We start from the raw sequence: 55,490 nt of genomic DNA on the forward strand, positions 1-55,490 counted from the left end.
CGGTCCGGGCCGGCCTCATCAAGGTGGCCGGCGGTTTCCACGTGCTCGACGCGCACGCCGAGTTCGTGATGCGCGCCGCGGCGGAGGCGCAGCACGCGACCAACGCGCCGATCGCCGTTCATCACGAGCTGGGCTCGGCCGCGGACGCCGTACTCGATCTGCTCGTCGACACCCTCGGCGTCCATCCGGGTGCGGTGATCCTCGGGCATCTCAACCGGTTTCCGGATCATCGGGTGCATCTCGAGCTCGCGGAGCGCGGCGCCTGGCTGGCGTTCGACGGGCCGTCGCGGGCCAACAACGCGACCGATCCGCGGCTGACCGACTGCCTCGCCGCGTTGATCGACGCCGGGTACGCGGATCGCCTGCTGCTCGGCGGCGACACCACCTCGGCGCGCGCCCGGTCGACCGCCGAGGGGCCGGGCATGCCGTACCTGCTGACGCATCTCCGGCCGCGGATCACCCGGTACTTCGGGGCGGACGTCGCCGACGCCGTGTTCCGGAACAACCCAGCGCGCGCCTTCGCCACGGATTGGCGTGCGTAGCGGTACTTTCCCGCCATGAGCGTCGCTGCGCAGGTCTTCGTGGTCGTGGCCGGTGTGTTCCATGTGGTTGTGTTCGCCCTGGAGAGCGTGCTGTTCCGCAAGCCCAGCACGTACCGGCGGTTCCTGGTGAAGGACACCGAGGTGGAGACGGCCCGGCCGTGGGCGTTCAACCAGGGCTTCTACAACCTGTTCCTGGCGGTCGGTGCGCTCGGCGGCCTGATCTGGGGCGGCGATAAAGGGCACGCCATCGCGCTCTTCGCGTGTGCGTGCATGGCCGGCGCCGGCATCGTCCTGGTCGCCTCCGACCGCCGCATGCTCCGCGCCGCCGCCACTCAGGCGGTGCCGCCGATCCTCGCGCTCCTGCTCGCCGCGATTCTCTAGTTGACTTAAAGTGCACTTGAGCAGCGATGGTCATCGACATGACCATCACTGCCGAGCCGGCCGTTGAAACAGGCGGCGTCCTCTCACCGCGGTACCGCGCCCTGACCGTCGGGATGGTCGCGCTGATCACCCTGGTCGCGTTCGAGTCCCTGGCGGTCGCGACCGCGATGCCGACCGTCGCACAGGCGCTCGACGGCCTCAGCCTGTACGCGCTCGCGTTCGGCGGCCCGCTCGCCTCCGGCGTGGTCGCGATGGTCGTCTCCGGCACCTGGAGCGACCTGAAAGGCCCGACCCGTCCGCTCTGGCACGGTACGGCGTGGTTCCTGGCCGGCCTGCTGATCGCGGGCCTGGCGCCGTCGATGGAGATCCTGGTCGCGGGCCGGATCATCCAGGGCTTCGGCTCCGGGCTGCTCACGGTCGCGCTGTACGTCGTCGTCGGGCAGCTGTACCCGGCCCGGCTCCGCCCGCGGATCTTCGCCGCGTTCGCGACCGGCTGGGTCGTACCGTCGCTCGTCGGACCCGCGATCGCCGGACTGATCGTGGAACACACCAGCTGGCGGCTCGTCTTCCTCGCCGTACCGGCGATCGCGGTGCCGGCCGCGCTGGTGATGCGTCCCGGGCTGGCCCGCGGCAGCGCGTACGACGTACGGCAGGGGAGGCTGTGGGACAAACGGGCGCTGTGGGCGGTGGCGGCCGCGGTGGGTGTGGGTTTGCTGCACTACGGCGGGCAGCAGCGTGGTGTCGTTCAGCTAGCGCTGCTAGCCATCGGGCTGGCGGGTGTGATCGCATTCGGTCCGCGGCTGCTGCCGTCCGGGACGTTCGCCTTCGGGCGCGGGCTGCCGTCGGTGGTCGCACTGCGCGGGCTCGTCGCCGCGGCCGGGTTCGGCGCCGAGGTGTTCCTGCCGTTGATGCTCACCCGCGAACGCGGCCTGTCGCCGTCGCTCGCGGGTCTGGTCCTGACCGTCAGCGCGCTGAGCTGGAGCGCCGCGTCGTGGTACCGCGGCCGGCCGAATCAGCCGTTCTCGCACGCGGTCTTCCTGCAGGCGGGAATGGTCGCGATCCTGCTCGGCATCGTCACGGCCGCGCTGACGCTCAACCCGCACGTGCCGGTGCTGGTCGGCATCCTCGGCTGGAGCCTGACCGGTCTCGGGATGGGGACCGTTTTCCCGACGCTGTCGGTGCTGGTGCTGGAGTACTCCGAACGCGACGAGCAGGGCGCCAACAGCTCGGCCCTGCAGCTCAGCGACTCGTTGTCGACAGCAACGATCCTCGCTGTTGGTGGTTCGCTGTTCGCGGCGTTGGAGCCGCATTCGGCGATGACGGCGTACCTGGTCGCGTTCGGTCTCCCGGCGTTGCTGGCACTGCTCGGCGTCCCCGCGGGACGGCGTACCGCGGTTCCGTCGAGCCAGTAACGCCGGTCATTCGTTCGAGCTGGTGACGGCGATTGTTCAGCTCTTCTGCTTGATGTGGGTGGTTGGCGTGTCTGAGGTGGTGCCGCAGGCGCGTCGGCGCGCATCCGGACAGGAGGTGTCGGCCGGCTGAGCCTGATCTCGCCTCTGTGTACGGCGTCTCGCCGACTGTTCGTCGAGTCGTGGGATTCGGCGGTAGGAAGACGACCCCATTCCACGACTCGCGGTTATAGATAGCGGCCGAGCGCCACGACTCGGTGTGCGGCCGAGTCGGTTGCCAACTGCCGAGGTGGTTCCGCGATCGCACCGGCGCGAAGCCACCCGGTGGCGGGGTTTGCTGCACCGCCGCCGACTCGCCAGCGGCACGACAACCCGCCGGAACACAGGGCGGTCCGACGAAGGCCCACACAGGTGACAGGAGAGTCGATTATTCCTTCGAGCCGGTGACCGCGATGCTGGCGCCGAGGCCGATGATCATCAGGCCGCCGGTGCCGCCGACGAGCTCGAGCCGGCGCGGCGACCGCGCGAACCACTCCCGCGCCGTACCGGCCACGACCGCCCACACGCTGTCCGAACCGAGCGCGATCAGGATGAAGATCAGCCCGAGGATCAGGATCTGCGCCCACGCCGGAGCGCTCGCCCCCTTGTCCACGAACTGCGGCAACGCGGCCGCGAAGAACACCGCGGTCTTCGCGTTCGTGACCCCGACCAGGAACCCCTGCCGCACGGTCTTCCGGCTGCTGCCCGGCTTCCCCGCCCCCGCCAGCGCTTCGGCGAGCGACTTCCGCGAGCGGAAGGCGTGCACGCCGAGATAGATCAGGTACGCCGCCCCGGCCAGCTTCACCACCGTCAACGCGACCGCGCTGGCTGCGATCAACGTGCCCAGCCCGAGCGCGATCAGCACGAGCATCACCGCAGCGCCGAGCGTGTTCCCGACCATTGTCAACACGGCCTCGCGCCGCCCGACCGCCAGCGCGCGCCCGACGATGAACAAGACACTCGGTCCTGGGATGACGATGATCACGAAGGAGGTGATCGCAAAGGCGAGCAGATGGTGAGCGGATGGCATGGTGTTCAGGGTAAGTCAGCCCACGCGCGCTCCGCAGCCGCTTACTTCGTCGCTGCGCTCCTCACCGCGGCCGCTCCGCGCTCCCACCCGCCCCCCGCTTAGCGCGGTGCATCTGTTTCCGGCCGGCGCCGGGGTGCTCCGGCTAACGCCGGGAGTTCCGGCTGACGCCGGGTGCTTCGGCTAACGCCGGGATGTTGCTGGCTGGCGCCGGCGGGGTTGCGAGCTGGCGCTCGCCGGTGAGTGCTTGGCCGGTGTGCATCATCAAGTGGATTGCGTCGTCGAGGTGTGAGGGATCGCCTGCGCCGGCGAGCGTCGTGACACGCGGCCGAGGCCGTGGGCGTCTCAGTCGCCGGCGATGCAGATGCCGGTCGGCACGGGCCGCGCGCATGCGGGCCAACCACGATCGCGTGTGCAGCGGCCACCTCCCACGTGGTACGGCCCGTCTGTCGCCCGCGAGCGCCAGCTCGCAACACCGGCGTCAGCCGGAAGCACCCGGCGTCAGCCGGACCACCCCGGCGTCGCCGGCACACCCGGCGGTAGCCGGAATCTCCCTGGCGCCAGCCGGAACTCCCGGCGTCAGCCGGAACTCCCCGGCGCCAGCCGGAACTCCCGCGTCAGCCGGAAGCAGATACACCGCGCCAAGCGGGGGGCGGGAGGGAGCGCGCGAAGCAACCGCGCTGAGGAGCGCAGCGACGAAGTAAGCGGCTGCGGAGCACGCGTGGGTCAGCTGCTAGGCACGCGTGGGGTCGGCTGGTAGGTGCGCGCGTCGGCAGGTGCTCGTGGGATAGGTCACCGGCGCGCCGTGGTGCGTTGACCGGGGTCTGGTGGGGACCTTACGGTTCGAGGGTCAACCTGCGGTGCCATGAGGGAAGCCGGTGAGAGTCCGGCGCGGCCGCGCCACCGTGATCGAGTTTCGGCTCGTAAGTCAGGACGCTCGGGTATTCGCAGCCTTTCTAAGGGGACGCGCACTTCCCCAGGAGGTTCAGTTCAGATGGCAGCTCCTGCCCGCTCGGTCGCCGTACCGGCTCTTACGCCCAAGCTTCTCGCTGTCGCGATGCTCAGTGTCGGTCTGATGCTGATGCTCGCTTATCTGGTCGGGTTCGACCAGGGTGCGGTGTCCCGGTCCGGGATGTTCCTGCACGAGTTGATGCACGACGGTCGCCATCTGCTCGGCGTGCCCTGCCACTAGATCAGATGCGCACCTTCGGACAGCTCCTGGTGCGCGGACTGATCGTCGGACTCTTCGCCGGCCTGCTGGCCGGAACCGTCGCCTTTGTCTTGGGCGAGTCGCGTGTCGACGCGGCGATCGCGATCGAGGAGTCCAACGCTCACGCGCACACTCATGCCCCTGAAGAAGACCACCACGACGAGGAACCGCTGGTCAGCCGGGAAGGCCAGAAGGCCGGCCTGTTCCTCGCCACCAGCCTGTACGGCGTTGCGCTCGGCGGCCTGTTCGCCGTCGCGTACACGGTGCTGCGCCGCAAGCTCCGCACCGGGAACGACGCGTACGCCGCGCTCGGTCTCGCCGCGGCGGGGTTCGTCGGCATCGTGCTGGTCCCGTTCCTGAAGTACCCACCGAACCCGCCGGCGGTCGGCGACCCGGACACGATCACCCGCCGGACGGTCACCTACCTGCTGACGCTGGTGATCGGCCTGCTGGCGGTCTGGGCCGGTGTCGCGCTGTCCCGCTGGGCGGCCCGGTACGGCGAGGTCGCCCGGCTCGCCGGCGGTGTCGCGGGACTGGTCGTCACGGTCGTGGCGGCGTACCTGATTCTGCCGCGGATCAACGAGGTTCCGGAGACGTTCCCCGCTACGCTGCTGTGGCAGTTCCGGTTCGCCTCGCTCGGTACGCAGGCGACGCTGTGGCTCCTGCTCGGATTCGGGTACGCCGTGGCGGTCGATCACCGGCCTGCCCGACAGAAGGTGACAGTTTGACGGGGCTGACCTTGATCGCGCACGCGTTGACGCCTGCGCTGCGTGGGCTCGTGCTCGGCGGTGACGCCGAGCCGGATCCGGCGAGTCTCGAGGCGGCGCGCGAGCTGAAGCTCACCGCCGACGCGGCGTACGCCGGGCCGGAGCAGGCTTCGGTACGTACGGCCGCGGCGCTCGGGCTCGACCCGGTGGTGGAGCCGGCGCTGCGGGACCGCGAGTACGGCGACTGGACCGGGCGCGGGCTGGAGGAACTGCTCGCGTCCGATCCGACCGGCGTCGCGGCGTGGCTGGACCGGCCGCACACCGCGACTCCCGGTGGCGAGACCGAGAACGACGTGCTCGCCCGGGTCGCCGACTGGCTGGGCGACGTCGCGGCGCGGGATCACGGCGCGGCGGTCGCGGTCGTGCACCCGGCGATCGTCCGCGCGATCGTCCTGTACGTCGTGGACGCCCCGGCGGAGTCGCTGCGCCATGTCGACGTCCGCCCGCTCGCGGCGGTCAGCCTCTCGCACCACTCCGGCAACTGGTCACTTTCGCTGGCCCGCTGGAGCTGACAAACTGCGGTTGGCCCGGTTACACGCCCAGGTGACCGGCTGTCACGGGGAGTCACGATGGCTGAGTCGGACCAGCTTGCCGAGCGGTTCCGTGCGAACCATGCCTTGCTCGTCGCGGCGCGCGACCGCCTGCAGTCCGCGGTCGACGACGGGACCGCGAGTGACGCGGACACGAAGCGGCTGGCGACGATCGAGGAGCTGCTCACTCCCGTCAAGGTGTCCGAGCAGGATGCCGACGGCAACGTCGTCGAGGTGGAGCGGCCGCGGCAGTTCTACTCGGTGGACCCCGACGGCCAGGGGCGCGCGGTCGAGGTGCTCGGCGATCTCCGGCAGGCGGAGAACGTCGCGGTGCTGGTCCCCGGCATGGGGAACAGCCTCGACACGTTCCGCGGCCAGTCGGACCGCGGTGGCTTGATCAAGCAGGAAGCCGGCCCGGGTACGGCGGTCGTGGTGTGGCTCGACTACGACTCGCCGCACGGCCTGGTGGAGGCCGCGAGCAAGGACGCGGCGATCGAGGGCGGCCCCCGGCTGGCGGGATTCCTGAACGAGCTCGACGAGCTGAAGGCGGACGACACCGACGTCACGCTGGTCGCGCACTCGTACGGCACCGACGTGGCCGCGCAGGCGGTGATGGCGGGCGCCCGGCCGAAACGGCTGGTGATGACGGGATCGCCGGGCATCGCGAAGTACGTCGACGAGGCGGCGGATTTCGTGCAGCCGCCGACCCGGTTGTACACCGAGCGCGCGCCGGGCGACTACGTGTCGTACTCCGAATGGCACGGGCCCGATCCGGCGACGTTCCCGGACGGGATCCGGATGGCGACCGCCGATCCGCGCGGCGACGACCCGGTGTCGGTGCACTGGCACAACGAGTATTACCGGCCGAACAGCGAGGCCCTGCGCAACATCGGCCGCGTGGTCCGGGGCGCCCTCCAGCAGATCACCACGACGAACACCAGCCGGGCGACCGAGACGAAACTCTTCCTCGGTACGTCGTGGGGCGGTGCGCTGAACGGTGTCGCGAGCGCGGCCTCGAGGGTGTACGACGGAATCGTGGCGCTCACCAAGCCGTCCAAACAGTCGGCCGGCACCGCCGCCGGGCAGCCCGCGGCGAACCGGACGAACGGCGCGGCACGAGGCCCGGGAGGGCGGCAGCGATGACGAACGACCGGGAGTTCCTGCGCAGCGAGTTGCTCGCGGTGGCGGAAGCCGTCGTACCGGATCAGCGTCCGGTCGTCACGCACGACCCGGGGCCGGTGAACCCCGGCGTCCTGTTCGACGGCCGCGGCACGGCCACGGTCTGCCGCGTCACCGTCGAGACCGGCAACCCGAAAGCGCCTGACCCGTCCGCGGCGGTCGACGCGGCGGCCGCAGCCCTCCGTGCGCGAGGCTGGACCGCGGACGTCGTACCTCCGGAGGACGGCCACTTCCGTGTCGCCGCCACCCGTGACGGCTTCGACGTCGCGGTCCATGCGTGGGCGACGGACTGGCGGATAACGTTCACCGGGGAGACACCGGTCGTTTCTTGACGGCCGAAACGCGGCGTGTCCTCGCGAGCCTTGGCCGCACGGTGTATCACGGAAGCGTGACCCTGACCGAAGCCCGCAACTTCCTCCGCTCGGAACTCCTCGCGGTGGCGGCGACCGTCGTCCCTGACCAGAAGCCGACGGTGACACAGGACGTCGGCCCCGTCGACCAAGGCGCGCTGTCCGACGAGAGCGGCCCCGAGTCGGTCTGCACGATCACCGTCGAGACCGGCGACCCGACCACCGCCGCGCCCGACCCCGAGGCCCAGATCGGTTTCGCCGCCGAAACCCTGGAGTCCCGCGGCTGGAAGGTGACCGTGTCCGAGCCGAGTGAAGGCCGCCACGAGCTCACCGCCCGCCGCCAGGGCTACGACCTCACCGCCACCGCCCGGACGACCGACTGGCGCCTGACCTTCACCGGCCAGACCCCGTACGTCGACGAGCTGTAGCAGGACGGCCACCCTCCTCACTTACGATGCACCGGCAAGCGTTTGTCGCCGTGTCTCGTGAGGTGAGGGATGTCCGAGGACCTCGATGCGCTGATCGTCCGGGTGCGGGATCTGCCGCACGACCGGGCGGTCGCGGAGGTGGACGCGTTCTTCCGGGCGCTGCCCGCCGAAGCGGCGACCGCCCTGGCGGAGAGCCGGCCGGAGCAGGTCGGGCCGTTGGAGGGCGCGCCGATCGAGCTGCGGTACCGCTCCAATCACCTGATCCTGCGCGCGGCACAGCAGCGGCTGCACGCGCTGGTCGAGAACCGGCAGGCGACCCTCGCGCAGCGCCGGCGGCTGGTGACACTCAACGAGATGCTGAAGCCGGCCCGGACGCGCCTGGACGTCGACGACGACGGCAACCGTGTCGAGGTGGAGGTTCCCCGGCAGTTCCTGCTCGTCGACCCCGAGGGTCAGGGCCGGATGATCGAGGTCCAGGGCGATCTGCGGACCGCCAAGAACATCGCCGTCCTGGTGCCGGGGATGAACAACGACCTCGAGCGGGTGCGATCGCAGTCGGTGCGGGCGAAGGAGATCGGTGAGGAGGCCGGCCCGGGGACGGCGACGGTCGTCTGGCTCGGGTACCACGCGCCGCTCGGGCTGACCCAGGGCAGATCCACCGAGAGCGCCCGGGCAGCGGCGCCGTTGCTGTGCCGCTTCCAGGAGGGGCTCGCGATGGTGCGATCAGCGGCTGCGAAGGTCACGCTGATCGGCAACAGTTACGGCGCGCAGGTCGTCAGCCGGGCCATGCTGCAGGGGGCCCGCGCCCACCGGTACCTGCTGACCGGCAGTCCCGGTGTCGACCCGGCCGTCACCTCGGCAGCTCAGCTGACCCCGCCCGGTACCGAACTCTTCGCGGTGGCGCGGTCGCGCGGCGACTACGTGTCGTACGCCGAGCAGCACGGCCCCGATCCGGCGTCGTTCGCCGATGTCGTCCGGATCAAGACCGACAACGAGCAGGTGCAGATCACCGGCCACATGGCCTACTTCGCCAAGAACAGCGAGTCGATGAAGAACGTCGGCCGGATCGTCCGCGGCGAGCTGGACGCGGTGACCCTGGCGGCCCGGACCACGCCCGCCGAGGAGACCCGGATGCTGGGAATGTCCTGGGCCGGGCCGTTGCGTACGCTCGGCCAGTCCTCCGTGGCAGTGCCGATCTCCAAGGCGTTCGACGGACTCGCGACGCTGCGAACGGTCGCGTCGACACCGTCGAGGAAGACTGTCCTCGAAGGGACCCAGCGTTCGCGGCAGCAGGAAGGACCTGAACGATGACGTTGACCGAGGCCCGCGACTTCCTTCGCGCCGAGCTCCTCACCGCCGCCGCGGCCGCCGTGCCGGGCTTCGAGGGCATCGTCGCCCACGACGCCGGCCCGGTGAACCCGGGCGTGATGTCCGACGGCAGCGGACCGGACACGGTCTGCTCGATCACGGTCGAGAACGGCAACCCGGCCGTGGTCGACCCCGCCGGACAGGTCGCCGCGGCCGCCGCCGCCCTGACCGCCCGCGGCTGGCAGACCGCCTCCGAGCCGGTGGAGAACGGTCACCATCGGGCCACCGCGCAGTTCAACGGCTTCCAGGTCACCGTGCACGGCTGGGACGACGACTGGCGCCTCACCCTGTCCGGCGAGACGCCGTCGATCCCGGAGTAGACCGTCAGCTGGTCGCCGCGCGTTCGGCGGCGCTGCGGAGGACGCAGAACTCGTTGCCTTCGGGGTCCTGCATGACGACCCAGCCGGTGCCGTCGGGTTCACGGCGGTCGTGAGCGATGGTGGCGCCGAGGGTGAGCAGCCACTCGACTTCCTCGTCACGGGTGGTGTCGGGCTCGAGGTCCAGGTGGGCCCGGTTCTTGACCGACTTCTCGTCGTTGTTCTGCTCGAACAGGACCGTCAGACCGTCGGTGGGCACGGCGGCGTACGGGTCGCCGGGATGGTCGTCCTCGGGGCGCTCGGCACGCAGGACCTGCAGCCAGAAACCGGCCAGCTCGTACGGATCGTGGGCATCGAACGTCACCGTTCGCACGCGAGAAGTCATGCCCCAGAGGCTACTTTCCGGAAGAGCAACCGGTCCTCCGGAAGCTCCGACGGGTACGGCGTGAGCCCGGCGGCGACGGCCCGCTCGGTCAGGGCCGGGGCGGTCCACCGGTGGACGTGGATGTTCATCGGATGCCCGCCGTACCCGGAGGTCTTGTGGGTGGACTCGGTGCCGACGTGGAACCCGATCAGCAGCACGCCGCCGGGCGCGAGGACCCGGTGGAACTCGGCGAACGCCTGTGGGACGACGTCACGCGGCAGGTGGATGATCGACCACCAGGACACGATGCCGGAGACCGAGCCGTCCGGGAGGTCGAGCGCGGTCATCGAACCGACCCGGAAGTCGAGGTCCGGGTGGTCGCGGCGGGCGACCCCGATCATCCCGGGGGACAGGTCGATCCCGACGACCCGCAGATCGCGCCCGGCCAGCAGCCCGGTCGTCCGCCCCGGCCCGCAGCCGACATCCAGCACCAGGCCCCCAGCCGGAACGAGCCCGGCGAGCAGGTCGAAGGCCGTTTCCTCGCCGTCGGCGCCGTCCGCCACGAGCTCGGCGTACGAAACCGCGACGTTGTCGTAAGAGGTGCTGATATCAGCCAGATAATCGGTCACCCGGCCGACCCTAGGGACGGCCGGGGACAGTTTTTCAGGCCTTGCCGAGGGACTGCTTCTGCCGGCCGAGGCCCTCGATCTCCATCTCCATCTCGTCGCCCGGCGACAGGTACGGGAACCGGCCGGACAGCGCCACGCCCTCCGGCGTACCGGTGTTCACGATGTCGCCGGGGCTGAGCACCATGTACTGCGACAGGTCGCGGATCAGCGCGGCGACCGAGAAGATCATGTCCGACGTGTTGGAGTCCTGCCGCGGCTCGCCGTTCACCCAGGAGCGCAGGTTCAGGTTGGTCGGGTCGACCTCGTCGGCCGGCACCAGCGCCGGGCCGAGCGGGTTGAACGTCTCGCAGCACTTGCCCTTCGACCACTGGCCGCCGGACACCTCGATCTGGAACGCGCGCTCGGACACGTCGTTCGACACGGTGTAGCCGGCGATGCAGGCAAGCGCGTCCTCGTCGGTCTCGACGTACCGCGCCTGCTTGCCGATCACCACCGCGAGCTCGACCTCCCAGTCGGTCTTCGCGGAGCCGCGCGGCACCAGCACCTCGTCGTACGGGCCGACGACGGTGTTCGGGTGCTTGAAGAACACGATCGGCTGCTTCGGCGGCTCGGCGCCGGACTCGGCGGCGTGCGCCGCGTAGTTCTGGCCGATGCACACCACGGCGCCCGGCCGGGCGACCGGCGCGCCGACCCGCAGGCCCTCGGTCTCGGCGACCGGCAGCTCGCCGGCCTCGAGCGCGGCACGGGTCCGGGCGACGCCGTCGGCGGCCAGGAACGCACCGTCGATGTCGGCGGTCAGCGGGGTCAGGTCGTGAACGGTGCCGTCGGCGGCGCGCACGTACGGGCGCTCCTCACCGACCGCGCCGAGGCGGAGCAGTTCCACAGGTGTCTCCCTGGATCAGTCAGACTTGGTCGTGGCGTCGAACATCGGCCGCAGCCGGGCGCGGGAGGCCTCGATGTGCGACCGCATCGCCGCGGACGCCTCCTCCGGATCACCCTTGCGGACGGCGGTCACCACTGCCTTGTGCTCTCGCAACGCCTTCGTCGCGATGCCGCCACCGTAGTACAGCCGGAACAGGTGCAGGTGGCAGTGTGTCCGCTGGAAGGACAGCCGGGCCGTTTCGTTCCCGGACAGCTCCAGCACCAGGTCGTGGAACCGCTGGTCGTGCGCGGCCATCGCCCGGTAGCTCTCGTACGACGGGCGGTCCGGCACGTCGGTGTAGCTCAGCATCTCCGCCTTGAGCCGGGCCAGATCGTCGGCGCCCACCCGATCGGCGGCCCGCCCGGCCGCCCACGGCTCGATGTGCAGCCGGTACTCGAAGAGGTCCTCGAACTCGTCGCGGGTCAGCCGGGACGACACCCGGTACCCCCGCAGCGGCTCCTTGATCACCAGGCCGTCGGACTCCAGCCGGGCCAGCGACTCCCGGATCGGGGTCTGCGAAATGCCCAGCTCACGGGTCAGCGCGTCGATGTTCAACCGGGTCCCGGGCTCGACCACGCTGTCCATGATCAGGCCCTTGACCGTCTCGTAGACGTCGTCGCTGAGCACCTGACGCTGGGGCAGGCGGCTGAGCTGCCCGGCCAGACCTACATGCGCATCAGTCACCTTCACTCCTCCCGGGAAGCATTCTGCCCGACGGGCAGTCCGACTCGCGGTCCGTCTTGACGCGTCCAGTGTGAAGCGGCAGCATCAGGTTGCGCAATATCCTATAGGATCTTGGGAGGCAATGTGAGTACGGCGATCGTCCGGGCCGAGGCCTATCTCGTCGACCTCGAGGTCGAGACCGTCCGGACCGACGCCGTGCAGTCGTTCCTCAAACAGGAGACGATCTTCGTCTCGCTGTCCACGGCGGACGGGCTGACCGGGCTCGGGTACTCGTACACGATCGGCACCGGCGGCACCGCCGTCCTCGCGCTGCTCCGCGACCACCTGCTGCCGCGCCTGGTCGGTGCGGATGCGCGCAACGTCGAGGCGGTCTGGTCCGACCTGTTCTGGTCCACCCACGCCACGACCGTCGGGGCGATCACCTCCCTGGCGCTGGCTGCCGTCGACACGGCGCTGTGGGACCTGCGGTGCCTACGGGCCGGGGAGCCGCTGTGGCGGCTGGCGGGCGGGTACCGGCAGCGCGTGCCGCTGTACGACACCGAGGGTGGTTGGTTGCACCTGACAACCGATGAGCTCGTCGCCGGCGCGCTGGCGTCGCAGAAGGCCGGCTGGCCTGGGGTGAAGCTGAAGGTCGGGAAACCGCGGGTCCACGAGGACCTGGAGCGGCTACGGGCCGTCCGGGACGCCGTCGGACCCGCGATGGACATCATGGTCGACGCGAACCAGTCGATGACGTACCCCGAGGCTCTCCGCCGGGCCGCGGCCTTCGAGTCCGTGGACCTGTCCTGGTTCGAGGAGCCGCTGCCGGCCGACGACGTGACCGGACACGTGCGGCTCGCCGCCGGGACCTCGATTCCGATCGCCGTCGGTGAGTCGCTGTACTCCGTCTCGCAGTTCCGGGAGTACGTCGCTGCCGGTGGCGCGGGGATCGTCCAGGTGGACGTGGCGCGGATCGGCGGCATCACGCCGTGGCTGAAGGTCGCGCACCTCGCGGAGACGTTCAACCTCGAGGTCTGCCCGCACTTCCTGATGGAGCTGCACGTGAGCCTGACGGCCGCCGTACCCAACGGCCGGTACGTCGAGCACATCCCGCAACTGCGGGCGATCACGTCGACCGAGATGGATATCGTCGACGGGCACGCGGTCGCTCCGGACACCCCCGGTCTCGGAATCGACTGGAACCAGGACGCCATCGACGACCGCCGGGTCGGATGAGGAGAGGCTGCTGATGAGCAGGGTCGACGCACATCACCACGTCTGGGACCTGACCGTGCGTGAACAGTCCTGGATGGTCGGACCGGAGCTGGACCCGATCCGGCGCAACTTCTCCCTGGAGGACCTGACCCCGCTGGCGACGGCGGCCGACGTCACCGCAACGGTCCTCGTGCAGACCGTCGGGCTCGTCGAGGAGACTGCCGAGTTCCTGGAGATTGCCTCTGGCAACGATTTGGTGGCGGGTGTCGTGGGGTGGGCCGACCTCACCGCGGCTGATGTCGCCGACGTCCTCGACGGATTGTTGTCCCGTCCGGACGGCTCGTATTTGAAGGCGATCCGGCATCAGGTCCACGACGAGCCGGACGTGAACTGGTTGCTGCGCCCCGACGTACAGCGGGGTCTGGCGGCTGTCGCGGAGGCTGGTCTGGCGTACGACCTCCTCACGAAAACCCCACACCTCCCGGCGGCGATCCAGACGGCGCGCAACCTGCCGCAGCTCACCTTCGTCGTCGACCACATCTCCAAGCCCGTCATCGGCGAGCCGTTGTCGCCGTGGGCTTCGCACCTCCGCGAGCTGGCTGCTCTCCCCAACGTCACCTGCAAACTCTCCGGCATGGTCACCGAGGCCCCGTGGACCACCTGGAAACCCGCTGACCTCCAGCCGTACGCCGACACCGTCCTGGACGCCTTCGGCCCCGACCGAGTCATGTTCGGCTCCGACTGGCCAGTCTGCCTACTCGCCGCGACATACGCCGAGGTGGTCGAAACCGCCCAAACCCTGACCGCCGCCCTGACCCCCACCGAACAAGAAGCCATCTTCACCACCACAGCCACCCACACCTACAAGCTGTAGCCCCCCGCGCGCTACGCAGGCGCTAACTTCGTCGCTACGCTCCTCACCGCGCCCGCTCCACGCGCTACCCACCCACCCCCGGCTTAGCGCCGTGCATCCGCGTCCGGCTGGCGCCGGCTCGTTGCGGGCTGCCGCCCGCGATTCGCGCTGCCGCGCAGGCGACTACAAGGCCGGCGTGGGCGTGGCAGTGCGTCATGTGGCGACTATGCACTTGTTCGAACGGCTTGCGCCGCTGGCCCTGCGCCGGTCGGCTGGGACCCGACAAGTCTGATCTATTCCGCCGTCCGGTGGGATCCAGGCCCGAACTCTGAACGCCGCGGGACTGTCAGCCGCGGCGGCCGGAGCGGGAGGCGAAGTTGTCGAGGGCGGAGATGACCTCGTGTGCGATCCAGGCTCGGTCGCGCTTTCCCGTCGAGATCTGCTTGAGGACTTGCGCTTCGACGAGTTGGTCGACGGCGCGCTGTGCGGCCGGTTGTGAGACGTCGAGGTGGTTCTGGATGTGCTTGACGGTGACCGCGGGCTGGCTGAGCAGGTGTGGCAGGAGGCGGCGGGCGGCAGAGCCCTTTCGGGACGGGACAATCTCCTGCCAGGTCGCGTAGATCCCGGTGAGGTCGCCGACCAGTCGCCGGCCGTTGCCCACGGCAGCGAATGACGCGCGGCTGAACTGCGTGATGATCGGCGTCGGGTCACCCTCGCGGTACGAACCGAGCGCCGCGAAGTATGCATCGGTGTCGGTGAGCAGGCCCGCCGAGACCGGGACCGTCAGGCGCCGGGTCACGCCGGAGCGGCGCAGCATCGCATGCACGAGCGTCCGGCCAGTACGTCCGTTCCCGTCGTTGAACGGGTGGATCGTCTCGAACTGGGCGTGCGCGATCGAGACCTGGGTGAGGACTGGAATGTCGGTCCGCTTGCAGAACGTGACGAGATCGTCCATCAGCGCCGGGACCCGTTCGTGCAGTGGAGGGACGAACGTCGCGGTGTGCGGGGTCGGGCCGCCACCGATCCACACCTGGCCGTCGCGCAGTCGTCCGGGGAGTGCGTACGGCTGGTCGTGCATCAGTGCGCGGTGGGCGGCGAGGATGGAAGCCGTACTGAGGTCATCGGCGAGGTCGATCGCCTTCTGCATGGCCTCTACGTTGGCGGCGACCATTTGTGCGTTCTGCCCCGCGGACTCGTTCAGCGTGGCGATGGCCAGCGCCTTCGCTCCGGCTGTCACCCCTTCGATCTGCGACGACGACGCCGACTCGGTGCGCAGCAGGACCACGGCGAGCGGCGCGAGCTCGCCGTCAGCGCGCGGCAGGGACGCGGCCAACTCGGCATCGAACCGAGAGATCTCGACCAAGGCATCTTCAGCTTCGGCGGCGACAGCGGAGGGGATGTCGAAACCCATGCCGGAGATGGCGGGCGGGATGGAGGCCAGATACGGGCCCTGTGCCTCGGCCCGTTCACGACGGGACATGGGAGTATCGCCCTCGTCCCAGTCGCAGCGCTCCCAGCCGACCGCGAGCTGAGGCTCAGTGGGTTGGTGCACATTGTCCACTATACAACTTTCTTTCAATAAAGTTATATAAGCGAGGGGCAAGTGGAGTTTCAGCCTTTTTCGCGGGACGTCGGCGCGTTTCAGCGTGGGCTGACGGGTGCTGAGGTCGAGGCTGTTTGTCGGCGGGCGTTCGGGGTGGGCGGCGTGCCGGTGCGGGCTGTTGAGCTGGGGTTCGGTGGGTACAACAGCGTTTATCGGGTCGAGCTGGCGGGGTGGGACGAGGCGGTGGTTCTTCGGGTTGCGCCGGAGGCGGGGGTGCAGTTCGGGTCTGAGCGGGGGCTGATGCGGAACGAGTACGCCAGCCTCCCCTGGCTCGCGGGGATTGCGGAGCTGATGCCGCGGGTGCTGGCTGTGGACTGGTCGCACGAGGTGGTGGATCGGGACTGGATGATTCAGAGCTGCTTGCCCGGTGTGCCGGCGCCGGAGCAACTCGGGCGGTATCCGCGGGCGGGGCGTACGACGTTCTTCCGGCAGCTCGGCGCGATCGCGCGGACCGTGCACGACGTCCGCGGGCCGCACTTCGGGCGCCCGGGCGGGCCGGCGTACGCGTCCTGGAGCGAGGTCGTGATCGCATCGCTGACGCAGATCGCCGACGACATCGAGCAGGTGGGACTCGACGCGTCCGACGTACGAGAGGCGGTCGCGTTGGCGGCAGAGCACCGGGCGACGCTCGACGAGGTGCGGGAGCCGCGGCTGTTGACGGGTGATCTGTGGACGGTGAACTGCCTCCTGGACGCCGACGCGCCCGAGCCGCGGATCTCCGGAGTCCTCGACTTCGACCGGACCGAGTTCGGCGATCCGGCGGCCGACTGGACGATCCGGATGGCGCAGGCGAAGGACGACGAGCGGGAAGCGTTCTGGCAGTCGTACGGCGATCTGGACCGATCGCCGGACGCGACCCGGCGAGCGGCGATCTACGAAGCCCGCCACCTCGCGGCGATCCGCCTGGAGCGGTATCGGCTCGGCAAGCATGAAACCGTCAAGGAAAGCTACGACGCGATGGCGAAGGTCCTAGCTGTCGGGCGGGACGAATTCCACGCGGACACCCAGTAGCCGGATCGGGCGGCGTAGTTCGAACTTGTCCAGCAAGGTCAGCGCGGTGGCTGCGACGACCGACGGGTCTTGGGTCGGCTCGGGGAGTTTGCGGCTCTTGATCGGGGTGTAGAAGCTGATGAAGCGGATCTTGACCGATACGCGCTGGATCGTGCGGCCGTCGGCGACGACCTCCTGGGTGACCTCGGTGGCGATGCGGTGGAGCTCGCGTTCGATGTCCGGCCGTTCGACCAGGTCGGTGGCGAAGGTTTCTTCGTGGCTGCGGGAGACGGGTTCGCGGGGTACGTCGGTGACCTCGGTGTCGCCCAGGCCGCGGCCCAGGGCGGCGTACCAGGTGCCCATCTTCGGGCCGAAGCGTTTCTTCAGGACGTCGAGGTCGGCGGCGGCGAGGTCGGCGACGGTGGTGATGGCCAGTTCGGCGAGGTTGCGCTCCATCCGGGGGCCGATGCCCCAGAGGTCGCGGACGGGGCGGTGGTCCATCACCTCGCGCCAGTTGGCGGCGGTCAGGCGGTAGATGCCGGCTCCGCCCGCGGCGCCTTCGAACGGTTCGGCGTGGGACCGTTCGTGCTTGGCGAAGCCGGTCGCGAGTTTGGCACGGGTCTTGTTGTCGCCGATCCCGACCGAGCACGTCAGTCCCGTCTGCGCGGCCACGGCCGACCGCAACGAACGAGCCAGCGATTCCGGGTCGTCGGTCTCGGCGCCGACGAAGCACTCGTCCCAGCCCCAGACCTCGACGACGACCGGGAAGGACCGCAGCGTGTCCATCACCTCGGTCGACGCGGCTTCGTAGGCGGCCGGGTCCGACGGGAGGAAGACGGCCTCGGGACACTTCTTGTACGCCGCCCGCACCGGCATCCCGGAGTGCACGCCGTACTCCCGCGCCTCGTACGACGCCGTGGCGACCACCTGCCGTGGCTGGGTCGGGTCGCCGGACCCGCCCACCACGACCGGCAGCCCGCGAAGCTCAGGCCGCCGCCGGATCTCGACAGCAGCGATGAACTGATCCATGTCCACATGTAGGAGCCACCAGCTCATAGCTGACAGGTAACCACATCAGCTGGACGCACTGGAGTACGTCAGCAGCCCGCGCCGCCACACCAGCCGCACCAGCCCTTGAGCCACGACCGCGAGAGCGACACCCGTCGCCACCGTCCCCCAGCCGAGATCGCCCGACAGCGCCTGCACCGGGAACGTCGTCGCGAACGCCACCGGGAACGCAAACGTCAGGAACGTCCGGACCGCGACCGGGAAGAAGACCAGCGGGTACCGCCCGGCTTCCATCAGGTTCAGGTACACGAACCCGATCGGGTTCACCGACTGCAGCCAGAACGCCAGGAACGACAGCGCCGACCAGACCGCGGTCAGCAGCACCAGACCGCAGACGACCAGCACAACAGCCTGCACGACCTGACCGGCGCCGAACGCGATGTCCGCCTGCACCAGGCCGATCACCAGCACAACGATGCCACTGGCAACGTTCGTCAGCTCCGCGACGTTGATCCACCGCAGGGTCAGGTAGAACTGGCTCGACACCGGCCGCAGCAGCACGCCGTCCAGCTCGCCCTCGGTCAGGTACGTCGTCATCCGGTTCAGGTTCGGCGCGACGAACGTCGCCATCAGCCCGGTGACGATCTGGAACACCCCGACCAGCGCGATCACCTCGGCCCGCGACCAGCCGTGCACCTCGTTCGTGAACCCGAACAGCAGCAGCGTCGGCACGATGCCGAGCCCGAGCTGTACCAGGCCGACGAGCAGTGTGGTCAGGAAATGCGCACGGAAATGTGTTTCCCGCACCACGGCCTGCGCGAAGAAGCGCCGCCACAGCCGCAGATGCCGCCATTGCTTGTGCCACCAGGTCGGGTCCAGCGTGTTCATGCGCCCACCGCCGAGTACGCACGGATCCCGGCGGACCACACCAGCCGGGCGATCGCCGCGAAGACCACGACGTACCCGAGCTGGATCCCCAGCCCGACCAGCAGTTCGCGCCCGGTCAGCTGACCCGCGACGATCTCGACCGGGAACGACACCGTGTACCGGAACGGCTGGTGGTCGACGAATCCCTTGGACCACGCCGGCATCAGCGCCAGCGGGACGACGGCGCCGGACAGCACGCTCGCGACGATCACCCGGGCCTGCACGAGCGCGCTCACGTCGTCCATCCAGAACGCCAGGGACGCGATCAGGATGTCGATCGTGAACACCAGCATCGCCCCGAGCAGGATGCTGACCGCGAACAGCGCCCAGCGTCCCGGTCCGGCCGGGATGGTCATCGAGTCACGGAAGATCCACCAGACGATGCCGATCATCGGCACCAGCGCGAACAGTTTGAGGAACTTCTCCGACAGGTTGTTCGCGACGAACCCGACCAGCAGCGACGCCGGCCGGATCATCCAGCTGGACAGCTTCCCGAGCCGGATGTCCTGGGCCAGGAACCCCGCCATCCACGACGACGTCGCCATCGTGACGAAGCCCAGCAGCACGAAGTACGTCGTGACGTACCGCTCGTCGACCGGCAGCTGGGCCCCGCTCGCGAGCGCCGTCCGCCAGATCAGCAGCGAGATGATCGGCATGGTGATGTTGGCCAGCATGAAGATGATCCACGCGCCGCGGTACACCGACTGCTGGGCGATCTCGGCCGCGGTCATCCGCCGTACGACGCGGACGTTGCGCGCCATCGTGCTCATCACGCGTCTCCGAGCGTGCTGCGGCGCAGGAACAGGTCGCGCATGATGTCCTCGATGTCCGCGTCCGACACGTCGAGGTCGACCAGCGGGCCGAGCCGGGTCAGTTGCTCCATCACCACACCGGCCTGCTCACGGTCGGCCTCGAGCTCGATCGTCTGCCCGGACGCCTCGACCGCGGCCACGCCGTCCAGGCCGCTCAGCGGGCCGGCGTCGACCGAGGTCGCGTACGTCGCCCGGACGAGCTTGCGCGGACGCGCCGTACGGACGAGCTCGTCGAGCCCGCCGTCGAACTGCAGCCGGCCGTGGTCGATGATCATCACCCGCGAACAGAGCGCCTCGATGTCGTCCATGTCGTGGCTGGTGATCAGGATCGTCGTCCCGCGCACCTTGTTCAGGTCGGCGAGGAACGAGCGGACCCGGGCCTTCGCGACCACGTCCAGGCCGATCGTCGGCTCGTCCAGGAACAGGACCTCCGGGCCGTGGACGAGCGCCGCCATCAGCTCGAGCTTCATACGCTCGCCCAGTGAGGTCTTGCGGACCTGCACGTTCAGCAGGTGCTCGACCTCGAGCAGCTCCGCGAGTTCCGCGACGTTGCGGTCGAACTCGGCGGTGGACAGGCCGTACATGTCCTTGTGCAGCAGGAGGCTCTCCATCGCCGGGACGTCCCACCACAGCATGGTCTTCTGGCCCATGACGAGCGCGATGCGGCGCAGGTAGTCGTGCTTGCGGTCCGACGGCGTGTGGCCGAGCACCTGCAGCTCGCCGGAGGTGGTGTAGAGCAGGCCGGACAGCATCTTCAGCGTGGTCGTCTTGCCGGCGCCGTTCGGCCCGAGCAGTCCGACGACCTCGCCCGGCCCGATCGAGAAGGTGACCCGGTCGACGGCGAGCCGGGTCTCGTACTTGCGTTTCACCAGGCTCTTCAGCGCACCGCCGAGCCCGGCGCGCTGCTGGTGAAAGGTGTAGGTCTTGGTCAGATCATGGGCCGAAATGACAGGCGTCACGAAGCAACACCGCTTTCGAAAATGTCGGTTGATTGCAGGACCGGGCAGCGCCACCGCGCAAACGCGCAGAGCGCAGGACGAGCACCGAATCAGCCGTTATCTCGGCGTGGTGTCGACATCGCTCCCTGTGGGTCCTTCCGACGTGCGGCTGCCACCGACCACGGTAAGCCGTGCCGGAAAGCGCCGTCCAGCGGCTTTTTCAGAGGTCCTTGCGCATCTGCTGCGAGATCACCGCGTAGCCGAGCGAGTCGTACAACGCGATCGCGGTGGTGTTGTCGCCGAAGACGTTCAGGTCCAGCTGCGTGTAGCCGAGCCGGCGGCACTCCTCCTCGCCGGCGAGCATGATCGCCCGGCCGTAGCCCTTGCCGCGATGGGCGCGGTCCACCTCGATGCCGAAGATGAACGGCACCTTCGCCTTGGTGCTGATCCACAGACTGCCCACCGGCTCGTCGCCGGCGACGGCGATCCAGATCAGCTGCTGATCGGTCGCCGGGCCTTCGGGCAGCAGTTGCTCGGTCTGCTCGTACGCGACGGCGAGCGCCTCGTCCGGCGTCAGCCCGCGGGCCGGTCCCACACCGGCAGCGAACGACGCGGCGGCGCGCTCCATCCAGCTCGGGTACTCGTTATCGGTGATCGGGCGCAGGTGCGCCGTCTGTGTCGTCACGTGCTGACCTTAGGCCCTGTCTGGTGATCCAGACAGGACCTAACCGGGTTAGCTTGATCGCATGGAGCTGACTTTCGAACTGGCCGCGAAGGTGCTCGCCGAGCAGCCGTTCAGTGTGCTGCTGGGGACCCGGCTCACCTCGTTCGGCGATGGTGCGGCGACGCTCGAGCTGACGATCCGTGACGAGCTGCGGCAGCAGAACGGCTTCCTGCACGGCGGTGTCCTGAGCTACGCCGCCGACAACGCGATCACGTTCGCCGGCGGGTCGGCCCTCGGCCCGGACGTGCTGACCGGTGGCTTCACGATCAGCTACCTCCGACCGGCGCAGGGCGCCGTGCTGCGGGCCGAGGCCAGGGTCGTGCACGCGGGCGGCCGGCAGGCGACCTGCACGTGCGATCTCGTCACCCTGGACGAGAACGGCGACGGCACCCTGTGCGCGATCGCCCAGGGCACCGTCGTCGGTCGTCGGTGACGCTCAGTCGAAGAGCTCTTCGAGGAACGACTTCTTCTTTTTCTTGTGCTGGTACTGGTTGCCGTAGCGCGGGTCGTAGCGGCGGTCGTCGTCGTACCGCCGGTCGTCACGGCGATCGTCACGGCGATCGTCACGGCGATCGTCACGGCGGTCGTCGTAGCGGCGCTTCTCCTCGTACCGCTTCTCCTCGTACCGCGGCTCCTGCGGGGCGTTGTACTTGAGCTCGGCGTCCACCAGGTGCTCGAGCTCACCCCGGTCGAGGAAGATGCCGCGGCACTCACCGCACTGGTCGACGGTGATGCCGCTGCGCTCGTACGTCCGCATCGCGCCACGGCATTTGGGACAGATCAGGCTCTCCATCCGGCAACGGTAAGTGACGAAATCCCCGTCCGGCCGCGCTTTCAGCCAACTCTCAGGAACTTCCTACTTGAAGCTGGACAGGAAGGTCTTCAGGATCGGGCCCGCCGTGTGCGAGCCGGACTCGCCGCCCTCGACGATCACCGCGAAGGCGATGTCGCCGCGGTAGCCGGCCATCCAGGCGTTGGTGGCGACCTTGCCGTTGACGACGACCTCGGCGGTACCGGTCTTCGCGGCGACGGCGCCGTTCCCGGCGAGCACCTTCGCGGTACCGCCGGTGACCGTCGTCCGCATGAAGGTCCGCAGCGCCGCCACAGTTGCCGCGGGCAACGGAGAGGCGGCCGCGCCGGCGGCGTCCTTGCCCGGCACCAGCACCGGCTTCATCGCGGTCCCGTGGTCGACCGCGGCGGCGACCAGCGAGATCGCCAGCGGGCTCGCGGTGACGGTGCCCTGGCCGATCATCGACGCGGCCTCCTCGACGTCGTCCTTCGGCGCCGGGACCTGGCCGCCGTACGCCGAGAGCGACAGGTTCAGGTCGCGCCCGATACCGAACATCGCCGCGGCCTTCGTCATCCCGTCCTTCGGCAGCCGCGCGTGCTGCGAGATGAACGCGGTGTTGCAGGACTGGTTGAACGCCTGCTGCATCGTGCCGTTGCCGTACGCCTTCAGCGCGTCGTAGTTCTTGAACGTCTTGCCGAACACGTTGATCGTGTTCGAGCACGGCAGCGGCGTCGCCGGGGTCAGCCCACTGCCCAGCAGCGCGGCGGAGGTGACGATCTTGAACGTCGAACCCGGCGCGTACCGGCCCTGGAAGGCGCGGTTGTAGCTCGCCACCTGCGGCCCGTTCGCCGCGGCCAGGATCTGGCCGGTCGAGGCCTGCACCGCGACCAGTGACGCCGGCAGCTTGCTCGTCGCCAGCGCAGCCTCGGCGGACTTCTGCATGGTGGTGTCCAGCGTGGTCTTCACCGGCTTGCCGGCGGTGCCCTTCTGGCTGAACACGGTCTTGATGGTCAGCTTGGTCTTGCCGTCGCGCAACGTGACCGTGCCGCCCGGCGTACCGGCGAGCTGCTGCTGGAACGCGTACTGCAGGCCGGTCGTGCCGACCTGGTCCTGCGCCGACGCGGTCGGGCCGGCGTTCTTCAGGGTCTCGTCGGTCGCGGTCTTCATGGTGCCGATGAGCGACCGGGCGAAGGTCGCGGTCGGCGGCAGCGACTGCGTGCCGCCCATGGTGAGGATGCCGGGCAGCTTGCTCATCGTCGGCCGCAGCGCCTCCCACTCCTCGGCGCGGATCGTGATCGCGTCCACGAACTGCCCGGCCGGCGCCGCCTTCGCCCGCGCCGCGAGCTTCGCGCCGTCCACGTCGAGGTACTTCGTGAACGCGGCGTACGTCGCGGCCGTCGCCTTCGTGCCCGACGCGACGCCGACGATCACGACCGCGCGGTTCGCGGTCAGGGCGACGCCGTTGCGGTCCAGGATCGAGGCCCGGGCCGGCAGCGCGCGGACCCGCTTGAGGTAGTTGGCGTCGCCCAGCCCGGGGTAGATCGTGTCGCCCGACGCCTTGATCTTCCATGCGTCGCCGGTCTTCACCGCGGTCGCCGTACTGGTCCACTTCATCGCGCCGATCCCGCGCAACTGCGCCTCGACGGCGAGCTCCTGGGTGCAGTTCGCGTCGTCGGTGCACTTCGGGTCGCCCTGCGGGGTGACCGTGACGGTGCTCGCCACCAGCGCGCTGTCGACGTCGTCGAGCCGCTTGCCGAAGACCGTCGGGTTGTCCGTGAGCGCACCGGCCGCGTCCGGCTTCCCGTCCGGGGCCCACGCCTTGACCCAGGCGTCGGCGAACTGCTTGATGACCGCGCCGGACGCCTTCTGCTCGTCGCTCCCGGATTTCCCGCCGCCGGACTTGCTGTCCGAACAACCAGCGGTGATCAGCAGACTACTCAGGCAGACGATGGCAGTGGTTCGCTTCACGTTCTCAACTCTCGCACGACGACGGATGGACACCGGGCACAGTCTTCGGCGTGTGGCTCCTGACCACGAGGGCGAAACTACTCAACCCGCCCAAGTACGACGCGCGCACCCGCTCGGGAGTTGGCGTCAGACGGTGGGCGAATCGGGACCGAGACGGTCCGTGTATCGGCCCACCCGGATTCTGGAACCGCGTTCCACGGGCGCCGTCGCGAGCGTATTCTGCTCCTTTGTGACCCGCCTTGCTCTGCACAGCCGCCTGATTCCCGGTACCGAAGAGGCCTACGAGATCGAGCACGCCCGCGTCTGGCCGGAACTGATCACGGTGATGCGCGCCGCCGGGATCAGCGACTGGTCGATCTGGCGCAGCGGCCGCGATCTGTTCCACCTGGTCGTCTCCGACGATTTCGAGGCCGCCGTCGCGCAACTCAAGAACGACCCGGTCGACCAGCGCTGGCAGCAGCACATGAGCCAGTTCGTCGAAGGCTTCGCCCAGAACCCTGAGGGCGTCGCCGGCCAGTCCCTGCGCCACGTCTGGACCATGAGCGAACAGACCGACTAGTACGAAGGTCCTAGCTGCTCAGGACCTTCTGTCGTGGCAGGGCCTCGGCTGCTGCGCGACCGTGGTGGCTGTGGGCGGACAGGTCGAGCACTTGCGGGCGGGGATCGCACTGCCGCGCCTGGCGGCGTGCGCGGGGCGGACCGCCGTACAACTCGCCCGGAGACGTATCCGCTTCCCGCGGGGTCATGTCGGGCAGCGAGTGCGGTTCGCCGACGGGTCTACCGCGTGGGTCTACCGCGAGACGGTGATGGAGCGGCCGCCGTCGCTGGACCCCTGCGTGCTGATCGTCCAGTTCCGGCTGCGGCGCGTCAGAGGCGTGGGCCATCAGCTGTTCCGGGCCGAGAGCTGGCTGAACACCCCACTCTTCGCCGGCTTCCCCGGGTTCGTGTCCAAGCTATGGTTCGCGGCTGACGATTTCGGCGTGTACCGCGGGCTGTACGACTGGGACGGCCCGCACCACGCCGACGCGTACGTGCGTGCCCTCTGGTGGCCGCTCGCACTCGTCTCCGAACTCGACTCGATCCAGTACCACGTCCTGCCGGGCCTCCGGCGCGACGACGTGATCGCCGACCCGACGTGCATCGCCGGACCAGCAGCCGCCGATCAGTGGTGGCGCCCGGCGGAGTCCTGGTGACACGCGTCCTGGTCGTGGGCGCGGGGCCGACCGGACTCGCCCTCGCGCTGCAGGCCCAAGCCTTGGGAGCCGAGGTCCGCGTGATCGACCGGCGTCCCGAAGCGGCCCGGCCCTCGCGGGCGATGATGCTGCACGCGCGGTCGCTCGAGGTACTCCGGCCACTCGGCGTCGCCGACGCGTTGCTGCGGTACGCCGACAGCGCGCCCACCGTGCGGCTCCACCTGCGAGGGCGTGTCCTGCCGGTGTCGATCGCGCAGCTCGCGGTGCCGGACACGCCGTACCCGCATCTGACCTTGCTGCCCCAGGCCCGCGTGGAGTCGGTTCTCGCGGCGGCGCTGGAGAGCCGGGGCGTGACGATCGAGCGCGGGGTCGAGCTCGTGGGTCTCACGTCGGCGCGGAGCGGCGTACGGGCGCGGTTGCGTGGAGCTGACCCGGCGTCGTGTGACTACCTGGTCGGATGCGACGGCGCGGACAGCACCGTTCGCCGGGCGGTCGGCATCCGGACGACCGGCGGTGTGTACGACCGGGAGATCGTGCAGGCGGATTTGGAGCTGGACGGCGGGCTGGGGACCGATACCGCGCATGTGTCGACCACGCGTGCCGGTCTGATCTTCCTGTTCCCGCACGGCGACCAGGCGACGTGGCGGCTGCTCGCGACGCGGGCGGTCGGCGGCGGCCCGATGTCCTCGGGAGACGTGCAGCAGCTGCTGGACGCGGCTCGGCTGAGGACCCGGGTCACGAGGGTGGCGTGGTCTGAGGTCGTGCCGATGCGCTACGCGCTTGCCGACCGCTACCGGGACGGCCGGGTGTTCCTGGCCGGAGACGCCGCGCATGTCCACTCACCGGCTGGTGGTCAGGGCATGAACACCGGCATCCAGGACGCGGTCAACCTCGGCTGGAAGCTGGCCCGGGTGGCGAGTGCCACGGATCCGGAGACGCTGCTCGACTCGTACGGGCTGGAGCGCCGGCCGGTCGCCCGTACGACGACGGCCTGGACGAACCTCGTCTTCTGGGCGGAGTCGGGTCTGGACCCGGTGGCGTCGCTGATCCGCACTGTGTTGCTGCCGGTCGGCGCACCGTTGGCAGTGCCTACCGTCCTGCGATGGCAGCGGCTGACGGCCGCCGGGTTCCGCATCCTCGCGCAGTTGCGCGTCGGGTACCCGGTCAGCCGGCTGTCGGTCGACGACGGCGGGCCCGAATCGCTCCGGCTCCGGGTGGGTGATCGGTTGCCGGATCTGCCGGTCACTGTCGCGGACGGCCGTACCCGGCTCCAGACGCTCACCGCCCGGCCCGGTACGCACCTCCTGCTGCTCCGTGACGCGCCGACGGTTGAGGTGGCCGACGCGTCGATCCACGTGCATCGGCTGCTGGATCGCGGCGGCCGCGGGCTGATCGCCGTACGCCCTGACGGTTACATCGGCCTCCGTACGACGGACGCCTCGTCCCCGCACGTGGCACGCTGGCTCAGCTTGACCGGTGCATCTCCCACAGCAGAAGCTCGGCCCCGGCAGGGCCTGCGGTGACGCGCCTGTCCGCGTCGTTCAGTCGTACGGCGTCCCCGGTGCCGAGCTGACCAGCGCCTTCGAGTTCCGCCGTACCCGTCGCGACGAAGAGATGCACGTACGGCGCCGCCGGCAACTGGACCGCCTGCGCCGGCCCGAGCCGCGCGGCCGACATCCCGGCCGCGGGCTGGTTGATCCGGATCGCGGTCGAGCCCGCATGCTTGGCGAGCCCGGACGCCACCGGGATCAGCTCACCGGTCGACAGATCCAGCTCCGCCTGCTCGTACGACGGCGGCAGATCGAACCGATCCGGCCGAACCCACATCTGCACGTAGTGCACAGGCTCAACTCCGTCGTTCCACTCGGAATGCCGAATGCCCGACCCAGCACTCATCCGCTGCGCGAGCCCCGGATGCACGCTCCCACTGTTCCCCTGCGAGTCCCGGTGCGCCAACGCACCCCGCAGCACCCACGTCACGATCTCCAGATCCTGATGCGGATGCGTCCCGAACCCGGCCCCAGGAGCAACCGTCTCGTCGTTGTGCGCCACCAGAAACCCGAACCCGACATTCGCCGGATCGTAGTGCTCCCCGAACGAGAACGAATGCCAAGACTCCAGCCACCCCTCAGCAGTCCGAAACCGCTCACCCGCCCGATGGATCTCCACGAGTTCTAGTAATACCTTGTCACTCGGTCGCCCAATGACGCCCAGGTTCGAACCAGCCGCGGTCCGGGAACCAGGCAAGGCATCTGCCGATCGGCCAGGGCCAGATCCACACGTGGGTGACCTCGGATGGTAGCCGTGGGGCCAGCTCGGGCAGGTTCGAGTACCGCGAACTGAGTGCGTGGTAGGCGCCCCACGCGGTACTGAAGGACATCCCGACGAAGACGTGGCGCTCCGCGGCGTGGGTGGCTGCCAGCTTCGCCCGGACGTCGGCGCGCTCCGCGTGATGCAGGTATTCGTGGAGCCAATCGTCCAGGTGCGCCCAGTCCTGGCCTACCGGGCCGCCGGCACCGTCGGCATAGATTCGAACCTCGCCGTCCTTGGCAGGTGCCGATGCAAGCTCAATGACGCCGTCGGCCGCGAGCCGACGAACATCGGGGTGTTCGTTCTGCGAGAACGTCGCCTGAGCCTGCACCGTGTCGAACAGTTGGTCAGCAGCCTGGAAGACCTCGAGCCTGCTGACTAGGCTCCGCACCAGTCGGTTCACGTTGGCTGATGCACCCATGGTCACGTACCAGATTCGTCCCAGGCGAGCCGCTGGCAGCTTCTGGTGCTGACGGACACCACTGACCATCCGGGAGTACTGCTGATCAATGTCGGTGACGACCTCGACGTACGCCGGCGGACGATCCGCGTAGTCGATACGGAGGTCCACCATGCCTGCACGGCTGTTGTCGTCCTGGACGACGACGCGCTCGCCGGTGAATCTGGCCACGACGCGTGCCGCGGCCAGCTCGACGTCACCGAGATGGCCCTTCTCCATCCGTGCTCGCTGATCAGGTATCCGCTCGTCGATCGGATAGCCGGGCCGGTAGTCCTTCACCGGCACAGCGTACGAAGACAGAAAACGGACTGCGCCGCTCGGTGGGCGGCGCAGTCCGGTCTTGGTTGGACGGTTGGTCAGCCGGTGGGGTTCCCGTTGTCGGAGCCTAGGGTGGCGTTGATGGTCTGGGGCTTGCCGTTGCGGGTGACGGTGAGTTTCACCTCGTCGCCCGGGCGGTGCGAACGGACTGCGGCGACCAACGCGTCCCCTGACGCGATCGCCTTGCCGTCTACAGCGGTCACCACATCACCCGACTGCAGACCTGCCTTGTCCGCCGCACCGCCGGACGTAACCTCGCCGAGGCGTGCTCCGTTCGTGAGCCCGTCGGAGGACTGCGCGTCGCCGACCGTCACACCGAGCCGCGCATGCGTGGCCTTGCCCTTGGCCACCAGCTCGTCGATGATCGGCTTGGCCTGGTCGATCGGGATAGCGAAGCCCAGGCCGATGTTCCCGCCCTCGGATTGTCCCGATCCGCCGGCGGTCTTGATCGCGCTGTTGATACCGACCACCTGGCCGGCGAGGTCGATGAGGGCGCCGCCCGAGTTGCCCGGGTTGATCGCGGCGTCCGTCTGGATTGCTGGGAAGACTGTCGTACTGTCCTGCTCCTGGTCGCCGGACGTCACCGGCCGGTTGAGCGCCGAGACGATCCCGCTGGTCACGGTCGCCTCCAGGCCGTACGGCGAGCCGATCGCGACCACGCCCTGCCCGACGGCGAGCTTCCCGCTCTGGCCGAGGGTGGCCGGGGTCAGGTCGGTCGCGTCGGCGTGGATCACCGCGAGGTCGGTGAGCGGGTCGGTGCCCTTGACCGTGGCCGACACGGTCCGGCCGTCGTTCAGGATCACGCTGAGCTGAGCGCCCTGCCCGGCGCCGGACACGACATGGTTGTTCGTGACGATCAGCCCGTCCTTGCTGATCACGATGCCGGACCCGGTCGCCTGGCCCTGCTGGGTCGCGACCGCGATCTTCACCACGCTCGGCAGGACCTTCGAGGCCGCGCTCTGCACGGAGCCGTCCGGCGCCGAGGCGGGTGCCGCCTGGTTGCCGTTCAGCGGGGCGGTCACGGACGGGGTGTTCGCGGTGTGGTCGGTGGTGGCCGAGTAGACCGCCGCGCCGCCGACACCGCTCGCGGTGCCGACCAGCAGCGCGGTCAGCGCCACCACGGCCAGACCGGCCCGGCGCTTCGGCTTCGGCGCGGTGGCCGTGGCCGGCTGCGGCCCGAGGGGCCAGCTCGGGCCCGGAGACGCCCCCTGATGCGTCCCCGGCGCGCCGAACTGCGGATACGCACTCCCACCTGCGGAGTACTGTCCCGGCCGCTGCCCCTGCGGCCCCGAGTCCAGCCGCGGCTGCCCGCCCTGCGGCGCGAACTGCTGCTGCTGATGCTGCCCGTACATCGGCAGTTGCTGCGTCCGCTCCGGCCCCTGCGGTCCCTGTGCGTTCTGGCCGGGCTGGTTCTGCGGCTGCTGCGGCTGGTTCTCGGTCATGGCAATTACTTTGTCGGCCGGACCTGAGAGGGCCCTGAAGATCCGCTCGGAGTGACCGAAGAACTCCATGAAGATCCTCTGAAGGACCTGTCAGGGAACGTTCAGCGAGTCTGGGTCGCCGCGTGCGGCAGCCACAGCGTGAACTGGGCGCCGGCGCCCGGCACGTTCCGCGCGTAGATCATCCCGCCGTGCTGCTCGGCCGCGTGCTTGACGATCGCCAGGCCCAGCCCGGACCCGGGCCGGCTGCGTGCCTCGCTGGAGCGGTAGAACCGGTCGAACACGTGCGGCAGGTCCGCGTCGGCGATCCCCGGCCCGGAGTCGGTGACCGTGAGTACGCCGTCCACGAGCCGGACCGTGACGTGCCCGACGGGCTGCCCGTCGGCGCCCTGGGCCGCACCTTCCGGAACGCTGTACTTGGCGGCGTTGTCGAGCAGGTTCATGACCGCGCGCCCGAGCAGCCGCTCGTCGCCCCAGACCGGGAACGGCGTCAGCTGGACGTCCCACTCCAGCCCGGGGGCGCGCCGCCGGACCTTGATGACCGCGTCCTCGACCACGTTGGACAGCTCGATCAGCTCCGCGTTCCGCACCTGCGGGGTGTCGCGGGCCAGCTCGGTCAGGTCACCGATCAGCGTGGTCAGCTCGTCCATCTGGGCTCGGACGTCGTCCAGCAGTTGCTGCCGGTCCTCGGCCCTCAGACCGCCGCGCTTGTCGGCCTGCGCGAGCAGGTCCAGGTTCGTCCGGACGCTGGTGAGCGGCGTCCGCAGCTCATGGCCTGCGTCGCCGACCAGTCGGCGCTGCCGGTCCCGGGATTGTGCGAGCGCGCCGAGCATCGCGTTGAACGCCATTGCCAGCCGGGAGATCTCGTCCGTCCCGGCGACAGGGATCGGCTTCAGGTCCTCGGTCCGCGCGACATGCTCCGCCGCTCCCGTCAGCCGCGCCAACGGCCGCAGACCGGATCGCGCCACCGCGTTGCCCGCGAGCGCGGCGCCGATCACGCCGATCAGTCCGAACGCCCACAGCACGATGCCGAGGTTGTGCAGTGTCTGATCGATCGCACCCAGCGACTGTGCGACGACCAGCGCGCCCGGCTGCAGCAAACCCGGCTCGAGGTTGCACGGCGCCTCGTCCGGGCAGAACCGGGCGGGCACGGCGACCACACGGAAATGCGTGCCCCCGTTGCGTAAGCCGACCGTCCGGAGGCTCGCCTCGTTGCCCTGGTCGCGGGCGATCGCCAGCTCGTCGTCACCCATCGGCGGCAGCGGGCTGTTCTGCGCGCCGTACTTGTCGCCGTCGGCGCTCAGCACGCCCACCCTGATGTCGCTCAGGCCGAACGCGTCGGCCGAGGCCCGCTTCAGGTTGGTGAGGTTGGTGAGGACGCCTTTCTGGGAGGCCTGGCTGGCGCGCTGGATCAGGCTGTCGTCCAGGTTCTGGTACATCTGCTGGCGCACCGTGACGTACGCCGCGACGCTGACGATCGCCACCGCCAGGCCGACCGCGACCGCCGCGAGCAGCGTCACGCGGGCGTGCAGGGTCAGCTTGTGGAGCGTCTCGTTCCACCAGCTCTGGGTGCGGGCGGCGGTCGCCGCCACACGGTTTCCATTGCTCTTGGCAACAGGCGGTGCGGGTTGCGGTTGCGGCCGATCGGCGTACGAGGGGAGGCCCTCGGGGTGTTGCTGGCTCACGGCGGGGTGTCTCTCAGCACGTATCCGATACCGCGGACGGTGTGGATCAGGCGGGGCAGGCCCTCGACCTCGGTCTTGCGGCGCAGATAGCCGATGTAGACCTCGAGCGAGTTCGCCGTGGTGGGGAAGTCGTAGCCCCAGACCGCGTCCAGGATGACCGCGCGCTCCAGCACCCGGCGCGGGTTGCGGATCAGCAACTCGAGCAGCGAGAACTCGGTGCGGGTGAGCTGGATCGGCACGTCGCCGCGGTGCACCTCGTGTGCGTCGACGTCGACCACGAGGTCGGCATACTGCAGCACCTCGCCGCGCTGGCCGCCTTCGCCGGGCGTGGTGCTGCGGCGCAGCAGGGCGCGCAGCCGGGCCAGCAGCTCCTCCAGCGCGAACGGCTTGGTCAGATAGTCGTCGCCGCCGGCGTCCAGGCCGTCCACCCGGTCCGCGACCGCGTCCCGCGCGGTGAGCACCAGGATCGGCACGTTGTTGCCCGCGGCCCGCAAGGCCTTGGTGGTCTCGAGCCCGTCCAGCCGCGGCATCATCACGTCCATCACGACGACGTCCGGCTCGACGTTGCCGATCACCGCGAGCGCCTCGGCGCCGTCGGACGCCGTCACCACCTCGAAGTCGTTGAACTCCAGCGAACGGCGCAGCGAGTCCCGGACCGCCCGGTCGTCGTCCACCACCAGTACCCGCATGTCTGCCCCGCTCCGCTCGAAGTTCCGTCACCGAGACTAGGTCGCTTCTGTGAGAATCGCCTGAGAACCCGCTGATCCTCACCCATAGGTTGCCAGACGTGGACATTGTCGAGTTCACTCCCGAGCCCGCCGAGTTCGCCTGGACCTTCGGCGGGGCCCCTCCGGTACGGCGGGTGCGGCCGGGCACCGCCCTGCGCCTGTGGACCGAGGACGCCTTCGCGGGCAGCCTCCGCAGTACGACCGATCTCGCCGGCGCCTCGCTGACGATGCCGTTCGTGAACCCGCAGACCGGGCCGTTCTACGTCGAGGGCGCCGAGCCGGGCGACACGCTGGTCCTGCACTTCGTCGAGCTGACCCCGGCGCGGAGCTGGGGTGCGTCCGCGACCATCCCGTTCTTCGGCGGGCTGACCAGCACGGACCGGACCGCCACGCTGCAGGACCCGCTGCCGGAGCGGACCTGGATCTACGAGGTGGACAGCGCTCGCCGGACGGTCGGGTTCCAGGCGCAGGGCAGTGACCTGGAGGTGGCTCTGCCGCTCGAGCCGATGCTGGGCACGGTCGGCGTGGCCCCGGCCGGCGGTGAGGTCCGCTCGGCGCTGGTGCCGGACACCTTCGGCGGCAACATGGACACGCCGGAGATGCACGCCGGAACCACCTGCTACCTCAACGTGAACGTCGAGGGTGCGCTGTTCTCGGTCGGTGACGGCCATTACCGGCAGGGTGAGGGCGAGTCCTGCGGCACCGCGGTCGAGGGCGCGATGAACGTCGTCCTGATTGTCGACCTGCTGAAGACGCCGGGACCGGTCTGGCCGCGACTGGAGAGTGACGAGTACCTGTCCGTCGTCGGGTCCAGCCGGCCGCTCGAGGACGCGTGGCGAGCCGGTCAGGTCGATATGGTCCGCTGGCTCGGTGACCTGTACGGCCTGGACAAGCTGGACGCGTACCAGCTGCTCAGCCAGGTCAGTGAGGTCCCGCTGGCCAACGTGGTCGACGCCAACTACAGCGTGGTCACCAAGATCCCGAAGCGCCTCCTCCCGGACGTCACGGCGTACGACGGGATGCACCGGCGGCTAGCTGAACTGGGGAACGACCTCCTCGGCGAACCGCTGTAGCGGCTCGTGGTCGTAGGCGACGCCGGGGATGTACGAGATCACGTAGTCGATACCGGCGTCCGCCAGCCGTTCCACGTGCTCGCTGAGCTGCTTCGTGGTGACCACCTCCGCGAGAACATGTGACGTCCCGCCGGAGCCGATCTCCAGGAACTCCTCCAGGCTGTACCGCCCGCGGGCCCTGGCCGTCGCGGCCACCGGATCGGCGCCCGCCTCGACCGGGAACACGTTCAGGCTGGTCGACTTGATGATCTCGTCGTAGTCGCGGCCGACCTCGTCGCAGTGCTTGCGGAGGATCGCCAGCTTCTGCTCGATGACGTCGACGCGTCCGGTCCCGAAGTTGCAGGCGTCGCCGTACTTGGCCACCAGCCGCAGCGTGACCTGCTCGCCACCCCCGCCGATCCAGAGCTTCGGCCGGCGGCGCGGGACGACGTACGGCTTGTCGACGGCGTGGTACTGCCCTTGGAACACGACGTCGTCCTCGGTCCACAGCCGGTGCAGCAGCTCGACGGACTCCTTGAACGAGCCCATCCGGTCCTTCTGACTCGTCCACGGGTAGCCGTACGCCCGCCACTCGTGCTCCGACCAGCCGGCGCCGATCCCGGCGTACATCCGGCCATGACTGGCCACGTCGACCGTGGCCGCCATCTTGGCGAGCAGTGCGGGGTTGCGGTACCCGTTGCAGCCGACCAGCTGACCCAGGTTCACCCGTGTCGTGTCACGCGCCAGGGCCGCCGTTGTAGTCCACATCTCGAAGACGGTCTCGCGGGTGGGCTCCGGGACGGTGTGGAAGTGGTCGAAGAGCCAGATCGAGTCCCACGGCCCTGCGTCGGCTGCCTTGGCGACAGCCGTCATCGCCTCCCACTGCTCCACGGGGTCGGCCAGTTCGACCAGATCCATCCGCCAGCCCTGCGGTACGAACACACCGAACTTCATGCAGTCCTCCTGGAGATCGCGACGCCGGCCAGGCAGAGTGCGCCGCCGGCGAGGGCCAGTGCGGTCGGAGCCTCGCCCAGCGCCAGCCAGGCGAGGACGATCGCGACAACTGGTACGGCGTACACGGTGACGCCCATCCGGCCTGCGCTGGTCCGTCGGAGCGCGAAGGCCCACGTGGTGAAGCCGAGCGCGGTCGGGAACGCCGCCAGGTACACAACCCACCAGATGGTCGCTGCGTCCGCAGCCCGGAGTTCAGTGACCAGCGTCGGCGCGAACGGCAGGCAGACGACGGCACCGATCGTGCAGGCGAGCCAGGTGACCTCAGCGGCGGGCAGTCGGCTGAGGAGCGGCTTCTGCGTCACCACGCCGACGGCGTACGAGACAGCGGCGACCACGCAGAGCACCACGCCCCACGTCTCGGCGCGGCCGCTGGAGGTCGACGTACCGATCACGACGATGCCTGCGAACGCGACCAGGCCGCCGATCACCAACTGCCGCGGGAAGCCTTCACCCAGACCCAGCCCGGCGAGTACGGCGATCAGCAGCGGGGCGATGTGGACGAGCATGGCCGCCGTACCGGCGTCGAGCCGGCGCTCGGCCTCGTTGAGGGCCAGGTTGTAGACGCCGAACCAGAGCACGCCGCACGCGATCAGCGGCAACCAGTCGCGCCGGACCGGCCAGCGCCGTACGGCGGGCTGCTGCCGCTTCACCAGCAGGACGCCGAGGAAGAGGCTGCCCAGGCCGAGCCGGGCCAGGGAGAGCGGGCCGGCGGAGATCTGGGTGCCGACGTGCCGGATGGCGACGAACGACGACGCCCACAGCACGACCGTGGCGGCGGCAGCGCCGGCCGCGAGACCGATCCGCGGCGGGGCTTCGGTAAGTGTTGTCACGCTCATTACAGTAGGAACGAAGTCTGCGGCCAACCATGGCGATCCGGAGTCCAGGAGGCGGTTGTGCTTACCGAAACGAGAAGTCAGATGCTGGATGAGCTCAATACCCGAATCCTGGACGAGCTGCGCGCGGATCCCCGGCTGCGGACCACGGAGCTCGCCCGCCGGCTGGGGGTGTCGACGCCGACGGTGCGCGAGCGGGTGGCGCGGCTCGAGGAGTCCGGCGTGATCCGCGGGTACCGCCTCGACATCGACCCGGCCGCGCTCGGCCGGCCGGTCGCCGCCTGGGTGCGGCTGCGTCCCGGCCCGAACCAGATCCCGAAGATCATCGAGCTCGCGGGCCGCGTCCCGGAGGTCGTCGAGTGCCACCGGATCTCCGGCGAGGACTGCTTCCTGATGCGCGTCCAGGTCGCCGAGATCGCCGCGCTGGAGGAGGTGCTGGACAAGTTCCTGCCGCATGGCCAGACGACCAGCTCGTTCATCGTCTCCACCCCGGTGCCGCCGAGGTCGGTCCCGCTCCGCGGACCTGGGACACTCACCAACCCCGCCTAGCGTCGCGGCTCACGCCGCTGCTCAGCGTGGGACGAGCCCGTCGGAGCGACTTGGTGAGTGATGGAGGTCCGCATCACGGCCCGACCACTTCCCACAGTGGTCCGCATCACTAGTCTGGTGGCGACTTCAGCGACTTCCGGAAGGACCCTGACCCATGGCTGCCGACAAGTCTGTCCGCAGAGTTGCCCTGCTCACCGCCGGCGGGCTCGCGCCCTGCCTGTCGTCCGCCGTCGGCGGGCTGATCGAGCGCTACACCGAGGTGGCGCCCGACGTGGAGATCATCGCCTACCTGAACGGGTACCACGGCTTGCTCAGCGGCCAGTTCCTCGAGGTCACGCCGGAGGTCCGGGAGAAGGCGGCGCTGCTGCACAAGTTCGGCGGCAGCCCGATCGGGAACAGCCGGGTGAAGCTCACCAACACCGCGGACCTGGTCAAGCGCGGCCTGATCCAGGACGGGCAGAACGCGCTGCAGGTCGCGGCCGAGCGGCTGGTCGCGGACGGCGTCGACGTCCTGCACACGATCGGCGGCGACGACACCAACACCACCGCCGCCGACCTCGCGGCGTACCTGCAGGAGCACGACTACAACCTGACCGTGGTCGGGCTGCCGAAGACCATCGACAACGACGTGGTCCCGATCCGGCAGAGCCTGGGCGCCTGGACGGCCGCCGAGCAGGGCGCGCTGTTCGCCCGCAACATCATCGCCGAGCACAGCTCGAACCCGCGGATGCTGATCGTCCATGAAGTGATGGGACGCAACTGCGGGTGGCTGACCGCGGCCACCGCGCAGGCCTACCAGCAGTGGGTCGACGAGCAGGAATGGAACCCAGGCATCGGCCTGCGCAAGGGCGGCTGGGACGTCGACGCGGTGTACGTGCCGGAGGCAACGATCGACCTGGACGCCGAGGCCGAGCGGCTGCGCACGGTGATGGACGACGAGGACTGCGTCAACATCTTCCTGTCCGAGGGCGCCGGCGTGGAGTCGATCGTCGCCGAGCTGGAGGCGCGCGGCGAGGAGGTCGGCCGGGACCCGTTCGGGCACGTGAAGCTGGACACCATCAACCCGGGCGCCTGGTTCGCGAAGCAGTTCGCGGAGCGGATCGGCGCGGAGAAGACGATGGTGCAGAAGAGCGGGTACTTCAGCCGCTCGGCCGCGGCCAACGACCGCGACCTGGCGCTGATCAAGGAGTGCACCGACTACGCCGTCGACGCCGCGCTGCGCGGTGAGTCCGGCGTCGTCGGCCACGACGAGGAGCGCGGCGACGAGCTGCGCGCGATCGAGTTCCCGCGGATCGCCGGCGGCAAGGCCTTCGACCCGGCCGCCGACTGGTTCGTCGCCCTGAAGGCCGGCATCGGTCAGAGCTGATGACGGAGGCGGTCGACCCACTGGTCGGCCGCCTTCTCGATCTGCGCGAGGACCTCGTCGAAGCCGTCGTCCTCGCCGTAGTACGGATCCGGTACGTCGTCGGGCGCGAACAGCTGCGCGGCGGCGCCGTACCGGGTGAGTGTGTCGAGGTGGCCCGCGTCCATCGCGAGGATCAGGTCCGGCGTCCACGACCGGTCGAACTGACGGGCCCGGTGGGCGCTGCCGTCGTACCCGCGGCGCCGGAGCGCGGCCGCGGCCCGCGGGTCCATCCGGTCGCCGACGTGCCAGCCGCCGGTGCCCGAACTCGTCACCTCGACGTCGTCGAGGCCGGCCTCGGCGAGCTTGGCGCGCAGCACCACCTCACCCATCGGTGACCGGCAGATGTTCCCGGTGCAGACGATCTCGACGCGCACTAGTGGACTTCGGCCTTGTCCGGCAGCACGACGTTGATGAGCATGCCGACGACGCTGATGATCAGCGCGCCCCACAGCGCGGCCCAGAATCCGTCGACGTGGAACTGGACGTCGAGCTTCCCGGTGATCCAGGACGTCAGCCACAGCATCACGGCGTTGATCACGAAGGTCAGCAGGCCGAGGGTGAGGATCAGCAGCGGCAGCGACAGCAGCTTCACCACCGGCTTCACGATCGCGTTAACGACGCCGAAAATCGCGGCGACGATCAGCAGTGTGAGCACACGCCGGCCGGTGGTCGCGCCCTCGAGGGTGATCCCGGAGACGAGCCAGGTCGCCACGCCCAGCGCGATCGCGTTGGCGAGCAGCCTGATGATCAAGTTCTTCATGTCGTCGATCCTCCCACCTCACGGGTAACACCACGCTCAGCATCACCCCTGATACTGCCCTGACTCTTGACACCGAAAATGACCAAGTGATCTGATCATTTTCATGTCCCGTCCACTGATCGCGGTAGTCGCGTTGTCACTCACGGCAGCGGGCCTCGCTGTCCCGGCAGCCGCAGCCCCGTCGAGCTGCAGCGCTGTCAGCACCAACTGGACCGCCCAGGCGTCGCCGCACGCGGCGCCCGAAGGCCTCCTCAACGCATACAGCAACACCGGGAAGGGCTGGACGGGTGCGGACAGCACCTACTCCGTCCCGCTCCCCGGCGGGCGTACGGCGTGGGTCTTCTCCGACACGTTCCTCGGCCCGGTGAACGCGGACGGCACCCGTCCGACCACCACGCCGTTCATCAACAACTCGTTCGTGATCCAGCAGGGCACGAAGCTGAAGACGGTCACCGGCGGTACGGCGGCCGACCCCACCGCGCTCGTCCCGCCGCCGTCCAACGGCTGGTACTGGTTCGGCGCCGCGCAGACCAGCCACGCCGGCCGCGACCTCGACGTGGTCGCCCTGCGCTTCGAGAAGACCGGGACCGGGCAGTGGGACTGGCGCTGGGCCAGCAACTACCTGGCCCGGTTCGACAGCGCGACGTACAAGCTGAAGAGCCTCACGCCGATCCCGTCCGGTGCGAACGTGCAGTGGTCCGGCTGGCTGCTGCGAGACCACGGGTACACCTACGTGTACGGCGTCGAGGACCTGGGCGCCGCGAAGTACCAGCACGTCGCCCGGGTCCGCGGCGACGACCTGACCGCGAAGCCGTGGGAGTACTGGACCGGGTCGGGCTGGTCGGTCGACGAGTCCGCCTCGGCCCGCGTGCTGCAGGGCGTGGCGAACGAGCACAGCGTGACCCGCTGGAGCGACGGGTATCTGCTGGTCACGCACGACACCAACGAGCTCTTCAGCAAGCGCGTCCTCGGGTACTTCTCCTGCTCGCCGACCGGTCCGTGGGTGAAGCCGGTCGAGCTGTACCAGACCCCGGAGACGGGCGGGAACATCATCACGTACAACTCCCACGACCACCCCGACCTGCGCCGCGGTACGTCGCTGCTGGTGAGCTACAACGTCAACAGCCTGGTGAGCGACGAGCTGTACGGCGACGTGAGCATCTACCGCCCGCGCTTCGTCTCGGTCACGCTGGCGGCGGCCGGATGAGCGCCACCGGAGGCGTCGTACGGCGCAGTCTGCTGGACGACCTGGCGACGTCGATGCTCGCGCTGATCGCGGAGCGGAAGCTGGCGCCGGGTGATCAGTTCGAGGCCGTGCGGTCGCTGGCGGAGCGGTTCAAGGTCGCCGTACCGACGGTCCGGGAGGCGCTGCGCCGGCTGGAGGCAACCGGGGCTGTGGAGCTCCGGCACGGCTCCGGCGTGTACGTCGGCCCGAACGTCGGCCGGCTGGTCCTGGCGAACCCGCTGGCGCTGGCACCGAGCCCGGACCGGCTGGTCGAGCTGCTGCAGGCACGTGCCCTGATCGAGCCACCTGTCGCCGCACTGGCTGCGCAGACCCGTGGTGCGGCCGCGCTGGAGCAGATGGCTAAGGACCTGGACAGTGCGGCCGAGCTGATCGCTTCCGGCGACCATGCGCAGCTGGCCGAGGTGAACATGGACTTCCACCGCTCACTGGCGCAGGCGTCCGGGAACTCGACCCTGGCCGAGGTGGTCGAGTCGGTCACGGTCGTGAACGCCCGGGAACAGCTGGAGATCCTGCACATCCACGGCGACCGCCAGGCCGACCTCGACGAGCACCGCGCCATCTACGACGCGGTCCGCTCCGGCGACGCCGACCTGGCCGAACTACTCACCCGCGAACACCTCGACGGCGTCCTCGCCGTCATCAACGAACGACTTCAGCATCCCTGAGCTGGAAGGACGCATCACATGCAACGCACCAACAATCGCAAGGCGCTGGCGGCTCTGGTGATCGCCGGCGCGCTCGCGCTGTCCGCCTGTGGTGGCGGTGGCGGCGCCGCCGGGCCGGCGAAGGGTGAGGACAAGCCGGTCGACTCGCTCAAGTTCTACAACGACAAGGGCGGCTGGAAGGACGCGTTCACCCAGGTCGGCGCCGCGAGCAAGAAGGATGTCGGCGTCGGCATGGAGCCGGTCGGCTACTCCGACTCGAACACCTACACCGCGTTCATCCGGTCCTCGTTCCGGACCAAGGAGAAGGCGGACCTGTTCACCTGGCACACCGGCAAGGAGCTGCAGGACCTGGTGGACCAGAAGCTCGTCGCCGAGACCACCGACCAGTGGAGCAAGGCGATTGCCGACGGCAACATCCCGGAGCAGCTCAAGCAGTACTTCACCTTCGGAGACAAGCAGTACTGCGTCCCGCTGAACGCCGGCTACTGGGTGATGTACTACAACAAGGCCGTCTTCAAGAAGGCCGGGATCACCCAGACCCCGAAGACCTGGGCCGAGCTGACGCAGGTGGCCGACAAGGTCAAGGCCGCGGGTGTGAAGCCGTTCTACCAGACCAACATCCTGTTCTCCTTCGTGTGGTTCGAGACGCTGCTGGCCGGCAAGGACCCGGACCTGTACGACAACCTCGCCGCCGGCAAGGCGAAGTACACCGACCCGGGTGTGGTCGAGGTGATGAACGAGTGGAAGAAGATGATCGACGCCGGGTACTTCAGCGACCCGGGCGCGAAGACCGAGCCGCAGGCGCAGCTGAAGAACGGCGACGTCGCGATGATCAACTTCGGCACCTGGTTCAGCGGCAACCTGAACACGCTGAAGATGAAGGCCGGGACCGACTACGACTTCTTCGTCATCCCGAACGTGAACCCCGACCTGCCGAAGACGTCGATGATCTTCGAGACCGGCCCGGTCTGCTCGGCCGCGGCCAGTGACCACGCGTCGACGGTGAAGAAGTGGACCGACTGGTGGGTCACGCCGCAGGCGCAGACCGCGTGGGCGAACTCCCGCGGCGACCTGTCGTTCAACCCGAAGGCCGAGGTCAAGGACCCGGGTCTGGCCCAGCTGAACAAGGACGTCAACGGGTACCGCCTGATCAACCGCTGGTTCGAGGCGACACCGGTCCCGGTGGCGAACAAGGCGCTCGAGGTGTTCGGCGCGTTCGTCACCAAGCCGGGTGACCCGATGCCGGGCCTGCAGAAGATCCAGGCCGAGGCGGACGCGTACTGGGCCAAGCAGAAGTGACTGCTGTCACCGAGCGGCCGGTGGAAACCCGCCGGCTGAACGCCACCCGCGCCGCGCGGACCGGAGCCCGAATGGCACCGCTGTTCGGGCTCCCGGCCGCGGGGGTGGTCGCGCTGCTGCTCTACCTGCCGTTCCTCTGGACCACGTACGTCAGCTTCACCGACTACGACGGTCTGGCGTCACCGGTGTGGTCCGGGCTGGCCAACTACAAGGCGATGTTCAGTGACCCCGATCTGATCGGGGCACTGGTCAACACCCTGCTGTGGGTCGCCGGCATGATCACGCTGCCGGTCGTCCTCGGGTTGCTGGTGGCCGTACTCACCTACGGCCACAAGTGGGGCACCTGGCTGCGGCTGCCGTTCCTGCTGCCGTACGCGATCTCCGGTGTGGCCGTCGGTGTCATCTGGGGCTTCGTGCTGCAGCCGGACGGCGCACTCGGCCAGGCACTTGGGTTCTTCGGGCTCCCGGGTGCCCACACCGGCTGGCTACAGTCCGGCCCCGGCAACACCCTGATGATGATCGTGGCAACGACTTGGCAGGCCGCGGGCGTCAATGCTCTGCTCTTCGTCGTGGGCCTCCAGTCGATCCCCACGGAGCCCCTGGAAGCCGCCCGGCTGGACGGTGCCGACGGCTTCAAGCTTTTCCGGTATCACCTGTGGCCACAGCTCAGAGCGATCACCACGGTGGTCATCGGGCTGTCGATCGTCGGCAGCCTGAAGACCTTCGACGTGGTCTGGGTGATGACGCAGGGCGGTCCGGGCACCTCCTCGGAGACGCTCGCGCTGTCGATGTACAAGGAGACGTTCGTGCTGAACGACTACGGCCAGGGCGCGGCGATCGCGCTGTTCCTGAGCCTGGTCACCTTCGCGGCCTCGATCCTCTACCTGCGCTACCAGTTGGGGGACGCTCGTGAGCAAGGTTAAGACGGGATTCCTGGTCCTGCTCGGGCTGATCTGGCTGGCGCCGGTCTACCTGCTGATCGTCAACGCGTCCAAGTCCGTCGACGGCTACGACGCCAAGACGGTGTGGAAACCGGCCGGGTTCGACCTGTTCACGAACTTCGGGGACGCGTGGAGCAAGGCGGCGCTCGGCGACACGCTGGTGGCGACCACGATGTACAGCGTGGTCGCGCCGGTGCTCGCGGTGCTGATCGGCGCGGCGGCCGGGTACGCGATCGTCGTCCTACGGCTGAAGCGCGGCTTCCTGTGGTTCGTGTTCATCTTCGGCGGGACGATCTTCCCGCTGCAGATGATCCTGATGCCGCTGTTCTCCGGGTACGCGAACTCCGGGCTGTACGACACCCGGACCGGGATGATCATCGTGTACACCGCGATCAGCGTGCCGTTCTCGGCGTTCGTGATGCGGAACTTCTTCACCGGGATCGCGCGCAGCGTGTTCGAGGCCGCGGTGGTCGACGGCGGCGGGCTGTTCCGGATCTTCCGCAGCATCTACCTGCCGATGGCGGGGTCGGCGCTGGCCGCGATCTTCATCCTGCAGGCGACGTTCGTCTGGAACGACCTGCTGCTCGGCCTCACCCTGAGCCAGTCGGAATCGGTGCGGCCGATCATGCCGGCCCTGACCGGCCTGCAGAGCACGTACGGCGGCGCGGCGCTGCCGACCGTGCTGGCCGGCGGCCTGCTCGTCTCGCTCCCCACCGTGATCCTGTTCCTCGCCGCCCAACGCTTCTTCTCCCGGGGCCTCGCCCTGGGTCAGTTCTGATCTCTCGGAGGACATATATGAGTAGCCGCACAGTCGTGGTGACCGGCGGCGCCGCCGGCATCGGCCGCGGGGCGGTGGAACGTTTCCTGGCTGCCGGCGACCGGGTCGTCGTGCTCGACCGCGACCCTGCCTCGCTCGCCGCACTGGGCGACGGGGTGACCGGCGTCCAGGTGGACGTCTCGGACCGGGCCGCGCTGGCTTCCGCCGCGGAGGAGATCGGCGCGATCGACGTGCTGGTGTGTGCGGCCGGCGTCCAACGCTACGGAACCGTCGTCGACACGCCCTTCGAGGTGTACGACGAGGTGATGGCCGTGAATGTCGGCGGGGTGTTCTTCGCCTGCCAGGCGTTCGTGCCCAAGCTGCCGCGGGGCGGGAGTGTCGTGGTGGTGGCCTCCGTGCAGGCGTACGCGGCGCAGCAGAGCGTCGCGGCGTACTCGATGGGCAAGGGTGCGTTGCTGAGCCTGGTCCGGGCGATGGCGGTCGACCACGCGCCGGACGGGATCCGCGTGAACGCGGTCTGCCCCGGGTCGGTGGACACCCCGATGCTGCGCACCTCGGCCGCGCAGTTCAGCGGCGGGCGAACGACCGACGAGGTGGTCGCCGAGTGGGGCCGGTCGCATCCGCTCGGCCGCGTCGCGACACCGGGAGAAGTTGCCGAGGTCATCTACTTCCTGTCGTCCCCGGCCGCGTCGTTCGTGACCGGCGCGGACGTGAAGGTCGACGGCGGGCTGACCGCCGGGCTGGCCGTCGTACTGCCGGAGGACGCGAAGTGAAAATCGTCGACGTCCGCGCGACCACGGTGACGATGCCGCTGGAGGCGCCGCTACGGCACAGCAACGGGGCGCACTGGGGACGCTTCGTCCGGACCGTGGTGGAGGTCGAGGCCGACAACGGGCTGATCGGTCTCGGTGAGATGGGCGGCGGCGGGCAGAGCGCCGAGGCCGCGGTCACCGGGCTGAAGGAGTACCTGGTCGGCCACGACCCGGCCCGCACCGAGGCGTTGCGCTGGATGCTCGCCAACCCGACCGCGAGCCTCTACAACAACCGCACCCAGCTCCTGGCGGCGATCGAATTCGCCTGTCTGGACCTGCAGGGCCGCGAACTCGGTGTCCCCGTGCACGAGTTGCTCGGCGGCAAGGTCCGCGAGCGCGTGCCGTTCGCGAGCTACCTCTTCTTCCGGCACGCCGCGGACGACGGTACGGGCGAGATCCGGACGCCGGACCAGTTGGTCGCGCACGCCCGCGAGCTGGTCGACCGGCACGGGTTCAGCGTGCACAAGCTGAAGGGCGGGGTGTTCCCGCCGGACTACGAGCGCGAGTGCTTCCGCGCGCTGGCCGAGGCGTTCCCGGGGCACCGGGTCCGCTTCGACCCGAACGGCGCCTTCAGTGTCGAAGAGGCGATCCGGTTCGCGCGCGGGATCGAGGACCTCGACAACGACTACCTGGAGGACCCGACCTGGGGCCTGAACGGGATGCGACGGGTCCGCGAGAACACGCCGATCCCGCTCGCCACCAACACCGTCGTGGTGAACTTCGAGCAGCTGGCCGCGAATGTCCGCGATCCCGCGGTCGACGTCATCCTGCTGGACACCACGTTCTGGGGCGGCATCCGGCCGTGCGTCAAGGCGGCCGGCGTCTGCGAGACGTTCCAGCTCGGGGTCGCGGTGCACTCCTCCGGTGAGCTCGGCATCCAGCTCGCGACGATGCTGCACCTCGGCGCCGTGGTCCCGAACCTGTCGTTCGCCGCGGACGCGCACTACCACCATCTGCGCGACGACATCGTCGTCGGCGGCAGGCTCCCGTACGCCGACGGCGCGATCGCGGTCCCGGACGCGCCCGGCCTGGGCGTGGAGCTGGACCGCGACAAGCTGGCCGAGTACGCCGAGCTGTTCCGCGAGCTCGGCCCGTACCCGTACGACCGCGATCCGGCCCGCCCGGACTGGTACCCCCTGCTACCGAACACCGATTGGGCAGACCCATCATGATTCCGCGCAGCGCCGACCTGGCGAGCGACGTCCTCACCCACACCTACGACGACATGTTCAACCCGCCCGGGCTGACGAACTTCCTCGGCACCGCGCAGGTCGACCACGACGTGGTGGCGATCCGGAGCGTGAACTTCCCGCCGTACTCGCACGGCGACACCATCACCGGGCAGCTGTACGTCGACGGCCGGCTCGCGCGTTCGTACGGCGGCACCGTCGAGGTGGTGTGGCGCCCGGACTGTGTCGTGCGCTCCACCTCGGTCGACGGACTCGACCTCCGCACCACCACCGCCTGCGCCCCCGGTCGGCCGGCCGTGGTCGTCCAGCTGGACGTCTCGGGCACACCGGGACGGTCGGTCCAGCTGGGGTTCTCGCTGGCCAGCACCGCGACCCGCTCGTCCGCCGGCTGGCTGCGCCCGGAGCCGCCGTCCGAGGTGAACACGCTGGCGGTTGTCGACAATCGGGTTGTCGGCAGCGGCGAGTCCGGATCTGCTGTCAGCCTGCAAGGGCTCGATGTGCCCAGCACGGTGGACAGGACGATGCTCGAGGCAACCGTCGTGCTGGATGCGGACGGGCGCGGGCGGCTGTCGTACGTGCATGTGCTCGCGGGGTCGCTGGACGAGGCGACGGAGCACTTCGACGTCTGCGTGGCCGACGTACCGGCGGTGATCTCGGTCGCGGAGAGCATGTGGGACGTGGCGATCGCGGACGCCTTCGACCCGTCCAGCGACGGGTTCAGCGGCTCGCTGCCGGTGCTGGAGACGTCGAACGAGGCGCTGCGGAAGCTGTACTGGTGGGGTGTGCTCGGAGTCATCTGGTTCCGGCGCGACAACCCGGCCAGCGTGCTCGGCCGGACGTACGACACGCTGATGCCGCGGTACTGGCAGACCACGACGTTCATCTGGGACTACAGCCTGTCCTCGCTCACGCATGCGTTGCTGGACCCGGAGCCGATGCGCAAGCACATCGAGCACTGGATCGACCTGGACACCCACAAGCACTTCGGCACCGAGTGGCTGACCGGCGGACCGGTCGGCTACTGGTACTCGGTCAACGACTTCGCCATGACCCGGCTGGTGCGCGACTACGTGCGCTTCACCGGGGACGACGCGTTCCTCGACGCGACGGTCGGCCCGAAGGCCGTCGGCGACCATGTGCACGACTGGGCGACCGCCTGGCGCGGGCTGCGCGGTGAGCACGCGCTGGCCGACTACGGCGGAATCGACAACCTGCTGGAGTGTGTCAGCAGCTACGTGCACGAGGTGGCGAGCTTCAACGCGGCCAACGTGTGGTGCATGCGGGTCGCCGCGGAGCTCGCGGACCGCTCGGGTGACGCGGACCGTGCTGCCCTGCTCCGCAAGGAGGCCTCTGCGCAGGCCGGCCACGTCAACGAGTTGTACGTCGAGGGCAAGGGCTTCTGGCACGCACGGCAGCCCGACGGGTCGCTCGTACCGGTCCGGCACTGCTACGACTTCAACATCGTCGGTACGACGATCCCGGACGACCTGTCCGAGACGCAGTGCGCCGAGATGGTCTCGTTCTTCCAGCGGGAGCTCCAGACGCCCACCTGGATGCGGGCGCTGTCACCGTACGACGCGGACGCCGCGTTCAGCGTCCGGCCGGACCACCAGTGGAACGGCGCGTACCCGGCGTGGCCGGCGGACGCGGGGCGCGCCCTGTTCGCACTGGGGCGGGGCGACGTACTGCTCGACTGGCTGCCGGGCCTCGCCAAGACGGCGAACCAGGGGCCGTGTGGGCAGGCTCACTTCGTCGAGGAGGCACAGCCGGCGATGGCCGGCGGGGCGCGGAAGTCGCCGCCGCAGTTCCCGTACCTGATCGACTGGTCGTGCTCGTCGTCCGGCGCCTGGGTCAGCCTGGTGCTGGAGGGTGTCTTCGGCATCGAGGTCGCCCTGGACGGGACCGTGACCGCCAGCCCGCAGGTCGCGGCGCTCGACCCGGACGCCCGCCTGACCGGCCTCAGGGTCGGCTCGAGGACCTACGACGTGACGGCCGACGGACTGGTCTGACGCTCAGGCGGGAGGCATCGCGATGGCCTCGAGAAGGGACTCCTCGGCGCCGGCGAGGTGATGGCGGAGCTCCTCGACGCACTCGTCGAGCTCCCCGCGCTCGAGGAACCGGACCAGCTTGCGGTGGGACGCGACCTGCTGGCGCGCGTCCTGCCGCAGCGCGTCCACCCGGGCCAGCGCGAGCCGGGCCTCACCGGTGATCGAGTCGGCGGTCGCGATCAGCCGCTCGCTGCCGGTCAGCGCGACCAGGCTGCGGTGGATGGCCAGGTGCGTCTCGGTCATCGCCTCCGGGTCCGCGCCGTCCTTGGCGGTCGCGGCGAACACCCGCATCGCCTCCCGGACCCGCTCCCGGGCCGCCTCGTCGGCGTCGTACCAGGCCCGGATCCCGGCGGACTCGAGGACGAACCGGGCGCGGCAGATGTCGGCGACCGCCGCGGGGTGCAGGATCGCGACGCTGACCCCCTTGTTCGGCTCCCGGACCGCGAGTCCCTCGGTGACCAGCATCGTCATCGCCTCGCGAATGGTGCTCCGGGCAACCCCGAGCGCCTCGGCGAGCGGCTGCTCGCGCAGCGGCGTCCCCGGCTGCAGGTCGCCGGCGAACAGGGCGGCGCGCAGCGCGTCGACCACCCGGTCCACCGTGGTCGAGCGGTCCACCCGCAGCCGTTCGTACATACCGAGATTCTCGTCCAGACCCGGTTCGTTGTCGCGCCCGACCCGGCCCCGGACACCCTGCCTGTGGATAACTCCCGACATAATGACCCGGTTTTCAGGCAGCATTTCTCTCTAGTGGCCGCCCCTTCCCGCGGACCGGCGCGGGGAGCCCACTCGGAGCAGCGAGGAGCAGAGCGTGGGAAAGATCAGTCCGGCTCAGCTCCTTGGTGCGATCGGGCTGGTGCTGTTGCTGCCGTTGGTCATCGTCCTGCTGATGCTGCTCAGCGTCCTGGGCGGGCTGGATTCGGCCGAGGCGCAGTGCGCGCAGCACGCCCAGGACGAACCGATGATGGGCTGGCCGACCGATCGGCACCAGATCGACGGTGAGTGGACCATCTTCCACCAGGGCTACGACTTCAAGGTCGACGAGGACGCCAAGGTCTACGCGTCCCACGACGGCAAGGTCGTCACGGCCGCGGCGCACGAGGTCCGGATCCGGATGGCCTCGAAGACCGGGGACACCGTCACCCTCGAAAGCGTCGAGACGCGGTACAAGTTCCTGAAGACCGTCAGCGTCGCCAACGGCGCCGAGGTCAAGCGCGGCGACGTGATCGGCACCGCCGGCGTCGGCAACGAGGGCACCGACGGCCAGGGCGCCCCGATCGGGCTCTCCGGCGTGCACGTGCACTGGGAGATGTGGGCCGACCAGGAGAACAACAACGAGTGGTCGATCGTCCCGAAGCCGGAAGAGAACCTGTTCGAGATCGACACCTCGAAGGGCGGCGGCTGCAGCTGCGTCGACGGCAACCTCTCCGGGGCCAACAACCAGCAGAAGGCCTTCAACTTCTTCGTCCAGAACGGCTACTCCAAGGAGCAGGCCGCGGGCATCGTCGGCAACATGATCAGCGAGTCGAGCGTCGAGCCGGCCCGCCTGCAGGGCACCAACCCCGGCACCATCAGCATGCCGAACGCGGTGGTCGACTCCTCGCTCGGCTGGGGCATCGTGCAGTGGACGCCGGCCGGCAAGATGATCAACCCGTCCCGGGACGCGGGTGTCCCGGACGAGAAGATCGCCTCGCTGGGCTACCAGCTGGAGTTCCTGGTCAAGCAGCTCAACGGCGACCCGCCGCTCGCGGAAGCGGCCGCCGGGCGCGCGATCAAGGGTGCGACCTCGGTCGAGGACGCCGCGTACCAGTTCGGCCACATGTTCGAGCGGTTCGCCGGCAGTGAGAACCCGAACCACTCGCGCTACGCCGAGCGCAAGGCGAACGCGCGGCACGTGTTCGACCAGTTCGCCGGCTCGGCGCCGGCCGGCGGCGGGGACGCGGCCGCGAGCACCGGCGGCGGTTGCGGCGCCGGCAGCGGCAACATCGCCGAGGTCGCGAAGAACCTGGCCTGGCCGGAGGACGGTCACGACGGCGTCGCCGCGAGCATCGCGAAGAAGGAGTACGTCGACGCGATGGAGAAGTACAACGACGGCTCCAGCGGCATCGACCCGTACAGTGACTGCGGCCGCTTCGTCGCGACCGTGATGCACATGAGCGGCGCCGACAAGGACTACCCGAATGTCGGAACCGGCGTGCAGAAGACGTATCTGGAAAGCTCCGGGAAGTACGACTGGTGGCACGGCGAGCCCCCGGGCGGCATGAAACCGGGCGACATCCTGAACGGACCCGGCCACACCTACCTGTACGTCGGTCCCTGGGGCAAGGAAGGCGGCGGCTACAACTCCGCGTCCGCCTCGCTCCACGGTCACGTGCCGGAGGCGGGGTACCTGTACGACGTCGGCGGAGGCTCCGGCAACTTCACGGTCTACCGGCTGAAGAACGCGCCACAACCGGCGAGCTGAGCAAGGACAGGAGCATCGGATGCTGGAGGAGAACCGGCGGCCCTTCATGATCGGCGTCGTGGCGCTGGCCGTCGTGCTGATCGTGATCGGCGGTGTCGTGCTGTTCCGCGGCGGCGGATCGAAGACGACGCTGACCGTGACGTCGATCCCGAACGACCTGACCCTGACCCTCGACGGTCACCAGATCCCGGCGAACGGCGAGGTCAAGATCAAGGAGGGCGAGCACACCCTGGTGGGTTCGCGGCGCGGCTTCCAGAGCTACACCGAGACGTTCACGTCGGGCAGCGATCCGCTCAGCTACAAGATGTACCTCTACGCCAACAGCGCCGAGGGCCGGGAGTGGACCAAGAACAACCCGGAGCAGGAGCGCGAGCTGGAGGCCGAGGCCGGCCGCAAGTACGACAAGATCCAGCAGCGGCTCAAGCTGAAATACCCGATCCTCGGCCAGCTGCCGTACATCGGCCCCGGCTTCCAGGCGACCTACACCAAGTCCAAGTCCGACCCGAACAATCCCGAGGCGATCTCCATCGTCATCGAGACCTGGACCCCCGAGGCCAAGACGAAGGCCCTCCAGTGGATCAAGGGCTACGGCTGGAACCCCGACACCCTCGACATCATCTGGAAGACCGACAAATAACCGTCCCGGCTCAGGCCGGGAGGATGAGTTCGCCGCCTGGGGTGGTGATGGGGATCAGTGGGAAGTCCAGTGGGTTGGTGAGGCAGCGGGCCGAGCCGCCGCCCTTGTGGAACTCGGACAGGTCGAGGACGACGACCCGCAGCCCGAGGCCGGTGAGGATCTCGTGCAGGCGCGGTGAACAGGCCGGCATGATGATCGTCTCGCCGACCACGACCGAGTTCCCGCTGAACGCGAACGCCTCCTCGTCGGTGAGCACGATCGGGTCCGGCACGATCCCGGACAGCTCGGCCTGACTCGCGGCGTCGAACGCCGGCGGGTAGACCATCGCGTGGGTGCTGTCGACCGGGCAGAACGGCAGGTCGAGGTGGTACATCCCCTCGTGCGCGATCCGCAGCCCGCGCACCCGGATGTTCCACTCGGTCGCCAACTGCTTGAGCGCCTCGGCCTCGCTCCGCGGCCCGTACCCGACGACCAGGCTGTCGCCGAACACGAACGCGTCGCCGGACTCGAAGTGCGCCCCGACGCCCTCACCGCCGGTCCGGTCGAGCCGGAACCCGTTCCCGGTGAACCAGTCGGCCGCGCTCAGCGACTCCTTCCGGCGCGGCTCGAACCGCATGTGCGAGAGCATCGCGCGCCCGTCCGCGGTGGCCAGCCCGAGGTTCATCGCGTACACCATGTCCGGCGAGTCCTCGCGCTGGTCGAGCACCTCGACCGAACCGCCGGCGTCCACGATCGCCTGCCGCAGCGACTCCCACTGCTTGAGCGTCAGCGCCGGGTCCGGCTGGTCGTGCGTCGACATGTACGGGTTGATCACGTAGTCGATCCGGAAGTGGTCCGGCCGGACCATCAGATTCCGGCGACCCCACTCCAGCGGCTGTCCCATGAACACCCTCCCACGACCGTTGAGACCTGATCGCCAGATCCCCTGATTGTCCGACAATCAGTCAGTTTGAGGCTCGGCGTACCCGGAGTCAAACCCTCGCGGCAGGTCGCTCCGGACAGGGTGGTTCTCCGAATCGGTAAGGACTAACCTGCGGGCATGACCCCTGACAACGAGGTTCGCTTTCGCGCCTGCCTGGACGACGTCGCGGCTTACAAGCCGGGTCGTCCGCCGGAGCGCTCCGACGGCCGGCCGACCTACAAGCTGTCCAGCAACGAGAACCCGTACCCGCCGCTGCCCGGGGTGCTCGCCGCCGCGACCGAGGCCGCCGCACACATGAATCGCTACCCGGACATGGGCGCTGTCGACCTGCTCGAGGCGCTGTCCGGGCGGTTCGGCGTACCGGTGAGCGACCTCGCGGTCGGAACCGGATCGGTCGCGCTGCTGTACCACCTGCTGCAGGCGACGGTCGCCGACGGTGACGAGGTGATCTACGCCTGGCGCTCGTTCGAGGCGTACCCGATCGCGGTGCAGCTGACCGGCGCGACGTCGGTCAAGGTGCCGCTGACCGCCGAGGCCCGCCACGACTTCAAGGCGATGGAGGCCGCGATCACCGACCGCACCAAGGTCGTGCTGGTCTGTACTCCGAACAACCCGACCGGCCCGGTGGTACGCCGCGACGAGCTGATCGCGTTCCTCGACGCCGTCCCGTCGAACGTGCTGGTCGTGATCGACGAGGCGTACCGCGAGTTCGTCCGGGAGACCGACGTCGTGGACGGGGTCGAGCTGTACCGCGACCGGCCGAACGTGCTGGTGCTGCGGACGTTCTCCAAGGCCTACGGACTGGCCGGCTTCCGGGTCGGGTACGCGATCGGTCACCCCGACGTCGTCGCCGCGATCCGGAAATGCGCGCTCCCGTTCGGCGTCAGCTACGTGGCCCAGGCGGCCGCGATCGCGTCCCTCGGCGTCGAGGACGAGCTGCTGGAGCGCGTCGACGCCCTGGTCGAGGAGCGGCAGCGGGTCATGGCCGCGCTCCGGGCCGCAGGCTGGGACGTCCCGGAGTCGGAGACGAACTTCGTCTGGCTCGATCTGGGTGAGGACACGGTCAAGTTCGCCGAGGCGGTCCAGGCCGAGGGGGTCTCGGTCCGCCCGTTCCCCGGCGAGGGCGTCCGCGTCACGATCGGCGAACGCGAGGCCAACGACCTGTTCCTGCAGGTGGCCGGCGCGTGGCGGCAGTGACCGCCGGCCGGTGACCGCACTCGTCTGGATCTCCGGAGCCTCGGCCGGGATCGGCGCCGCGCTGGCCGCCGCGGTGCCCTTCCCGGACGCCCGGGTCATCGACATCTCCCGCAGCGGCGGTACGGCGGAGCACCTGCGGGCCGATCTGGCGGATCCGGTGGAGTGGTCGCGGGTCGCGGCGCACTTCGGCGGCGAGCTGTCGGCGTACGACGGTGAGCGCGTGGTCTTCATCCACAACGCCGGGACGATCACACCCATCGGCCCGGCGGCGGGCGCTGACCCGGACGCGTACGCCCGGGCCGTGCTGCTGAACTCGGCCGCACCGCAGGTCCTCGGCGCCGCGTTCCTCCGGGCTTCCGCGCACCTGACCTGCCGGCGTGACCTGATCATGCTCTCGTCCGGCGCCGCGACCACGGCGTACGCCGGGTGGTCGTCGTACAACGCCGGCAAAGCGGCCGTCGAGCACTGGGTCCGCACGGTCGGTCAGGAGCAACCTGCCGACGGGTGCCGGGTGATCGCCGTCGCTCCCGGCGTCGTGGACACCGCCATGCAGTCCGAGATCCGCGGCACCGCCGAGGCCGACTTCCCCGCCGTGACCCGGTTCCTCGACCTGAAACGCGCCGGCGCGCTGGCCACGCCCGAAGCCGCCGCCACCGGCATCTGGTCGCTGCTCACCAGAGACCTTCCCAACGGCGCCTGCGTGGACCTCCGCAAGCTCTGACGTCCGGACACGAAGAAGCGGCGCCGGGAGGAGTGAGGCTTGCTCCCGGCGCCGCTGTGTTGCGGGTGTTGCACCGAATCAGTCACCCCACCGAGGTGGCTCTTTCGGGTCCTGCATCATCACTGACCAGGGAGGGTCAGTTGTTCTGCTCGTTGCTCTGCTCGCAGGTCTTGAGCGAGTCGACGGAGTTGCCGTCGTTGTCCAGGCCGAGGATGCCGACCGGGTTCGTCAGCGGCACGTTGCCACCGATGCCGGAGCCCGAGATGTCGTTGTGGCAGACCTGCCACGGGCCGACCTTGTTGTCGCTCACGGAGACGACACCGTTGCCGTCAGCCTTGTACCACTTGCGGTTCTGCTCGTTGTCCTGCTCGCAGGTCTTGACGGCGGTCACGCTGTTGCCGTCGTTGCCCCAGCCGACGATGCCGGTGATGTCCTGCGCCGGCACGTTGCCGCCGATGCCGGTGGCGGAGCCGAAGTTGTGGCAGGCCTGGAACGCGCCGAGGTCGTTGCGGTCGATGGCGACCAGCGAGCCGTCCTTGTGCATGCCCCACCAGCGAGCGTGGTCCGCGTCGTAGCCCTTGCTGGCCGCGGACACCGCGTCGGCCAGACCGGTGGTCTGAGCCTTCTGCTGCGCGTCGTCGAGAACGTTGGCGCTCACGACGGTGGCCAGGCCCAGGGTGGCAACGGTCGCCACTGCCGCGGCGGCGACGATCTTGCGAGTTACCTGCATTATGCCAGGTTTCCTTTCGGGTTTTGACGGATTCGTCTTAGTGGTAACGACACCTGGCGGGCCCGGTTACAAACTTTTTTGTCAACTATTTCGATGGTGCGTGACTGCATAGCCGGTCGGTGATGACTTCCCTGACGAGACAACGAAAACCGCGCTGACCAGGCAACTTGCCGGTAACGGCGCGGTCGGGAGAGTGAGTGGAAGTTGAGACGAAAGGACCCGTAACCGCGATCCAGGTGCGTCGTTGAGTCAGCGCGGGTGACGGATGCCCGGTGAATCGGAACGATTGTTTCGGTGGGCTCGGTGGCCGCCGAATTGGCAATAGCACGATTCGTCGGAATATGTTGGAAGCATTGCCGGAGTTTCGAGCCGTGTTTTTTCGGGGCAGGGCGCGACCGGCGGCCAGACCCGCTGCCGCGCGCATCGGCAGCGGTGGGAGACCCGGGTCCTTCGGGCCCGGGTCTTTCCTTTGGGGCAGCGGCTACCTGCGCCGGCGCTCGGCGGTCACCACGAGGGCGACGCCGACGATGATCACCGCGCCGCCGAGCAGGATCTGCCAGGTCAGGCTCTCGCTCAGGATCAGCCAGCCGAGGAACACCGCGACCGCCGGGTTCACGTACGCGTAGGTGCCGACCAGCGAGATCGGCGCGTTCGCCAGCAGGTACGAGTACGCCGTGTACGCGAGCAGCGACCCGAACACCACCAGATACGCGAGCGCGATCCACCCGCTCCCGTGGATCCGGTCCAGGTGCAGCCGCCCGGGCTCGCCCCGCAGTACGGCGAGCAGCACCATCGCCGTACCGCCGAAGACCATTTCGTAGAGCGCCGTCACCAGCGGGTCCCGCGGCAGCCCGAGCCGCGGCGCGTACCGCGAGCCGATCGCCCAGCAGATCGTGCCGGCCACCAGGATCGCCACCGACAGCGGCTTCGCGCTCGTGTTGCCACCTGACAACGCGAGCAGCGCCGCCCCGCCGAAGCCGATCAGCACGCCGACCCAGGTCATCGCCCGCGGCCGCTCGCCGCCGCCGACCCGCAGCAGCATCAGCCACAACGGGATCGCCGCGACCAGCAGTGCCGCGAGGCCGGACGGCACCGTCTGCTCCGCGACCGCCACCGCGCCGTTGCCCAGGGCAAGCAGCAGGACACCGACCGTGGCCGCGCCGACCGCCTCCCGGCGGGTGATCCGCAGCCGCTGCCGGCCCGACTTCAGCGCCAGGCCGGTCGCCATCAGGATCGCCGCGGTCAGGAACCGGGCGGCCATCCCGAGCATCGGCGGGATCTCGGCCTCCACCACGACGCGGATCGCCAGGTACGTCGACCCCCAGACGACGTACACGACCGCGAGTGCGGTCCAGATCATCGCGCCCGAGGCCGTCCGGGAACCGGTCTCGGCCACTCTGGCCGGTGCGGAGGTGGCCATCGTGCGACTCCTCGAGTGTCAGGGGCGTCTTGCAGGAACGATGCTTACGCTACGATCGCGCGCGCCGGGCCGCAAGGTGATATCCGGCCAGTGGCCAGCGGTTTCCCGCCACGCCGCGGGTGCTCGACACCAAGTTGTGACACTTGGTGTCGAGATGCTCGATCTCTGTCATATGAGCGTGGGGACCGGACCAGTGGATGGACTGGTGTCTCACCGCGAGACCGATTTCGGTACCGCCGTACCTGCCGGAGTCCAGACAGTTAGCGGATCAGGCACCTGGTCGGTACGGTGTCCGGCAAGATGGGAGTGAGACCAGTGAGGAGGTCCACTGCCAACAGTGCATCAACCCTGGATCCACGCGGACCTGCCTGCGAAAGCCTCACCCGGCTGAAGGCGCCGGTCCCCGTGCAACGTGCGGTCGCGGCGATCCCGCGTTCGAACCCGAGGAGTGCATGTGAGTGAGTCGGTGCCGGGCCCTGCCCCGGAAGTGTTCGCGCCCCACGAGGCGCCGGTCAGCCCGCCCCAGGCCTCCGAAGAGGTCGAGTTCGTCCAGCTCCTGACGCCCGAAGGCGAGCGCGTCGAGCACCCGGACTACTCGTTCGACCTGGACGACGAGGCGATCGAGGGTTTCTACCGGGACATGGTCCTGGTCCGCCGGATCGACGCCGAGGCGACCGCCCTGCAACGCCAGGGTGAGCTCGGGCTGTGGGCGTCGCTGCTCGGC

The 55,490-nt window shown here is 69.4% G+C and carries 60 protein-coding genes and 1 riboswitch (2 of these 61 cut by a window edge); of the genes, 34 read left to right on the top strand and 26 right to left on the bottom strand.

From position 1 onward, the window contains the following. The 3 genes in view from ABZW60_RS37500 to ABZW60_RS37510 are tightly spaced (at most 38 nt apart) and all read left to right on the top strand, a layout consistent with a single transcriptional unit that may run on beyond the window. Positions 1-542, top strand: the 3' portion of a protein-coding gene (locus ABZW60_RS37500) for a hypothetical protein (RefSeq protein ID WP_355485182.1). It extends 367 nt beyond the left edge of the window; the window shows 542 of its 909 coding nt (coding positions 368-909); the start codon falls outside the window, past its left edge; its stop codon occupies positions 540-542. A 15-nt stretch (positions 543-557) separates the two neighbouring features. Further along, positions 558-923, top strand: coding sequence for a DUF1304 domain-containing protein (locus ABZW60_RS37505; RefSeq protein ID WP_355485184.1), 366 nt, complete (start codon positions 558-560; stop codon positions 921-923). A 38-nt stretch (positions 924-961) separates the two neighbouring features. Then, the gene (locus tag ABZW60_RS37510; RefSeq protein WP_355485186.1) at positions 962-2,335 is read left to right on the top strand and encodes an MFS transporter; all 1,374 of its coding nucleotides are present in this window, start codon (positions 962-964) and stop codon (positions 2,333-2,335) included. Positions 2,336-2,759: 424 nt separating this feature from the next. On the opposite strand, the gene ABZW60_RS37515 is transcribed toward ABZW60_RS37510, so the two are convergent. Beyond that, the gene (locus tag ABZW60_RS37515; RefSeq protein ID WP_355485188.1) at positions 2,760-3,401 is read right to left on the bottom strand and encodes a LysE family translocator; all 642 of its coding nucleotides are present in this window, start codon (positions 3,399-3,401) and stop codon (positions 2,760-2,762) included. Between the two features lie 867 nt (positions 3,402-4,268). Then, a riboswitch (cobalamin riboswitch) is annotated at positions 4,269-4,335 on the top strand. Positions 4,336-4,392: 57 nt separating this feature from the next. Between ABZW60_RS37515 and ABZW60_RS37520 the strand changes: the two genes are divergently transcribed. The 8 genes from ABZW60_RS37520 (at position 4,393) to ABZW60_RS37555 (ending at position 9,550) form a co-directional block, all read left to right on the top strand. Beyond that, on the top strand, positions 4,393-4,590 hold the full coding sequence (locus ABZW60_RS37520) for a CbtB domain-containing protein (RefSeq protein ID WP_355485190.1): 198 nt from the start codon (positions 4,393-4,395) through the stop codon (positions 4,588-4,590). Positions 4,591-4,595: 5 nt separating this feature from the next. Then, positions 4,596-5,336, top strand: coding sequence for a CbtA family protein (locus tag ABZW60_RS37525; RefSeq protein WP_355485192.1), 741 nt, complete (start codon positions 4,596-4,598; stop codon positions 5,334-5,336). Further along, a complete protein-coding gene (locus ABZW60_RS37530; protein WP_355485194.1) occupies positions 5,333-5,887 on the top strand; it encodes a histidine phosphatase family protein in 555 nt (184 codons plus the stop codon). The genes ABZW60_RS37525 and ABZW60_RS37530 overlap by 4 nt, the downstream gene beginning before the upstream one ends. Positions 5,888-5,944: 57 nt before the next feature. Further along, complete coding sequence (locus ABZW60_RS37535) at positions 5,945-7,048, top strand: alpha/beta hydrolase (protein ID WP_355485196.1); 1,104 nt, start codon at positions 5,945-5,947, stop codon at positions 7,046-7,048. Next, positions 7,045-7,416: a hypothetical protein gene (locus tag ABZW60_RS37540; RefSeq protein ID WP_355485198.1), complete on the top strand. Its 372-nt coding sequence runs from the start codon at positions 7,045-7,047 to the stop codon at positions 7,414-7,416. The genes ABZW60_RS37535 and ABZW60_RS37540 overlap by 4 nt, the downstream gene beginning before the upstream one ends. 56 nt (positions 7,417-7,472) lie before the next feature. Next, on the top strand, positions 7,473-7,862 hold the full coding sequence (locus tag ABZW60_RS37545; protein ID WP_355485200.1) for a hypothetical protein: 390 nt from the start codon (positions 7,473-7,475) through the stop codon (positions 7,860-7,862). A gap of 69 nt (positions 7,863-7,931) precedes the next feature. Continuing rightward, positions 7,932-9,173, top strand: coding sequence for an alpha/beta hydrolase (locus ABZW60_RS37550; protein WP_355485202.1), 1,242 nt, complete (start codon positions 7,932-7,934; stop codon positions 9,171-9,173). Then, a complete protein-coding gene (locus ABZW60_RS37555; protein WP_355485203.1) occupies positions 9,170-9,550 on the top strand; it encodes a hypothetical protein in 381 nt (126 codons plus the stop codon). Before ABZW60_RS37550 ends, ABZW60_RS37555 begins: the two co-directional genes overlap by 4 nt. Positions 9,551-9,554: 4 nt before the next feature. Here ABZW60_RS37555 and ABZW60_RS37560 read toward each other — a convergent pair whose 3' ends face one another. Genes ABZW60_RS37560 through ABZW60_RS37575 form a run of 4 tightly spaced genes read right to left on the bottom strand, consistent with a single transcriptional unit; the run spans position 9,555 to position 12,146 of the window. Then, entirely contained in the window at positions 9,555-9,932 is a 378-nt protein-coding gene (locus ABZW60_RS37560; RefSeq protein WP_355485205.1) for a VOC family protein, read from the bottom strand. Continuing rightward, a complete protein-coding gene (locus ABZW60_RS37565; protein ID WP_355485207.1) occupies positions 9,929-10,540 on the bottom strand; it encodes a class I SAM-dependent methyltransferase in 612 nt (203 codons plus the stop codon). The genes ABZW60_RS37560 and ABZW60_RS37565 overlap by 4 nt, the downstream gene beginning before the upstream one ends. Before the next feature lie 34 nt (positions 10,541-10,574). Next, positions 10,575-11,423 (bottom strand): fumarylacetoacetate hydrolase family protein, encoded by an 849-nt coding sequence (locus tag ABZW60_RS37570; protein WP_355485209.1) that lies wholly within the window; start codon positions 11,421-11,423, stop codon positions 10,575-10,577. Between the two features lie 15 nt (positions 11,424-11,438). Then, a complete protein-coding gene (locus ABZW60_RS37575; protein WP_355485211.1) occupies positions 11,439-12,146 on the bottom strand; it encodes a GntR family transcriptional regulator in 708 nt (235 codons plus the stop codon). Positions 12,147-12,269: 123 nt separating this feature from the next. Here ABZW60_RS37575 and ABZW60_RS37580 point away from each other — a divergent pair, with 123 nt between their 5' ends. Further along, positions 12,270-13,361 (top strand): mandelate racemase/muconate lactonizing enzyme family protein, encoded by a 1,092-nt coding sequence (locus ABZW60_RS37580; protein WP_355485213.1) that lies wholly within the window; start codon positions 12,270-12,272, stop codon positions 13,359-13,361. Positions 13,362-13,374: 13 nt separating this feature from the next. Continuing rightward, complete coding sequence (locus ABZW60_RS37585) at positions 13,375-14,214, top strand: amidohydrolase family protein (RefSeq protein WP_355485215.1); 840 nt, start codon at positions 13,375-13,377, stop codon at positions 14,212-14,214. Between the two features lie 325 nt (positions 14,215-14,539). Here ABZW60_RS37585 and ABZW60_RS37590 read toward each other — a convergent pair whose 3' ends face one another. Beyond that, positions 14,540-15,796: a Fic family protein gene (locus ABZW60_RS37590; RefSeq protein WP_355485217.1), complete on the bottom strand. Its 1,257-nt coding sequence runs from the start codon at positions 15,794-15,796 to the stop codon at positions 14,540-14,542. Positions 15,797-15,904: 108 nt separating this feature from the next. On the opposite strand from ABZW60_RS37590, the gene ABZW60_RS37595 reads away from it, so the two are divergent. Next, positions 15,905-16,807, top strand: a complete 903-nt coding sequence (locus tag ABZW60_RS37595; protein ID WP_355485462.1) for an aminoglycoside phosphotransferase family protein — start codon at positions 15,905-15,907, stop codon at positions 16,805-16,807. Here ABZW60_RS37595 and ABZW60_RS37600 read toward each other — a convergent pair. The 5 genes from ABZW60_RS37600 to ABZW60_RS37620 form a co-directional block, all read right to left on the bottom strand. Beyond that, positions 16,766-17,815 carry a DNA polymerase IV gene (locus tag ABZW60_RS37600; protein ID WP_355485219.1) on the bottom strand — a complete coding sequence of 350 codons (1,050 nt, stop codon included), beginning with the start codon at positions 17,813-17,815 and terminating at the stop codon, positions 16,766-16,768. The genes ABZW60_RS37595 and ABZW60_RS37600 overlap by 42 nt on opposite strands. 45 nt (positions 17,816-17,860) lie before the next feature. Beyond that, entirely contained in the window at positions 17,861-18,682 is an 822-nt protein-coding gene (locus tag ABZW60_RS37605; RefSeq protein ID WP_355485221.1) for an ABC-2 family transporter protein, read from the bottom strand. Beyond that, positions 18,679-19,491 carry an ABC-2 family transporter protein gene (locus tag ABZW60_RS37610; RefSeq protein ID WP_355485223.1) on the bottom strand — a complete coding sequence of 271 codons (813 nt, stop codon included), beginning with the start codon at positions 19,489-19,491 and terminating at the stop codon, positions 18,679-18,681. The genes ABZW60_RS37605 and ABZW60_RS37610 overlap by 4 nt, the downstream gene beginning before the upstream one ends. Further along, positions 19,491-20,492 (bottom strand): ATP-binding cassette domain-containing protein, encoded by a 1,002-nt coding sequence (locus ABZW60_RS37615; protein ID WP_355485224.1) that lies wholly within the window; start codon positions 20,490-20,492, stop codon positions 19,491-19,493. The genes ABZW60_RS37610 and ABZW60_RS37615 overlap by 1 nt, the downstream gene beginning before the upstream one ends. Before the next feature lie 199 nt (positions 20,493-20,691). Beyond that, positions 20,692-21,156, bottom strand: a complete 465-nt coding sequence (locus tag ABZW60_RS37620; protein WP_355485226.1) for a GNAT family N-acetyltransferase — start codon at positions 21,154-21,156, stop codon at positions 20,692-20,694. 61 nt (positions 21,157-21,217) lie between these two features. Between ABZW60_RS37620 and ABZW60_RS37625 the strand changes: the two genes are divergently transcribed. Continuing rightward, a complete protein-coding gene (locus tag ABZW60_RS37625) occupies positions 21,218-21,628 on the top strand; it encodes a PaaI family thioesterase (RefSeq protein WP_355485228.1) in 411 nt (136 codons plus the stop codon). A 3-nt stretch (positions 21,629-21,631) separates the two neighbouring features. Here ABZW60_RS37625 and ABZW60_RS37630 read toward each other — a convergent pair whose 3' ends face one another. Beyond that, positions 21,632-21,988, bottom strand: coding sequence for a zf-TFIIB domain-containing protein (locus tag ABZW60_RS37630; protein ID WP_355485230.1), 357 nt, complete (start codon positions 21,986-21,988; stop codon positions 21,632-21,634). Positions 21,989-22,051: 63 nt separating this feature from the next. Continuing rightward, the gene (locus tag ABZW60_RS37635) at positions 22,052-23,953 is read right to left on the bottom strand and encodes a penicillin-binding transpeptidase domain-containing protein (RefSeq protein WP_355485232.1); all 1,902 of its coding nucleotides are present in this window, start codon (positions 23,951-23,953) and stop codon (positions 22,052-22,054) included. A 160-nt stretch (positions 23,954-24,113) separates the two neighbouring features. Here ABZW60_RS37635 and ABZW60_RS37640 point away from each other — a divergent pair, with 160 nt between their 5' ends. The 3 genes from ABZW60_RS37640 (at position 24,114) to ABZW60_RS37650 (ending at position 26,669) form a co-directional block, all read left to right on the top strand. Further along, positions 24,114-24,512 (top strand): L-rhamnose mutarotase, encoded by a 399-nt coding sequence (locus tag ABZW60_RS37640; protein ID WP_355485234.1) that lies wholly within the window; start codon positions 24,114-24,116, stop codon positions 24,510-24,512. A gap of 70 nt (positions 24,513-24,582) precedes the next feature. Beyond that, the gene (locus tag ABZW60_RS37645; RefSeq protein ID WP_355485236.1) at positions 24,583-25,146 is read left to right on the top strand and encodes a hypothetical protein; all 564 of its coding nucleotides are present in this window, start codon (positions 24,583-24,585) and stop codon (positions 25,144-25,146) included. Then, on the top strand, positions 25,143-26,669 hold the full coding sequence (locus tag ABZW60_RS37650) for an FAD-dependent monooxygenase (protein WP_355485238.1): 1,527 nt from the start codon (positions 25,143-25,145) through the stop codon (positions 26,667-26,669). The genes ABZW60_RS37645 and ABZW60_RS37650 overlap by 4 nt, the downstream gene beginning before the upstream one ends. Here ABZW60_RS37650 and ABZW60_RS37655 read toward each other — a convergent pair. The 5 genes from ABZW60_RS37655 to ABZW60_RS37675 form a co-directional block, all read right to left on the bottom strand. Beyond that, the gene (locus ABZW60_RS37655) at positions 26,611-27,315 is read right to left on the bottom strand and encodes a pirin family protein (RefSeq protein WP_355485239.1); all 705 of its coding nucleotides are present in this window, start codon (positions 27,313-27,315) and stop codon (positions 26,611-26,613) included. The genes ABZW60_RS37650 and ABZW60_RS37655 overlap by 59 nt on opposite strands. A 19-nt stretch (positions 27,316-27,334) precedes the next feature. After that, positions 27,335-28,195 carry a hypothetical protein gene (locus ABZW60_RS37660; RefSeq protein WP_355485241.1) on the bottom strand — a complete coding sequence of 287 codons (861 nt, stop codon included), beginning with the start codon at positions 28,193-28,195 and terminating at the stop codon, positions 27,335-27,337. A 77-nt stretch (positions 28,196-28,272) separates the two neighbouring features. Further along, positions 28,273-29,676, bottom strand: a complete 1,404-nt coding sequence (locus tag ABZW60_RS37665; RefSeq protein WP_355485243.1) for a trypsin-like peptidase domain-containing protein — start codon at positions 29,674-29,676, stop codon at positions 28,273-28,275. Between the two features lie 101 nt (positions 29,677-29,777). Then, positions 29,778-31,265 carry a HAMP domain-containing sensor histidine kinase gene (locus ABZW60_RS37670; RefSeq protein WP_355485245.1) on the bottom strand — a complete coding sequence of 496 codons (1,488 nt, stop codon included), beginning with the start codon at positions 31,263-31,265 and terminating at the stop codon, positions 29,778-29,780. 89 nt (positions 31,266-31,354) lie between these two features. Then, a complete protein-coding gene (locus ABZW60_RS37675) occupies positions 31,355-32,047 on the bottom strand; it encodes a response regulator transcription factor (RefSeq protein WP_355485247.1) in 693 nt (230 codons plus the stop codon). Between the two features lie 98 nt (positions 32,048-32,145). Between ABZW60_RS37675 and ABZW60_RS37680 the strand changes: the two genes are divergently transcribed. Further along, a complete protein-coding gene (locus tag ABZW60_RS37680; protein ID WP_355485249.1) occupies positions 32,146-33,159 on the top strand; it encodes an acetamidase/formamidase family protein in 1,014 nt (337 codons plus the stop codon). Here the strand turns inward: ABZW60_RS37680 and ABZW60_RS37685 are convergent. Next, positions 33,118-34,092, bottom strand: coding sequence for a TIGR03560 family F420-dependent LLM class oxidoreductase (locus ABZW60_RS37685; RefSeq protein WP_355485251.1), 975 nt, complete (start codon positions 34,090-34,092; stop codon positions 33,118-33,120). The two genes, ABZW60_RS37680 and ABZW60_RS37685, sit on opposite strands and share 42 nt — an antisense overlap. Then, on the bottom strand, positions 34,089-34,982 hold the full coding sequence (locus tag ABZW60_RS37690) for an EamA family transporter (RefSeq protein WP_355485253.1): 894 nt from the start codon (positions 34,980-34,982) through the stop codon (positions 34,089-34,091). Before ABZW60_RS37690 ends, ABZW60_RS37685 begins: the two co-directional genes overlap by 4 nt. Positions 34,983-35,069: 87 nt before the next feature. On the opposite strand from ABZW60_RS37690, the gene ABZW60_RS37695 reads away from it, so the two are divergent. Together ABZW60_RS37695 and ABZW60_RS37700 are read left to right on the top strand one after the other, a co-directional pair. Further along, positions 35,070-35,534: an Lrp/AsnC family transcriptional regulator gene (locus tag ABZW60_RS37695; protein ID WP_355485255.1), complete on the top strand. Its 465-nt coding sequence runs from the start codon at positions 35,070-35,072 to the stop codon at positions 35,532-35,534. A 154-nt stretch (positions 35,535-35,688) separates the two neighbouring features. Continuing rightward, positions 35,689-36,900 (top strand): pyrophosphate--fructose-6-phosphate 1-phosphotransferase, encoded by a 1,212-nt coding sequence (locus ABZW60_RS37700; RefSeq protein WP_355485256.1) that lies wholly within the window; start codon positions 35,689-35,691, stop codon positions 36,898-36,900. Here the strand turns inward: ABZW60_RS37700 and ABZW60_RS37705 are convergent. Together ABZW60_RS37705 and ABZW60_RS37710 are read right to left on the bottom strand one after the other, a co-directional pair. Further along, entirely contained in the window at positions 36,891-37,313 is a 423-nt protein-coding gene (locus ABZW60_RS37705) for a low molecular weight protein-tyrosine-phosphatase (RefSeq protein ID WP_355485258.1), read from the bottom strand. The two genes, ABZW60_RS37700 and ABZW60_RS37705, sit on opposite strands and share 10 nt — an antisense overlap. Beyond that, entirely contained in the window at positions 37,313-37,699 is a 387-nt protein-coding gene (locus tag ABZW60_RS37710; RefSeq protein ID WP_355485260.1) for a phage holin family protein, read from the bottom strand. Before ABZW60_RS37710 ends, ABZW60_RS37705 begins: the two co-directional genes overlap by 1 nt. 103 nt (positions 37,700-37,802) lie before the next feature. On the opposite strand from ABZW60_RS37710, the gene ABZW60_RS37715 reads away from it, so the two are divergent. Genes ABZW60_RS37715 through ABZW60_RS37750 form a run of 8 tightly spaced genes read left to right on the top strand, consistent with a single transcriptional unit; the run spans position 37,803 to position 46,639 of the window. Beyond that, the gene (locus ABZW60_RS37715) at positions 37,803-38,906 is read left to right on the top strand and encodes a DUF4185 domain-containing protein (RefSeq protein WP_355485261.1); all 1,104 of its coding nucleotides are present in this window, start codon (positions 37,803-37,805) and stop codon (positions 38,904-38,906) included. Then, complete coding sequence (locus tag ABZW60_RS37720; protein ID WP_355485263.1) at positions 38,903-39,610, top strand: FCD domain-containing protein; 708 nt, start codon at positions 38,903-38,905, stop codon at positions 39,608-39,610. Before ABZW60_RS37715 ends, ABZW60_RS37720 begins: the two co-directional genes overlap by 4 nt. 18 nt (positions 39,611-39,628) lie before the next feature. Then, positions 39,629-40,909, top strand: coding sequence for an extracellular solute-binding protein (locus ABZW60_RS37725; RefSeq protein WP_355485265.1), 1,281 nt, complete (start codon positions 39,629-39,631; stop codon positions 40,907-40,909). Then, complete coding sequence (locus ABZW60_RS37730; protein ID WP_355485267.1) at positions 40,906-41,832, top strand: sugar ABC transporter permease; 927 nt, start codon at positions 40,906-40,908, stop codon at positions 41,830-41,832. The genes ABZW60_RS37725 and ABZW60_RS37730 overlap by 4 nt, the downstream gene beginning before the upstream one ends. After that, positions 41,819-42,628 carry a carbohydrate ABC transporter permease gene (locus ABZW60_RS37735; protein ID WP_355485268.1) on the top strand — a complete coding sequence of 270 codons (810 nt, stop codon included), beginning with the start codon at positions 41,819-41,821 and terminating at the stop codon, positions 42,626-42,628. Before ABZW60_RS37730 ends, ABZW60_RS37735 begins: the two co-directional genes overlap by 14 nt. A gap of 17 nt (positions 42,629-42,645) precedes the next feature. Continuing rightward, complete coding sequence (locus tag ABZW60_RS37740; RefSeq protein ID WP_355485269.1) at positions 42,646-43,401, top strand: SDR family oxidoreductase; 756 nt, start codon at positions 42,646-42,648, stop codon at positions 43,399-43,401. Next, a complete protein-coding gene (locus tag ABZW60_RS37745; protein ID WP_355485271.1) occupies positions 43,398-44,612 on the top strand; it encodes an enolase C-terminal domain-like protein in 1,215 nt (404 codons plus the stop codon). Before ABZW60_RS37740 ends, ABZW60_RS37745 begins: the two co-directional genes overlap by 4 nt. Next, positions 44,609-46,639 carry a hypothetical protein gene (locus ABZW60_RS37750; RefSeq protein WP_355485273.1) on the top strand — a complete coding sequence of 677 codons (2,031 nt, stop codon included), beginning with the start codon at positions 44,609-44,611 and terminating at the stop codon, positions 46,637-46,639. Before ABZW60_RS37745 ends, ABZW60_RS37750 begins: the two co-directional genes overlap by 4 nt. Before the next feature lie 3 nt (positions 46,640-46,642). Here ABZW60_RS37750 and ABZW60_RS37755 read toward each other — a convergent pair whose 3' ends face one another. Continuing rightward, positions 46,643-47,311, bottom strand: a complete 669-nt coding sequence (locus ABZW60_RS37755) for a GntR family transcriptional regulator (RefSeq protein WP_355485275.1) — start codon at positions 47,309-47,311, stop codon at positions 46,643-46,645. A 175-nt stretch (positions 47,312-47,486) separates the two neighbouring features. Between ABZW60_RS37755 and ABZW60_RS37760 the strand changes: the two genes are divergently transcribed. Beyond that, positions 47,487-49,139: a phage tail tip lysozyme gene (locus ABZW60_RS37760; RefSeq protein ID WP_355485277.1), complete on the top strand. Its 1,653-nt coding sequence runs from the start codon at positions 47,487-47,489 to the stop codon at positions 49,137-49,139. A 19-nt stretch (positions 49,140-49,158) separates the two neighbouring features. Continuing rightward, entirely contained in the window at positions 49,159-49,776 is a 618-nt protein-coding gene (locus tag ABZW60_RS37765; protein ID WP_355485279.1) for an S-layer protein, read from the top strand. 10 nt (positions 49,777-49,786) lie between these two features. On the opposite strand, the gene ABZW60_RS37770 is transcribed toward ABZW60_RS37765, so the two are convergent. Beyond that, the gene (locus ABZW60_RS37770) at positions 49,787-50,659 is read right to left on the bottom strand and encodes an arginine deiminase-related protein (protein WP_355485281.1); all 873 of its coding nucleotides are present in this window, start codon (positions 50,657-50,659) and stop codon (positions 49,787-49,789) included. Positions 50,660-50,815: 156 nt separating this feature from the next. Here ABZW60_RS37770 and hisC point away from each other — a divergent pair, with 156 nt between their 5' ends. Then, complete coding sequence (gene hisC / locus ABZW60_RS37775) at positions 50,816-51,895, top strand: histidinol-phosphate transaminase (protein WP_355485283.1); 1,080 nt, start codon at positions 50,816-50,818, stop codon at positions 51,893-51,895. 10 nt (positions 51,896-51,905) lie between these two features. Next, entirely contained in the window at positions 51,906-52,616 is a 711-nt protein-coding gene (locus tag ABZW60_RS37780; RefSeq protein WP_355485285.1) for an SDR family NAD(P)-dependent oxidoreductase, read from the top strand. A 136-nt stretch (positions 52,617-52,752) separates the two neighbouring features. Here the strand turns inward: ABZW60_RS37780 and ABZW60_RS37785 are convergent, their stop codons facing one another. Both ABZW60_RS37785 and ABZW60_RS37790 read right to left on the bottom strand, forming a co-directional pair. Then, a complete protein-coding gene (locus ABZW60_RS37785) occupies positions 52,753-53,346 on the bottom strand; it encodes a hypothetical protein (protein WP_355485287.1) in 594 nt (197 codons plus the stop codon). A gap of 481 nt (positions 53,347-53,827) precedes the next feature. Next, positions 53,828-54,766 (bottom strand): EamA family transporter, encoded by a 939-nt coding sequence (locus tag ABZW60_RS37790; protein WP_355485289.1) that lies wholly within the window; start codon positions 54,764-54,766, stop codon positions 53,828-53,830. Between the two features lie 556 nt (positions 54,767-55,322). Between ABZW60_RS37790 and pdhA the strand changes: the two genes are divergently transcribed. After that, on the top strand, positions 55,323-55,490 hold the start of the coding sequence (pdhA, locus tag ABZW60_RS37795; RefSeq protein WP_355485464.1) for a pyruvate dehydrogenase (acetyl-transferring) E1 component subunit alpha. 894 nt of this gene lie beyond the right edge of the window; 168 of the gene's 1,062 nt are visible here — the first part of the coding sequence; the start codon lies at positions 55,323-55,325; its stop codon lies beyond the right edge, outside the window.

This window comes from Kribbella sp. NPDC003557 (assembly GCF_040610805.1).
Taxonomy (GTDB): domain Bacteria; phylum Actinomycetota; class Actinomycetes; order Propionibacteriales; family Kribbellaceae; genus Kribbella.

What these genes read in the sequence shown, in the direction of transcription:
- ABZW60_RS37715 (WP_355485261.1), top strand. Translation starts at nt 37,803, where the DNA reads ATGTCCCGTCCACTGATCGCGGTAGTCGCGTTGTCACTCACGGCAGCG.
- ABZW60_RS37700 (WP_355485256.1), top strand. Translation starts at nt 35,689, where the DNA reads ATGGCTGCCGACAAGTCTGTCCGCAGAGTTGCCCTGCTCACCGCCGGC.
- ABZW60_RS37555 (WP_355485203.1), top strand. Translation starts at nt 9,170, where the DNA reads ATGACGTTGACCGAGGCCCGCGACTTCCTTCGCGCCGAGCTCCTCACC.
- ABZW60_RS37505 (WP_355485184.1), top strand. Translation starts at nt 558, where the DNA reads ATGAGCGTCGCTGCGCAGGTCTTCGTGGTCGTGGCCGGTGTGTTCCAT.
- ABZW60_RS37790 (WP_355485289.1), bottom strand. Translation starts at nt 54,766, where the DNA reads ATGGCCACCTCCGCACCGGCCAGAGTGGCCGAGACCGGTTCCCGGACG.
- ABZW60_RS37605 (WP_355485221.1), bottom strand. Translation starts at nt 18,682, where the DNA reads ATGAACACGCTGGACCCGACCTGGTGGCACAAGCAATGGCGGCATCTG.
- ABZW60_RS37750 (WP_355485273.1), top strand. Translation starts at nt 44,609, where the DNA reads ATGATTCCGCGCAGCGCCGACCTGGCGAGCGACGTCCTCACCCACACC.
- ABZW60_RS37560 (WP_355485205.1), bottom strand. Translation starts at nt 9,932, where the DNA reads ATGACTTCTCGCGTGCGAACGGTGACGTTCGATGCCCACGATCCGTAC.
- ABZW60_RS37770 (WP_355485281.1), bottom strand. Translation starts at nt 50,659, where the DNA reads ATGGGACAGCCGCTGGAGTGGGGTCGCCGGAATCTGATGGTCCGGCCG.
- ABZW60_RS37720 (WP_355485263.1), top strand. Translation starts at nt 38,903, where the DNA reads ATGAGCGCCACCGGAGGCGTCGTACGGCGCAGTCTGCTGGACGACCTG.
- ABZW60_RS37600 (WP_355485219.1), bottom strand. Translation starts at nt 17,815, where the DNA reads ATGGATCAGTTCATCGCTGCTGTCGAGATCCGGCGGCGGCCTGAGCTT.
- ABZW60_RS37630 (WP_355485230.1), bottom strand. Translation starts at nt 21,988, where the DNA reads ATGGAGAGCCTGATCTGTCCCAAATGCCGTGGCGCGATGCGGACGTAC.
- ABZW60_RS37785 (WP_355485287.1), bottom strand. Translation starts at nt 53,346, where the DNA reads ATGCAGGTAACTCGCAAGATCGTCGCCGCCGCGGCAGTGGCGACCGTT.
- hisC (WP_355485283.1), top strand. Translation starts at nt 50,816, where the DNA reads ATGACCCCTGACAACGAGGTTCGCTTTCGCGCCTGCCTGGACGACGTC.
- ABZW60_RS37550 (WP_355485202.1), top strand. Translation starts at nt 7,932, where the DNA reads ATGTCCGAGGACCTCGATGCGCTGATCGTCCGGGTGCGGGATCTGCCG.
- ABZW60_RS37625 (WP_355485228.1), top strand. Translation starts at nt 21,218, where the DNA reads ATGGAGCTGACTTTCGAACTGGCCGCGAAGGTGCTCGCCGAGCAGCCG.
- ABZW60_RS37610 (WP_355485223.1), bottom strand. Translation starts at nt 19,491, where the DNA reads ATGAGCACGATGGCGCGCAACGTCCGCGTCGTACGGCGGATGACCGCG.
- ABZW60_RS37755 (WP_355485275.1), bottom strand. Translation starts at nt 47,311, where the DNA reads ATGTACGAACGGCTGCGGGTGGACCGCTCGACCACGGTGGACCGGGTG.
- ABZW60_RS37765 (WP_355485279.1), top strand. Translation starts at nt 49,159, where the DNA reads ATGCTGGAGGAGAACCGGCGGCCCTTCATGATCGGCGTCGTGGCGCTG.
- ABZW60_RS37685 (WP_355485251.1), bottom strand. Translation starts at nt 34,092, where the DNA reads ATGAAGTTCGGTGTGTTCGTACCGCAGGGCTGGCGGATGGATCTGGTC.
- ABZW60_RS37520 (WP_355485190.1), top strand. Translation starts at nt 4,393, where the DNA reads ATGGCAGCTCCTGCCCGCTCGGTCGCCGTACCGGCTCTTACGCCCAAG.
- ABZW60_RS37710 (WP_355485260.1), bottom strand. Translation starts at nt 37,699, where the DNA reads ATGAAGAACTTGATCATCAGGCTGCTCGCCAACGCGATCGCGCTGGGC.
- ABZW60_RS37510 (WP_355485186.1), top strand. Translation starts at nt 962, where the DNA reads ATGACCATCACTGCCGAGCCGGCCGTTGAAACAGGCGGCGTCCTCTCA.
- ABZW60_RS37665 (WP_355485243.1), bottom strand. Translation starts at nt 29,676, where the DNA reads ATGACCGAGAACCAGCCGCAGCAGCCGCAGAACCAGCCCGGCCAGAAC.
- ABZW60_RS37675 (WP_355485247.1), bottom strand. Translation starts at nt 32,047, where the DNA reads ATGCGGGTACTGGTGGTGGACGACGACCGGGCGGTCCGGGACTCGCTG.
- ABZW60_RS37515 (WP_355485188.1), bottom strand. Translation starts at nt 3,401, where the DNA reads ATGCCATCCGCTCACCATCTGCTCGCCTTTGCGATCACCTCCTTCGTG.
- ABZW60_RS37695 (WP_355485255.1), top strand. Translation starts at nt 35,070, where the DNA reads ATGCTGGATGAGCTCAATACCCGAATCCTGGACGAGCTGCGCGCGGAT.
- ABZW60_RS37525 (WP_355485192.1), top strand. Translation starts at nt 4,596, where the DNA reads ATGCGCACCTTCGGACAGCTCCTGGTGCGCGGACTGATCGTCGGACTC.
- ABZW60_RS37585 (WP_355485215.1), top strand. Translation starts at nt 13,375, where the DNA reads ATGAGCAGGGTCGACGCACATCACCACGTCTGGGACCTGACCGTGCGT.
- ABZW60_RS37725 (WP_355485265.1), top strand. Translation starts at nt 39,629, where the DNA reads ATGCAACGCACCAACAATCGCAAGGCGCTGGCGGCTCTGGTGATCGCC.
- ABZW60_RS37540 (WP_355485198.1), top strand. Translation starts at nt 7,045, where the DNA reads ATGACGAACGACCGGGAGTTCCTGCGCAGCGAGTTGCTCGCGGTGGCG.
- ABZW60_RS37740 (WP_355485269.1), top strand. Translation starts at nt 42,646, where the DNA reads ATGAGTAGCCGCACAGTCGTGGTGACCGGCGGCGCCGCCGGCATCGGC.
- ABZW60_RS37535 (WP_355485196.1), top strand. Translation starts at nt 5,945, where the DNA reads ATGGCTGAGTCGGACCAGCTTGCCGAGCGGTTCCGTGCGAACCATGCC.